This window comes from Streptomyces sporangiiformans (assembly GCF_005768555.2).
Lineage (GTDB): Bacteria > Actinomycetota > Actinomycetes > Streptomycetales > Streptomycetaceae > Streptomyces > Streptomyces sporangiiformans.
On record NZ_VCHX02000152.1, the window covers coordinates 1 to 55844 of the forward strand.

Below are 55844 nucleotides of genomic sequence, written 5' to 3' on the forward strand. Positions count from 1 at the left end.
CGCAGCCCCCAGGAAGAGGATGGGACGGGTAGGGGCGGCGGGGGCGAAACAACCCGGCCCTCAGCCCACCCCTCACTCCCCCGCCACAGCCATCGCCTTCAACGCCAGCCACAACTCCATCCGCACATCCGGATCGTCCAACGACCGCCCCAGGATCTCCTCGACCCGCCGCATCCGATACCGCAACGTATGCCGGTGCACCCCAAGATCAGCCGCCGCAGCGTCCCACTGCCCGTGCCGGGACAACCAGGCCCGCAACGAAGCGACCAGGTCCCCGCGCCCGGTGGCGTCATGCTCGTACAGCGCCCGCAGCAACCCGTCCGCGAACGCCCGCACCGCGTCATCCGCGAGCAACGGCACCACAGACCCCGCGGCCAGCTCCTCGTGCTCCACGAGCACCCGTCCCCGCCGCCGGGCAACCGACAGCGCCTGCTCGGCCTGCTTGTAGGCGGACGCGGCGGCGATCGGCCCGGCGGGAGCGGAAAGCCCCACCACCAGCCCGTCCTCGTCCACGCCCTGCTCAGCGGCCCCGCGCACACCCCCGGCACTCCCCGCACCCCCGGTGGTCCCGGCGGTTCCGGCCATGCCGGCCCCGAGCGCCTCCGCGTACTGGGCACAGGACGAAACCACCGCGCCCCTGTCCGCAGCCAGCACCACAAGCCGCTCCCCGTCGGGCACGACCAGCACGGCCTCCCCCGACCGAGCGGCCGCGGCCTCGGCAACCTCCGCGAGCGCGCCCAGCAGATCGGCGCCGCCTTCGGCCCACGCCTCCGCTGCCGCCGCGGCCCCGGCACCGGAGCGCCCCCGCGCGGTCGGCGCGGCCTCCGCGAGGATCATCCGATACGGAGCATCGAGAAGTTCGCCGTACAGATCCCCCGCGACAGCCCGGGCATGGTCGGGCTCCCCGGCCAGCAGCATCCGCAGCACGGCCACCCCGATCCGCTGCTCAGCGGCATACAACGACCGCGACCGCTCAGTCGTGAGCGTCAGCAGGGCGATCGCGGAGTGAACGGCGTACCGCTCGGCGGTACCCAGCGCCGCGGCGGTACCCACGGCCAGCGCGGCCCGGGCCCGCCGCCCGGTCCCGAGGGAATGCAGTTCGACACGATCCTCACCGGCACCGTCCGCGCCACCGTCACGGTCAGTGCCACCGGCACCGCCACCCGCGACGCCACCGCCATCGTCGCCGTCGCCGTCCTCGTCACCGGCCTCCACCTTCCCCCCGACCACGGAACTCGCCGGCGCGGCCCGCTCCCGCAGCCGCTCCACGTCGGCGGTGAGCCGCGCGGCCCGCCGCCCGGCCCACTCGGGCGCCGCCGCGACGACGGCACCCGACGCGTCGTACAGGGCGGACCACCCGTCGACCTGTGAAGCGAGGGCGGTGAGCACACCCTCGGGCCCGGCACTCAGGGCCTGCTTGGTCAGCTCGCGCTGCGCGGCGAAGCCCGCGGTCACGGCCCGGTACTGATCGGCGGCGATGGCGGCGGAGACGGCCTTGCTGATGGCCAGGAAGGGGGTGCGCCGCGGCACTTCGAGGAGCGGCAGCCCCTCCTTCTCCGCGGCGTCGACCAGTGCTTTCGGGACATCCTCGTAATGCACTCCGACGGCGAAGCCGAGCCCGACGACCCCCGCCCCCACCAGCCTCTTCACATAGCGCCGCATGGCGTCCGGCTTCTCCACGTCCAGCTTGAGCGCGGTGATCAGGAGCAGCTCCCCGCCCTCCATGTACGGCACGGGGTCGGCGAGTTCGCTGGCGTGGGCCCAACGGACGGGCACATCCAGGCGTTCCTCGCCCGCGCGCACGGTGAGTTTGAGCGCCGAGTGCTGGACGAGCGAGGCGAGCGTGGGGGGCATGAGGCCTTCAGGTCTTTCCTGGCCAGGTCTTCCGGTTCTTCACGGAAGTGGCGGGAGTGGCGGAGGGTGCGATCTTTTAGCCGTCACGTATGAACGACCTGTGTAGATTCTGCCTCACTGTACGGTGAACGCGTCACCTTATGTACAGATGTCCTGCTCACCTCGGAAAAGCCACTCATCCCCGAAGATCCACCAACAACGGCGGCGCGTGCTCCCCCCGCACACTGGTGAGCGACAGCACCGCGTGCCCCGGCGGCACCGCGTGCGCCAGCTCGGACGCGGACCACCGCTCGCGCTCGACCTGCCGCACGGTGACGGCGCGGGCGGTGGGCGCGCGCCCCGTGATCACTCGCCGCAGGGCGTGCACGGTCTTGCCGAGCGGAGTCTCGGCGATGATCTGCCGGTCGGTGACGTCCCGCGCCTCGGTCCACTCCTTGCCCCACACCTCGGCGAAGTCCTGGCCGTCCCAGGGCGTGAGCCCGGACAACGCCATCCGGCACCCGATCGCACCCAGCAGCGGCGTCCGCAGCGGCCGCGGCACGTCGTCGAGCGTACGGAGCGTCAGAACGGCGCCGGCGTTGGCGGATCGCAGCCGCTGGATCCCCCGTACCGCCTCGGGGGTCACCACGCCCGTCGCGTCGTCCAGCACCAGACACGCGAACAACGACCGGTCCTCCCGCACCGCCACACTCGCCGTGAACTGCGCGAGTACCAGCCGTGCCAGGATCCGCGAGGCATCGGCGTGCCCGCGCTCGGGCAGATCGATGCGCACCCGCACCGGATGGTCGAGGGCGCGAAGCGAGAAGGGCCTGGACTGCCCGGAGGTGTCGAAGAACGCGGCGAAGGCGGGCCGGTCCAGCAGGGCGACCCGGTCCGCGAGGACGCCCCCCAGGTCTCCCGGATGCCCCGACTGCCGTTCCCGCGCGTCGAGTTCGCGCAGCAGCGAGTCCTGCCCGGCCTCCGTGAGCGCCTTGCGCAGGGCGCCGAGCGGGCCGGGTGCGCCGTCGAGGAGCTGCCGCAGCTCGGGTACGGACGGGAAGCGCCCGTGGACCGCGCGGTACGGCCCGAGCAACTGGGCGAGCACGGTGGTGGACCGGCGGCTGTCCCCGCCGGGATGCGGATCGGTGAGGTCGCCGACCAGCGCCTCGGCGAGGACGGCCGCCGCCTCGTCGGGGTCGGTGGTCCCGCCGTAGAGATCGAGGTCGTACACGGACTCGGCGTTCCCGACCCGCACGACGACGTCGTACGCGTCCACCGGCCCGAGCCCCGCGCCCGCGGCCCCCACCACGACCACGGCGGCCCGCCCGGCGAGCGCGTGCAGGCACAGCGACTCGGCGAGCGGCCAGACCACCGCGCCGGTCTTGCCGGATCCTGCGGGGCCGACGGCGAGCAGCGACGTGCCGAGGAGATCGGGGCCGAGGCCGAGTCCGGTGCCGCGGTAGGCGTATGGATTGCGGCGGTCGTCGGCGGTCGCGCCGAGCCGGACCTGCCCGGTGACGAGGTCGTGCTGGGCGAGGCGGCCGGGAAGATCACGATCGCCGGAGGGGTGCAGACAGGCGGCCGCCCCGTCCTTCAGCACGGCGCCCGTGAAGGTGGCGAGGCTGTGCCGCCCGCTGCGTACCCCCTGCCAGGCGCGGGCGATGCGCGCCTGGTCGACGTCGCGCATGAGCCCGGCGCGGGCCTCGGCGGCGAGCCGGTCGGCGGCGTCCGTGGCTCCGGCGGCCCGCAGCTCGGGCCACTGGGCGGGGTCCTCCTCGGGTGTGGGCGGCCGCTCGGCCGCGGGCGCGACCCGGCTCCAGGCGGGCGGCCCGAAGCGGCGCCACACGTCGCCCCAGCGGCCGAGCCGTCCGACGGCCACCATGATGGCCAGGGCGATCACGGTGTAGTAGCCGTACCAGAGGAAGGCGTTGGCGACCCGGTCCCCGCTGTGACGCCAGGAATCCGGCGTGAACAGTTCGAGCGGCAGGACCCACCAGCCGCCCAGATAGCCGTTCCACAGCAGCGACCAGATCAGCCACCCCACGAGGAAGGCGATCAGCGCGCCGCTGAGCAGCTGCCGGGTGGGGATGACCTCGGGTTCCTCGTCCGGCCGCGGCCGGTGCCCGAACCGCCAGACGCCCGGCGCCGCCTCGGGCCGATGGGTCCGCAGCCACGCCAGAAACTGCGATCCGTCCGGCAGCGGCGGCGCGCCGGGTGCCTGCGTGGGCCGCGGCGGCACATGAGGCGGCCCCGCCGGGCGCGGCACACGATCGGCGTGTGTGCCCCGTGCGTCCTGCGTACCGTCGCTGTCCATCGCTCCTGCTCCCTGACCAGCTGCTCCACTCACCATCAGCGAGCCAATCTAATGCCCCCGCAAGGGGAGTTCACCGCTTACCCGGCCGGGCGGGACCCGCCCACGGAGCCGCCGCAATGTCCACGGCGGACAACGCGAGGTCCCGACAACACCCACATGGAGCATGCCCACTCCCCTCCCCCGGCCCTAGCCTGCGAGGAAAGAAGCCGATTGCGCGAAGAAGCCAGTTGCGCGAAGAACCCGTCCGCACGACCCCAGGGAGCCCCTCATGAGCGCACTTCCGCAGGAGCGCCGCGTCGTCACCGCCATCCCCGGCCCGAAGTCGCAGGAGTTGCAGGCCCGCCGTACCGCCGTGGTCGCGGCCGGTGTGGGGTCCGTGCTGCCCGTGTTCACCGCGCGCGCGGGCGGCGGGATCATCGAGGACGTCGACGGGAACCGGCTGATCGACTTCGGCTCCGGCATCGCGGTGACCAGCGTCGGCGCGTCCGCCGAGGCCGTCGTACGCCGCGCCTCCGCCCAGCTGCAGGACTTCACCCACACCTGTTTCATGGTCACGCCGTACGAGGGCTACGTGGCCGTCGCCGAGGCGCTGGCCGAGCTCACCCCCGGTGACCACGCGAAGAAGTCCGCGCTGTTCAACTCCGGTGCCGAGGCCGTCGAGAACGCCGTCAAGATCGCCCGCTCGTACACCAAGCGCCAGGCCGTCGTCGTCTTCGACCACGGCTACCACGGCCGTACGAACCTCACGATGGCCCTGACCTCGAAGAACATGCCGTACAAGCACGGCTTCGGTCCGTTCGCGCCCGAGATCTACCGCATGCCGATGGCGTACGGCTACCGCTGGCCGACCGGCGCCGAGAACTGTGGCCCCGAGGCCGCCGCGCAGGCCATCGACCAGATCACCAAGCAGGTCGGCCCGGAGAACGTGGCCGCGATCGTCATCGAACCGGTGCTGGGCGAGGGCGGCTTCATCGAGCCGGCGAAGGGCTTCCTGCCGGCGCTGAGCAAGTTCGCCGAGGACCACGGCATCGTGTTCGTCGCGGACGAGATCCAGTCCGGCTTCTGCCGCACCGGTCAGTGGTTCGCGTGTGAGGACGAGGGCATCGTCCCCGACCTGATCACGACGGCGAAGGGCATCGCGGGCGGGCTGCCGCTGGCCGCCGTGACCGGCCGCGCCGAGATCATGGACGCCGCGCACGTGGGCGGTCTGGGCGGCACCTACGGCGGTAACCCGGTCGCCTGCGCGGGCGCCCTCGGCTCGATCGAGACCATGAAGGAGCTCGACCTCAAGTCCAGGGCGCGGCACATCGAGACGGTCATGAAGGCGCGTCTGGGTGCCATGCAGGAGAAGTACGACATCATCGGCGACGTCCGGGGCCGCGGCGCCATGATCGCCATCGAGCTCGTGAAAGACCCGGCCACCAAGGAGCCGAACCCCGAGGCCACCGCCGCGCTCGCCAAGGCCTGCCACCAGGAGGGCCTGCTGGTCCTGACCTGTGGCACCTACGGCAACGTGCTGCGCTTCCTGCCGCCTCTGGTCATCGGCGAGGATCTGCTCACTGAGGGACTCGACATCCTCGAGCAGGCCTTCACCCGCATCTGAGCAGGACCTCTCGCATCTGGTTCCGGTGCGGCGGAAGCCAGGAGCAGGGCATGTGAAGAACGTGTGCGAGGTGCATGACGGGTGCCCCATCCGTCTGTCGGACGCCGATCCCCTGTCGTAGGTTTTACCCAGATGAGAGATACACCCCGCCCACAGGGGACTGTGGGTGACACCAGGTCGGGGCCTCCCCAGCCTCACCCTGGTCGTGCCATCGCGCACACAACTGGAGCTTCCGGCTTCAGATCTCCTCACCGATCGGACAGTCGCCCGCCCCAAACCCCCCGGGGCGTGCGACGACCCGGTCTGGACGGCCGTCTCGGAACTTCCCCCCCTGTTCCGGGGCGGCCGACCTTGTTTCTGGGCGGTCTGGCCCTTCTCTTCGCGTTCCTCACCTGGCAGGCGGCCGTCGACACTCCGCTGCGCCGCGCCGACGAGCGCCTCGGGCGGGCGATCACGGGCAGCCGTTTCCCCGGCGGTGCCGCCGAGTTCCTCGCGGACCTGGGGAACTTCGTCGTCGCCGTCCCGGTGCTGGTCGCGGTCCTCGCGTACGTCGCCTGGCGCGCGCGTCGCGCCGGTACGCCCCGATGGTGGCTCCCGCCGCTCGCGGCCCTGGTCGCCCTGGCCGCCGTGCCGGCTGTGATCGCCCCGCTGAAGGCGGTCGTCGGCCGGGCGGGCCCACCCGGCATGGAGGGCGACGGCTTCTATCCCTCGGGCCACACGGCGACGGCCGCCGTCGCCTACGGGGCGGCCGTCCTGCTCGTGCTTCCCTGGCTGCGCGACGCCTACGTCCGCCGCGAACTGACCATCGGCTGCGTGGTGTTGGTCGTCGCCGTCGGCTTCGGTCTGATCCGACGCGGCTACCACTGGCCGCTGGACGTGGCGGGAAGCCTCATCCTGAGCGCGATGCTGCTGATCACGCTCACCGTGTTCCTGCGCCGCGTGGGCCGCACGGGCGGCGGACGCCAGGACGGCTCATAACCCTTCGCCGCCCGCCAGAGTGGCCGCCGCCTCGTGCATCGCCAGTTCCAGCAGCGCCGGATCCGTCAGCGTGCCCGAGCCGTCCGGCGGGACCAGCCAGCGGGTGCCGCCGGTGGAGCGGCCCGGGCACGGCACCACGATCCAGGTGCCGAGACCGGCGGCGCGCACCCCCGTGCCGAGCCAGCGTGCCGCCGTACCCGGCGGCACGAAGAACCCCGTCCGGGCGTCGCCGAAGTCGACGAGCACCGGCCCCGGCTGGTCGATGACCCGCGTCAGTACGTCGAGCGTGGCGATGCCGAGCTCGCCCGGCAGGATGAGTACGTCCCACAGCCTGCCCGCCGGCAGCAGCGTGACCCCCAGGGGGGTGTGGTCCCATTCCCAGCGGCAGACCTCCGGGTGCGGAGCCACCGAAGCGAGCCACTCGACCGCCGTCTTCGCCTCAGTCATCAGGGGTCCTCTCTTTCTCGTGCCGACGCGGTTCGCGTCACTGGGAAGAGAGAGGGGTCCAGGCCGGGCATTACGCGGGTTCGGCGACTTGCTGGTGGTGACCGGTGACGGTCTTCGAGCGGGGCGTACGCCCGGTGGATCATGCTCCGGAACACGCGCCGTCAGCTGTCGAAGCCGAGCCCCAGTCGGTCCATGGTCCTCAGCCACAGATTGCGCCGGCCGCCATGTGCGTCGGCCCGCGCCAGCGACCACTTGGTGAGCGCGATCCCCGTCCAGGCGAAGGGCTCCGGCGGGAAGGGCAGTGGCTTCTTGCGGACCATCTCCAGGGCCGTGCGTTCGGTGCGTTCCCCCGCCAGCAGGTCGAGCATCACGTCCGCGCCGAACCGGGTCGCCCCCACGCCCAGCCCGGTGTAGCCGGCCGCGTACGCGACCCGTCCCTGATGTGCCGTACCGAAGAAGGCCGAGAAGCGGGAGCAGGTGTCGATCGCGCCGCCCCACGCGTGCGTGAAGCGGACGCCCTCCAGCTGCGGGAAGCAGGTGAAGAAGTGCCCGGCGAGCTTCGCGTACGTCTCCGGGCGGTCGTCGTACTCGGCGCGCACCCTGCCGCCGTACGGATAGACCGCGTCGTATCCGCCCCACAGGACGCGGTTGTCGGCCGACAGCCGGAAATAGTGGAACTGGTTGGCGCTGTCGCCGAGTCCCTGGCGGTTCTGCCAGCCTACGGAAGCCAGTTGGCCGGTGGTGAGCGGCTCGGTCATCAGCGCGTAGTCGTAGACCGGGACGGTGTACGGGCGGACGCGTCTGACCAGGTTCGGGAAGATGTTGGTGCCGAGGGCGACCCGGCGGGCGCGGACGCTGCCGTACGGAGTGCGTACGGCCATTCCGGCGCCGTGCGCCCGCAGGGTGAGCGCGGGCGTGTGCTCGTACACGCGGACGCCCAGGCCGATGCAGGCGCGTTTGAGGCCCCAGGCGAGTCGGGCCGGGTTGAGGAGCGCGACGCCGCGGCGGTCGTGGAGGCCGCCGAGGAAGGTCGGTGAGTCGACTTGTTGACGTACGGCGTCGGTGTCCAGGTACTCGATGCCGTCCGCGAGGCCGTGGCGCACCAGCTCCTCGTACCACGCACGGAGTTCGGCGGCCTGGTACGGCTCGGTGGCGACGTCGATCTCGCCGGTGCGCCCGAAGTCGCAGTCGAGGCAGTAGCGGTCGACGGTCGCCTCGATCTCGTCCAGGTTGCGGGCGCCCAGTTTCTGCAGTTGGTGGATCTCGTCCGGCCAGCGGCTGAGGCCGTTGGCCAGTCCGTGCGTGAGCGAGGCCGCGCAGAAGCCGCCATTGCGGCCGGAGGCGGCCCAGCCCACCTCGCGGCCTTCGACCAGCACCACGTCCCGCCGCGGATCGCGTTCCTTGGCGAGGAGCGCGGTCCACAGCCCGCTGTACCCGCCGCCGACGACGAGCAGGTCGCAGCTTTCGGCGGTGGTGAGAGCCGGCTCGGGGTGGGGTCTGCCGGGGTCGTCCAGCCAGTACGGGACCGGCTGGGCGTCGGAAAGGGATGTCGTCCAACGGGTCATGGCGCTCATGCCGTGTGCCGCCTGCGGCGATTGCCGACGACCATGCCGGCCAGCACGAGCAGTACGGCGACGATGAACATGGCCGTACCGATGACATTGATCTGTACGGGAGTTCCGCGCTGTGCCGAACCCCAGACGAACATGGGAAAGGTGACGGTCGCGCCCGCGTTGAAATTGGTGATGATGAAATCGTCGAAGGACAGCGCGAAGGCGAGCAGCGCTCCCGCCGCGATTCCGGGGGCCGCGATGGGCAGGGTGACCCTGAGGAAGGTCTGCAGCGGGCCCGCGTACAGGTCCTGCGCAGCCTGCTCCAGGCTGGGGTCCATCGACATGACGCGCGCTTTGACGGCCGTCACGACAAAACTGAGGCAGAACATGATGTGGGCGATCAGGATCGTCCAGAAGCCGAGTTGCACGCCCATGTTGAGGAAGAGCGTCAGCAGCGAGGCGGCCATCACGACCTCGGGCATCGCCATCGGAAGGAAGATCAGCGAGTTGACCGCTCCCCGTGCGCGGAAGCGGTAGCGCACGAGCGCGAAGGCGATCAGCGTGCCGAGAACTGTCGCGCCGAGCGTCGCCCAGGCCGCGATCCGCAGGCTCAGCGACAGCGAACCGCACAGGTCGGCGACCCCGCACGGATCGGTCCAGGCATCCGTGGAGAACCGCTGCCACTCGTAATTGAAGCGCCCCTTCGGATCGTTGAAGGAGAACACCGTGACGACGACGTTCGGAAGGAGCAGATAACCGAGGGTCAACAGGCCCGCGATCACGACGAGATGGCGCTTGAACCAGCGTACGAAGGTCATTTAGACCAGATCCTCCGTCCCGGACTTGCGGATGTAGAGCGTGACGATGAGGAGAATCGCGGCCATGAGGATGAACGAGAGGGCCGCGGCCGTCGGATAGTCGAGAGTCCGCAGGAACTGGGTCTGGATGACGTTTCCGACCATGCGGGTGTCCGTGGACCCGAGGAGGTCGGCGTTCACATAGTCACCGCTCGCCGGGATGAAGGTCAGCAGCGTGCCGGAGACGACACCCGGCATCGACAGCGGGAACGTCACTTTGCGGAACGTCGTGAAGGGCTTTGCGTACAGATCGCCCGCCGCCTCGTGCAGCCGTCCGTCGATGCGCTCCAGCGAGGTGTAGAGCGGCAGGATCATGAACGGCAGGAAGTTGTAGGTGAGACCGCAGACCACCGCGAGGGGCGTGGCCAGGACGCGGTCGCCGGCCGTGATGCCGAGCGTGCTGGTGACATCCAGCAGGTGCAGCGAGCCCAGGGCACCGACGACCGGGCCGCCGTCCGCGAGGATCGTCTTCCAGGCGAGCGTACGGATCAGGAAGCTGGTGAAGAACGGCGCGATCACCAGGATCAGGATCAGATTGCGCCAGCGGCCCGCACGGAACGCGATCAGATACGCGAGCGGGTAGCCGAGCAGCAGGCACAGGGCCGTGGCCGTGCCGGCGTAGAGGACCGAGCGCATGAACTGCGGCCAGTACGCGGACAACGCGTCCCAGTAGGTCGCGAAGTGCCAGGTGACCTTGTAGCCCTCCTCCAGAGATCCCGTCTGCACGGACGTGGAGGCCTGGTAGACCAGCGGCAGCGCGAAGAAGAGCAGCAGCCAGAGGATGCCGGGCAGGAGCAGCCAGTACGGAGTGAGGCGGCCTCTTCTGCGCGGAGGCTTCTCGTCGGTGGCTGCGGGGCCGGGCGCGAGAGGCGGTGGCGCCTCGGTGAGGGTCGTCATCGGACCGTCACCCCTGCTTCCGGCTCCGCCGTTTCCACGCCGGCGGAGCCCACCGTCCCGGCGAGCAGGGACTGGGCCGCGTCGAGACCGAACGTGTGCGCCGGACTCCAGTGCAGGACGACCTCGGCGCCGGGGGCGAGCCGGGTGTCGCGGTCGATGTTCTGGGCGTAGACCTCGAACTCGGGGCAGACCGGGCTGTCGATGACGTACTGCGTGGAGACGCCGATGAAACTGGTGTCGGCGATCTTCCCGGTGATGCGGTTGCGTCCTTCGGGGATGTCGCCCGCGTCGTCGGCGTGCGTGAGGGTGATCTTCTCGGGGCGGACGCCCACGACGACCTTGCCGCCGGTCGTGGTGGGCGCGGAGCACCGCGCCTGGGGCAGGGTGAGCTTGCCGCCGCCCGCCGTGAGGACGATCTCGTCGCCGCTGTGGGTGTCGACCTCGGCCTCGATGAGGTTCGAGGTGCCGAGGAAGTTGGCGACGAACGTGGTCTGCGGGTTCTCGTAGAGATCGGCGGGCGAGCCGAGCTGCTCGACTCGGCCCGCGTTCATCACGGCGACCGTGTCGGCCATGGTCATGGCCTCCTCCTGGTCGTGCGTGACATGGATGAAGGTGATGCCCACCTCGGTCTGGATGCGCTTGAGTTCGAGCTGCATCTGGCGGCGCAGCTTGAGGTCGAGGGCGCCGAGCGGCTCGTCGAGGAGCAGCACCTTGGGGTGGTTGATCAGCGCGCGGGCGACGGCGACACGCTGTTGCTGGCCGCCCGAGAGCTGGTGTGGCTTCTTGCGGGCCTGTTCACCGAGTTGGACGAGGTCGAGCATCTCCTCGACCTGCTTCTTCACCGACTTGATGCCACGCCGGCGCAGTCCGAAAGCGACGTTCTCGAAGATGTCGAGGTGCGGGAAGAGGGCGTACGACTGGAAGACCGTGTTCACGGGCCGCTTGTAGGGCGGCAGGCGGGTGACGTCCTGGTCGCCCAGGGACACGGTCCCCGATGTGGGCTCCTCCAGGCCCGCGATCATCCGCAGGGTGGTGGTCTTGCCGCATCCCGACGCACCGAGCAGGGCGAAGAACGATCCCTGGGGCACGGTCAGGTCGAGCGGCTCGACGGCGGTGAAGGAGCCGTACGTCTTGCTGATCCCGGAGAGGCGGACGTCGCCGCCGCGGTCTTTCGTCATGGTGTCGTCCTGGATGTCGGGGAGGGCTTCGTGGCCGGCCCGGGGGCGAGCCGCGGATACTGCGGCGGTCGGGCGTTGCGGGCGGCGGGGCCGGTGCATGCCGCTGGGGTCCTGCGGGCCGTCTCGGGCGGGCGCCCGGGCGGCTCGAACACCCGAAAGCGCGCCCGCCGGAGGCGTTACGCCCCGGTCAGCTTGGCGAACTTCTCTTCGTAGGCCGTCTCTTCCTTCTGGCTCAGGGAGCGGAAGGCGTGCGACTTGGCGGCCATGGCCGCGTCGGGAATGATCAGCGGGTTGTTCGCCGCGTCGGGGTCGATCCTCGCGAGCTCGGCCTTCACACCGTCCACGGGGCACACGTAGTTGATGTACGCGGCGAGTTCGGCGGCCTGCCGCGGCTCGTAGTAGTAGTCGATGAGCCGTTCCGCGTTGGTCTTGTGGCGCGCCTTGTTGGGGACCAGAAGGTTGTCGGTGGACGTCAGGTACCCGCTGTCCGGGATGACGAAGTCGACTTCGGGGGTGTCCGCCTTGAGCTGGACGACGTCTCCGGCCCATGCGATGCAGGCCGCGAGGTCTCCCTTGCTGAGGTCGGACGTGTAGTCGTTGCCGGTGAAGCGGCGGATCTGGCTGTTGTCGACGGCCTTCTGGAGGCGGGCGATCGCCGCGTCGTAGTCGTCGTCGGTGAACTTCGCCGGATCCTTGTCCATGTCCAGCAGCGTCATACCGATGCTGTCGCGCATCTCCGACAGGAAGCCGACGCGCCCCTTGAGCCTGGGGTTGTCGAGCATGTCGGAGACGGACTTCACCTCCTCGCCGTCCAGCGCCTTCTTGTTGTACGCGATGACCGTGGAGATGCCGGTCCAGGGGTAGGAGTACGCGCGTCCCGGATCCCAGTCGGGGGTGCGGAACTGCTGGGACAGGTTGGCGTACGCGTGCGGCAGGTTGGACGGGTCCAGTTTCTGGACCCATCCGAAGCGGATCAGCCGGGCGGCCAGCCAGTCGGTGACGCAGATGAGGTCGCGCCCCGTGTCCTGGCCCGCCGCGAGCTGCGGCTTGATCTTCCCGAAGAACTCGACGTTGTCGTTGATGTCCTCGGTGTACTTGACCTTGATGCCGGTGCGCCTGGTGAACGCGTCGAGCGTGGGGTGGTGCTTCTCGCTCTCGTCGACGTCCATGTACTCGGTCCAGTTGGAGAAGTTGAGTCGCTTCTCCGCGGCCGAGTGGTCCTCGGACGAGACGCCGGCGGTGTTCTTCGCCGCGGGGATCCCGCAGGCGCTCAAGCTCCCGATCCCGCCGAGGGCGAACGCGCCGCCGGTGGCCGCGCGCAGCACGGACCGGCGGGTGAGTGAGGCCCTGCCGCTCCCGAAGCCGCGCCGCAACGCGGCGAGTCGGGCCGGGGCCAGGCGATCGGGCTCGTACTGCTCCATGCTCGTGGTGCCCTTTCCGGAGGGTGAGCGGCCGCGGGTGGGACGGCCTGCCTGTGTGCTGCTATCGATCCCCGAAGACAGTGCGGTGCCAGTCCTTCGCGGCCACCGCGGTGTTGTCGAACATGACGTGCTTGATCTGGGTGTACTCCTCGAAGGAGTACACGGACATGTCCTTGCCGAAGCCGGACGCCCGGTGGCCGCCGTGCGGCATCTCGCTGATGATCGGGATGTGGTCGTTGATCCACACGCAGCCCGCCCTGATCTCACGGGTGGCGCGGTTGGCTCGGTACACGTCACGGCTCCAGGCGGAGGCGGCGAGACCGTAGGGCGTGTCGTTGGCGAGCCGGATGCCCTCGTCGTCGCTGTCGAAGGGCAGCACGACCAGGACAGGGCCGAAGATCTCGGACCGCACGATCTCGCTGTCCTGGGCGGCGTCGGCGATGAGCGTGGGCAGGTAGTACGCGCCGTCCTCGAGCCCCTGAGGGATCTCGCCGCCGGTGACCACGCGCGCGGAGGAACGTGCCCGGTCGACGAAACCGGCGACGCGGTCGCGCTGGCCGTGCGAGATGAGCGGGCCGAGATCGGTGTCCGGCGCGAAGGGGTCGCCGAGCCGGACGGTCGACATGAGGTCGGCGGTCCGGGAGACGAACTCTTCGTAGAGGGGCCTTTGCACGTACGCGCGCGTGGCGGCCGTGCAGTCCTGGCCGGTGTTGATGAGCGCGCCCGCCACGGCGCCGTGCACGGCGGCGTCCAGGTCGGCGTCGTCGAAGACCACGAACGGGGCCTTGCCGCCGAGTTCGAGGTGGAGGCGCTTGACGGTGGAGGTGGCGACCTCGGCGACGCGCTTGCCGACGGCGGTGGAGCCGGTGAAGGACGTCATCGCCACGTCCGGGTGCGCGACCAGGTGCTCGCCGGCCTCCTTGCCGGTACCGGTGACGATGTTGAGGACGCCGTCGGGGATACCCGCGCGGGTGGCGGCCTCGGCGAAGAGCAGTGAGGTGAGCGGGGTGAGCTCGGCGGGCTTCAGAACGATGGTGTTGCCCGCGGCGATCGCCGGCAGGGCCTTCCAGGCGGCCATCTGGAGGGGGTAGTTCCAGGGCGCGATCGATCCGATGACACCGATGGGTTCACGGCGTACGTACGAGGTGTGGTCGCCGGAGTACTCGCCCGCGGACTGTCCTTGGAGGTGCCGGGCCGCGCCCGCGAAGAAGGCGGTGTTGTCGACGGTGCCCGGGACGTCGAACTCCCGGCTCAGCTTGAGGGGCTTGCCGCACTGCAGGGACTCGGCGCGCGCGAACTCCTCGGCGCGGTCGGCGAGTACGGCGGCGAAGCGGTGCAGGGCGTCCGAGCGCTCGCCCGGCGTCGCGGCCGACCAGCCGGGGAAGGCGTCCCGGGCGGCGGCGACGGCGGCGTCCACGTCGTCGGTCCCCGCCAGTTCGTAACGGAACACGCGCTCGCCGGTGGCGGGGTCGACCACCGAGTGGGTGTGGCCGGAGGTGCCCCTGGCCGGACGGCCATCGATGTACTGCGCGCCGGCCGCGAAGTGTTCCCGCACGTACTTTTGTGCCTGGGCACGCGTGCTGTGGCCCGGGTTGTCCATGTAGCTCTCCTCCGCCGCCGGCCGCGTTTCCCTGCGGGGCCTGCGTGGCTCCAGCTCGATTTGAGTGCCGATCCTGGCAGAGCAACCCCCGCCCAACAAGTGATTCCGTTGTTGCCTTTTGGTTACGCGACGGAATCTGTCGGCAAGGTGTCGAGTCCACCCGGAAAACCGCGACGGACTGTCAGTGGTGGGTGCCACACTCGCGGCATGGGGAAGATCGAGTCGTGGGCGGCCCTGACCAGCGAAGTCCGGGCCGGGGGCAGGGTCGAGTACCTGCACTTCTGGGGGCACCGGCCGCGGCCGGACGGCCGGGTGGGCGCGAGCTGTCTGAGCCAGTGGTGGCCGTCGCCGTTCACGGTGGACGGGGTGGAGTACGGGACGGCGGAGCACTGGATGATGGCCGGCAAGGCCCGGCTGTTCCAGGACGCGGAGGCCGAGCGGCGGGTACTCGCCGCGGAGCATCCCGCCGAGGCCAAGAAGGCCGGGCGGCTGGTGCGCGGCTTCGACGAGTCCCTGTGGGAGCGCGAGCGGTTCGGCATCGTGGTCGAGGGGAGTGTGCACAAGTTCGCCGCCCATGCCGAGCTCCGGGCGTTTCTGCTCGGCACGGATGAGAGGGTCCTCGTCGAGGCCAGCCCCATGGACCGCGTGTGGGGCATCGGACTCGCCGCGGACGACGAGCGCGCCCACGATCCGGAGCGGTGGCGGGGGCCGAATCTGCTGGGCTTCGCGTTGATGGCGGCGCGGGAGCGGCTGGCGCTCAGCGTTCGGTGACGAGCGAGGTGCTGAAGCCGTCGTCGCCGGTGCCGGAGTCGCTGCTTCCGCTGTCCCCGAACAGGCCGGGGCCGACGATCACCAGCACGCCCACGGCCACGCCCAGCACGATGCCCACGGCTCCGCAGATGATCCCCGCCAGGGCCTGGCCGGGGTTGGTCGCCTCGCCCCGGCGTGCCTTGCCCCGGCCGACCGCGCCGAAGATCACCGCGAGGATGCCCACGACGATGGCCAGCGGCCAGAGGCAGAAGCCGACCGCCGCGATGATCCCGAGCACGAGCCCCGCCGTGCCCAGCCCGTTGCTCGGGGCCATGGGCATCCCGGGCCAGCCGTAGCCCGGGCCGGCTCCGGGGGCGGAGGGGTAGTAGGGCTGTCCCGGGTAGCCGTAGCCGTACGGCACCTGGCCGGGGCCGTCGGGAGAGATGGGAGGCGGGGGGACGGGCTCACCGCCGGCGCCCGGCGCCCCGAAGGGATTGCCGTGACCGGACGGATTCGGGGGCGTGCCGCCGGGAGCGGGGTAGCCGCCGCCGGGCTGGCCGCCGCCGGGTGGCGCGAACGGGTTGCCAGGGGCGGAGGCGGCGGGGGGTGCGACGGGGTTGGCCCACGGCTGAGGGCTCGGCGCGGACGGCGTGCCCGTACCCGACGGGTTCGGCACGTCCGCCCCCGGCAGCGACGTGACCGTCTGCTGGTCGTGCACCGAGGGCGGCCCCGGGGTGCCGCTCGGCACCGCGCCGGGCTTGTCCAGCGGAACCCGGGGACGGGGAGCCATGTCCTGCGGTTCTGGCGTCTCGGCTCCGGCCGTCGGCACGCTGCGCTCGGGCGGAGCCCACGGGTCCGGTTCGCCGTTCTCCGGCGCACCCGGCGTCTGCGCGTCGTCGGACATGCGCGGAGTCCCCTCTGTCGTACGTTCCGTCATGCTACGGCCCGAGCCCCACGCCCATGGGCCGCAGCCTACGATGATCCCGCACCACCGATCAGCCGATCACCCGCGCCCCGCCGGACACCGGCCGGGCGCCGTTCCCGGGGAGGAACCCTTGACCGACCGCCTCGACCCGCGCGGCACGGGCGACGCACGCGACACATCCGGAACCCGTGACCTGCACGCCTTCATCGCCGGACTGCCGAAGGCCGAACTCCACGTGCACCACGTCGGCTCCGCCTCCCCCCGGATCGTCGCCGAACTGGCCGCCCGCCACCCCGACACCAAGGTGCCGACCGACCCCGAGGCCCTCGTCGACTACTTCACGTTCACGGACTTCGCCCACTTCGTCGAGCTGTACCTGTCGGTGGTGGACCTCATCCGCACCCCGGAGGACATAAGGCTCCTGACGTACGAGGTCGCCCGCGACATGGCGCGGCAGCAGATCCGCTACGCGGAGCTGACCATCACCCCGTTCTCCTCGGTCAGCCGGGGCATCGACGAGGTCGCCTTCATGGACGCCATCGAGGACGCCCGCAAGGCGGCGGAGACCGAGTTCGGCACCGTCCTGCAGTGGTGCTTCGACATCCCCGGCGAGGCGGGGCTCCAGGCCGCCGAGGAAACCGTCCGGCTCGCCACCACCGACAGGATCCGCCCCGAGGGACTCATCTCCTTCGGGCTCGGCGGGCCCGAAATCGGCGTACCCCGCCCGCAGTTCAAACCGTACTTCGACCGCGCGATCGCGGCCGGCCTGCGCTCGGTTCCGCACGCGGGCGAGACGACCGGGCCGGAGACCGTCTGGGACGCCCTGGGCGAGCTGCGCGCCGAGCGCATCGGACACGGCACGAGTGCCGCGCGCGACCCGAAGCTCCTCGCGCATCTCGCCGAGCACCGCATCCCCCTGGAGGTCTGCCCGACCTCCAACATCGCCACGCGCGCGGTCCGCACCCTCGACGAGCACCCTCTGAAGGAGATGGTGAGCGCGGGCGTGCTGGTCACCATCAACTCCGACGACCCGCCGATGTTCGGCACCGACCTCAACAACGAGTACGCGGTGGCCGCCCGCCTCCTCGGTCTCGACGAACAGGGTCTCGCCGCGCTCGCCAAGAACGCCGTCGACGCTTCGTTCCTCGATCCGGCCGGCAAGGCGAGGATCACCGCCGAGATCGACGCATACACCTCCACGTGGCACGCGCCCTGAACAGGACGGCGACAGGTGCGGCTGAACAGGTACGGCTGAACAGGTACGGCCCGAGCCAGCACAATGGGCCCATGCGCACCGTGACAGCCGTGGCCCATCGCGGCGACCCCTACCGCGTCCGCGAGAACACGATCGACTCGCTGCGTTCCGCGCTCGACCTGGGCGCGGACGCTGTCGAGTTCGATGTCCGGCTGACCCGCGACGACGTGCCCGTGCTGCTGCACGACGCGACCCTGAAGCGGCTGTGGGAGCAGGACCGGCCGCTGCTCTCGCTCTCCGCGGAGGAGGTGCGCGGGCTCACCGCCGGCGGCGTTCCCACCCTGGAGGAGGCCCTGAAGGCGACCGACCACGGCCGCTTCATGGTCGACCTGCCGGGCGCCGCGAACCCCCGGGCGGTACGCCGGATCGTGGACGTCATCCGTGATCTCGGTGCCGACGAGCGGGTGTACTACAGCGCGGGGGCCGAGACCATGCTGGCCGTCCGCGCGGCCGACCCCGCCGCGGAGATCGCCCTCACCTGGACGACGCTCGCGCCCCCGCGGCCCGCCCTGCTCGACGCGATACGCCCGCGCTGGCTCAACTACCGCTTCGGCCTGGTCGACCGGAACGTCGTCTCCCGCGTCCACCGCGACGGCTACCTGCTGTCGGTCTGGACACCCGACACCCGCCGCTCCATGCGACGGCTGCTCGACGCGGGCGTCGACTCGATCACGACGAACCGCATCGACACGCTGTGCTCACTGCGCGAGGTGAACGCGGGCTCACTGCGGAAGGCGGGCTCACCGCGCGAGGTGACGAGCAACTAGTCGTCGGCCACCTGGGACTTCTGGGGCACCGTCGCCGCATCTTCCGGTTCGGCGCGTGTGAGGTACTGCGGGACCGGCGCCGTGTCCTTGCCGTTGTCGCGGACGAGGCCGTATCGGATCGCGCCCTGGTCGGGGCCCGTCATGACGTCCTTGTTCATGTCGTCCCAGCTCCTCGGGAAGACGGTCACGTTGTAGTCGCAGCCCCGCTCGTTCTGGGTGAGGGTGACGGTGCCGTCGACGTAGAAGTACTCGTTCTGCCACATCTGCTGGGTTCCGGACGGCAGGACGGCGTAGCCGATGTCCGGCCCGCCCATGCCGGTGACGGAGCCGTCGTCGCCCCCGAGGGGGTCGTCCATCCGGCGGCCGCCGCCCGACGCCACGTGGAAGAGCTTGCCCCGCAGACCGGTCCAGGTCGGCATGACCAAGGCGCCCGGCCGGTAATGCGGCAAGATCTGCCAGCGCACCAGGAAGTAGCCCTGACCCTTGAGCGTCACGCGGTCGCCGCGGTGGTTCATGACGGTCATCGGGCCGCCGCTGCTGGTGAGGCCGGACGCGGGCCGGCGCGGCAGGTCGGTGGGACGCGCGTTCGGGTCAGGGGCCCGGTCGACGGCGTCGACGACCGTGCCGTACAGATCCACCTTCTTCGGCGGCGGCGACGGTGCGGGCGAGGCGGATGGCTTGGGCGAGGGCTTGGGGCGGGCCGTACTCAACGCCGTGGGGGCGGCCCTCGGGGGCGGCTCGTCCGCCGGCTGCGTCACGACGTACGTGCCGCCCGCGACGATGGTCGCCCCGGCCGTCATGGCCACGGCGGGCTTGGTGAGCGCGCCGATGACCTTGGCGGACCAGCCGACGGTCGTGGCGGCGACCGCCGTCTTGCCACCGAAGGCCAGCGAGAGCGTGAAGCCGACCGGGATCGGGACGAGCGCGATCCCCACGAGCAGCCGCTCGGCCGGTACGACGGACTCGTGCGACCCCGAGCAGTAGCCGCAGCCCCGGATGTGCCGGGCCAGGCGCTTGCGCCACACCGAGTCGGGCCGCCCGTCCCAGCGGACCGTGACCTCACGCAGCTCGGGGCAGGACGAGTCGAGCGCCCGCACGATGCCCCGCGCGGTCTCCAGGCGTGCCTTCATCCGCTGGACGCGCACGGCGGCGTGCTGCCGGCTGATGCCGACGGCCGCGGCCAGCTCGCGCCGGGTGATCTCGCCCGCGACCTCCAGCCACCACAGCGACAGAAGCTGCCGGTCCTCGTCGTCGAGCCAGCGCACCGCCTCCGCGACCTCGCGCCGCTGGCCCTCCAGCTGAAGCCGCAGCACGGTGAGTTCGGCGAAGTCGGCGGCGTCGTGCGCCGCGTCCTCGGACAGCGACTCGGACGTACGCCGCCGCGCCCGGTCACGTATCTGCCGCATCGCGATGGCCACCAGCCAGGAGCGGAAACTGTCCGGATCACGCAGCGAGCCGAGGTTGTCGACGGCGCGCAGCATGGTCTCCTGCACGACGTCGTCCACGTCCGCGTGGCCGTTCAGGGCGCGCCCCACGATGTTGTAGACCAGCGGCAGCCAGCCCTCGACGAGTTCGTCGAGGGCACGCCGGTCACCGGCCTGCGCGGCCGCGATGGTGGAGCGCCACTGCCGCCCGTCCACGTACGTCCCCTCCGGTCTCACTTGGCGTAGAGCAGCGTCCCGAAGCCGAGCTGATCGAAGCCGCCGCTGTTCGGCCCGTAGTCGCCACCTCCGCCTTCCGGACGCACATTCTCAGCCATCGTGGTGAGGTAGGGCGTGGAGAGCCGGCGGCGGCCGGCGTAGTGGTAGTGCAAGAGGTCCCAAATCGGGCGATCTTGATCGCGGGCTATGTCGGAGATCACAGTCTGCTCGTTGTACTTGCCGCGCCCGGTCCCACTGCGCCAGGTGTATTTGGTGAACGGCACCTGCTCTCCGAGGTTGTACTTGGCCACGTACTGGGCGGCCTTCAGGAAGCGGTTGTTGTCGTAGCCGTACAGGTCGACGCCCTGGTTCCAGGCCATCTCGCAGATGGCGCCCATCAGGCCCACGCCCGACACGGTGTGGCCCTGGTCGCGGCCGCTCTCCTGCCACTGGGCGAGGCCCTGGTCCTCGTAGACGAACGGAATCGCGTTCCGGAAGGATCCGTTGCCCTCACCGGTCTTCATGTACTCCACGGCGCGGTCGAACTTCGCCCGGTCGTCACAGAGGATGCCGATCGCCATGACCGAGGCGACGGTGCACAGGTCCCAGTTGGCCCAGTAGTTGCTGATACAGGCGCCGTTGTGGTGGGTGAGGAAGTCCTCGTTCATGGGGTGGAACACGTCGAGCATCATCTTCTGGAAGCGGGCGAGGTCGAAGCCCTCGTATCCGCGCATCAACTCGGCGGCGTTGGCGAACTGGTAGCCGTAGATTCCGGCGGCCAGGAAGCGGTCGGCGTTGCCGGTGAGCTCCGTGAGCCGGTCCGACCAGGCGTTGAGGATCGCGACGGCGGCGTCCCCGTTCTCCTTGGTGCCGGCGATCTTCCAGCGCAGGGCGTTCTGGTAGGCGGCGTGGACGTCGTTGTAGAGGATCACGTAGTTCTGTCCGGCGCCGCCACGGACGACCTTGGCCTGCGCGTTCGGCCTCCAGGTGCCCGCGGAGTGCCGGTTGGCCGTCAGCCTCCGCCAGCCGGACACCCACGGGTCGGCGCCCGCGGCGACCTTGGCCTTTGCGCGGTTGAGGTCCCCGGCGTTGTGCAGCATGCCGGGGTGCGCGAAGGCGCCGTCCGTGCCGGTGGTGCCGGGCGTCGCCGACCCGCCGGTCTGCGCGGCATCCGCCGCGTCACGGCCGCTCAGCGAGACCGCCAGTCCGCCGACGGCGCCCGCGGCGACGACACCTCCTGCGATCTGGAACAGGCTGCGGCGGCTGATCCGGTGCTTGTTGTGCTCTGCCATGAAGAGCTCCTGTGACGGACGGGATCCTGGTGCGGTGCGCGGCGTGGGTGCGGGTGGCGTGTGCGCCGTGTGTGCCGCGTGTGCACAGGAGACGGAGCGGAGCCTTCCGGGATAACAGTTTTTTCTGCGGCAAGGACCGGGCCCCTAAGGGAAACCCCCGTCAACACCCTTGTCGCACACGTCAGTTGACTCAGGGTCCGACTAGGGGCGTGCCCTCCTCGTCGACGATTCGCGATCACGGCGTACGCCCGGAGGATCAAGGGCATCCACGACCCAGAGGAGCCTTTGATGCACGCCCGTATCCGTACCGCCTGCGCCGCTCTCGTCGTCCTGGGCCTGGCGGCCGGCCCTCTGGCCGGAACCGCCTCGGCCTCCCCCGCCAAGACCGCAACCGTCTTACGGGATTCCGCCGGGCCGAACGTCAAGGCGCTGCGCGCCGCGCTCGCCGGGCTGCCGGACGACGACGCGACGGCCGCGCTCGTCCGGGTCGGCGGCAGGGACGGCAGCTGGCGCGGCAGCGCCGGGGTGCACGACCTCGTCAGCGGCCGCGCGGCCCTGGAGCACGGCCGCTTCCGGGCCGGTTCCACGACCAAGGTCGTCACGGCGGCCGTCGTGCTCCAACTCGCCGCGGAAGGAAAGGTGGACCTGAACGGGCACGTTCAGACCTACCTTCCCGGACTGTTGTCGGCCGCCTTCAAAAAGCCCATTACAGTACGGCAGTTGCTCACCTTCACGAGCGGTTTGCAGGTGGGCTCCACGCTGGGCGATGTGAACGGCGAGGGCTACGAGAACCGCTACAAGACGCTGACGCCGGAGGAGGTCGTGGCCGCCTCCGTCGCCAAGGGTCCCGCCCCCCACGCCCCGGGCGAGCGGCAGCAGTACAGCAACATCGACTACACCGTGCTCGGCATGCTCATCGAGAGGATCACGGGCGACTCGTACGAACACCAGGCGGCCGTACGGATCTTCAGGCCCCTCGGGATGCGGCACACGTCCTTCCCCGGTGGCCCCGACCCGCGTATCCACGGCCCGCACAACCGCGGCTACCAGAGACTCGCCGACGGCCGACTCGTGGACGCCACCGAGTGGAACATGTCGGACCGGTGGGCGGCGGGCGACATGATCTCCACGACGGCGGACCTGGAACGCCTCCTGGTCGGCCTGTTCCGCGGAAAGGTGGTCCCGCGTCCGCTGCTGAGGAAGGAGATGCTCACGCTGCCGAAGGTCAAGGAGGGCGTCGCGACCATGAGCGCGGGTCTGCAGTACTACGAAAAGAACGGCGTCGTCCTCTGGCTCAAGACCGGCGCCCGCCCCGGCTACAGCACGGTGATCGCCACGACCCCCGACCTGTCCCGCACCCTCGTCTACTCGATCAACGCGACCGACGCGAAGAGCGAGGACATGAACCCGGTGGCCGACCGGGTCCTCCGCGCGACGTTCCTCACCTGAACCGTCGGCCGAGTACGCGACGCGCCACCGCGTGCGACGCGACCGTGGCCGCCGCTGCCGCGGCCAGGCCGAGTGCGGCGTCACGTGGGGACGTGGGGCGCAGTACCCCGGCGCGTCGCAGCCTGCCGCGGGCCCAGAGGGTGAACGGGATCACCAGGAGCGGTGAGGTCGCGGAGCCGGGGGTGTAGCCGCGCACCGCGGCCGCCTGGGCGAGGTGGACCAGTCCGTGCAGTCCGAAGCCGTTCAGCGCCGACTGGTAGAAGGCCGAGCGGCCCCCGGTGAGCCGGCCCGCGGTGGACGCGGCGGTGACGATCGCCGCCATCACCGCCACGGCAACGGCGAACTCGCGCTCGTCGACCGACTCGGCCCTGCGCCACACCGCCTCCGGCACGGCTGGAAACCGCTCGCGCAGCGCGGGCACGTTACGGCGCAACCACCGTGGCAGGGCCACGAGTTCCTCCGTGTCGTGCAAGGCCCAGGCCGCCAGCAGCCCGAAGGTGGCGGCGGCACCGATCCGTTCGTCTCCGGGCGCGTTCCTCATGATCGCGATTCTGCTGCAACTCCGCTCCCGCGTACCGCTGTTCGCGGACCCCGGACGGTTCACCTGCTCCCGTCCGGGGCGCGCTCCGCGCGGGAAGCGTCGGCGCGTCAGTCCAGCGACGTCATCACGTGCTTGATCCGCGTGTAGTCGTCGAAGCCGTACGCCGAAAGGTCCTTGCCGTAACCCGACTTCTTGAAGCCGCCGTGCGGCATCTCCGCGACCAGCGGGATGTGCGTGTTGATCCATACGCAGCCGAAGTCGAGGGCCTTGGACATGCGCATCGCGCGCGCGTGGTCCTTGGTCCAGACGGAGGAGGCGAGGGCGTACTCGACGCCGTTCGCGTAGTTGACGGCCTGGGCCTCGTCCGTGAAGGGCTGGACGGTGATGACCGGACCGAAGACCTCATTCTGGATGATCTCGTCGTCCTGCTTGACGCCCGAGACGACGGTCGGGGCGTAGAAGAAGCCCTTCTCTCCGACCCGATGGCCACCCGCCTCGACCTTGGCGTGCGCGGGCAGGCGATCGATGAAGCCGGTGACCTGGGCGAGCTGGTTCGGGTTGTTCAGCGGCCCGTACAGCACGTCCTCGTCGTCCGGCTGTCCCGTCTTCGTGTCGGCGGCGGCCTTGGCGAGCGCCGCCACGAACTCGTCGTGGATGGACTCCTGGACGAGGACGCGGGTGGCGGCCGTACAGTCCTGGCCCGCGTTGAAGAAGCCCGCGACCGAGATGTCCTCGACGGCCTTGGCGATGTCGGTGTCCTCGAAGACCACGACCGGCGCCTTGCCGCCCAGTTCCAGGTGCACGCGCTTGACGTCCTTGGAGGCCGACTCAGCGACCTGCATGCCGGCGCGTACGGAACCGGTGATCGAGGCCATCGCGGGCGTCGGGTGCTCGACCATCAGACGGCCGGTGTCACGGTCGCCGCAGATGACGTTGAAGACGCCCTTGGGGACGACCGAGCCGATGATCTCGGCGATCAGGACCGTCGAGGCGGGAGTCGTGTCCGACGGCTTCAGCACGACCGTGTTGCCCGCGGCGAGCGCCGGGGCGAACTTCCACACGGCCATCATCATCGGGTAGTTCCACGGCGCGACCTGCGCGCAGACGCCGACCGGCTCGCGGCGCACGATCGACGTCAGGCCCTCCATGTACTCGCCGGCGCTGCGTCCCTCCAGCATCCGGGCCGCCCCCGCGAAGAAGCGGACCTGATCGATCATCGGCGGGATTTCCTCGGAGCGGGTCAGGCCGGTGGGCTTGCCCGTGTTCTCCACCTCCGCGGCGATGAGCTCCTCGGCCCGCTCCTCGAACGCGTCCGCGATCTTGAGGAGGGCCTTCTGCCGCTCGGCCGGGATCATGTCGCGCCAGGCCGGGAAGGCCTCTGCCGCGGCGGCCATGGCGGCGTCGACATCCGCCTGCCCGGACAGCGGCGCGGTGGCGTACGCCTCACCCGTCGCGGGATTGACCACCTCTGTGGTCCGTCCATCGGCGGCGTCGCGGAACTCTCCGTCGATGTAGTTGCGCAGACGACGCAGCTCGGTGCTCACTGCCCGGCCCTCCTGTCGGATGTCCAATAGCTGAGACAACCACCCTAGTCCGTGACGCGACGCTTTCAACCCCCCAGATCCCGCCACTTCTGCGAAATCCGCAAACTACGGTGGCGTAAACAACGAATTTCATCGATCAGGCCTTGCGGAATTGTCGAGTCCTCGTGCACAGTGTGCGCGTGGCCAGTCGAAGCACAGACCCCAGGGACTCCCGCGAGTCCAAGAACGGCACGCCCCATCTGGATGCCGTCTCCCTCGCCATCATCGAACAGCTCCAGGAGGACGGCCGCCGGCCGTACGCGGCGATCGGCAAGGCCGTCGGCCTCTCGGAGGCCGCCGTGCGCCAGCGGGTCCAGAAGCTGCTCGACCAGGGCGTGATGCAGATCGTCGCCGTCACGGACCCGCTCACCGTGGGCTTCCGGCGTCAGGCGATGCTCGGCGTCAACGTCGAGGGCGACCTCGATCCCGTCGCGGACGCGCTGTCGGCCATGCAGGAAGTCGAGTACATCGTGATCACCGCCGGCTCCTTCGACCTGATGGTGGAGATCGTCTGCGAGGACGACGACCACCTCCTCGAAGTGATCAACAAACGCATCCGCACCCTGCCCGGCGTGCGCTCGACCGAGAGTTTCGTCTACCTGAAGCTCAGGAAGCAGACCTACATGTGGGGAACCCGATAGCCGTGACCTCCAACGACCTCAGCAAGACCGCGTACGACCACCTGTGGATGCACTTCACCCGCATGTCCTCGTACGAGAACGCTCCCGTCCCCACCATCGTCCGGGGTGAGGGCACCTACATCTACGACGACAAGGGCAAGCGCTACCTCGACGGTCTCGCGGGTCTGTTCGTGGTCCAGGCCGGCCACGGCCGCACCGAGCTCGCGGAGACGGCGTTCAAGCAGGCGCAGGAACTGGCGTTCTTCCCGGTGTGGTCCTACGCCCACCCGAAGGCCGTGGAACTGGCGGAACGTCTCGCCCACCACGCGCCGGGCGACCTCAACAAGGTCTTCTTCACCACCGGCGGCGGCGAGGCGGTCGAGACGGCCTGGAAGCTCGCCAAGCAGTACTGGAAGCTGATGGGCCGGCACACCAAGTACAAGGTCATCTCACGCGCGGTCGCCTACCACGGCACCCCGCAGGGTGCCCTGTCCATCACCGGCCTGCCCGCCCTGAAGGCGCCGTTCGAGCCGCTGGTACCGGGTGCGCACAAGGTCCCGAACACGAACATCTACCGGGCGCCCCTCCATGGTGACGACCCGGAGGCCTTCGGCCGCTGGGCCGCCGACCAGATCGAGCAGCAGATCCTCTTCGAGGGCCCGGAGACGGTCGCGGCGGTCTTCCTGGAGCCGGTCCAGAACGCGGGCGGCTGCTTCCCGCCGCCGCCCGGCTACTTCCAGCGGGTCCGCGAGATCTGCGACCGGCACGACGTGCTCCTGGTGTCCGACGAGGTCATCTGCGCCTTCGGCCGCCTCGGCACGATGTTCGCCTGCGACAAGTTCGGTTACGTCCCGGACATGATCACCTGCGCCAAGGGCATGACCTCGGGCTACTCCCCGATCGGCGCCTGCATCGTCTCGGACCGCATTGCCGAGCCCTTCTACCGGGGCGACAACACCTTCCTGCACGGCTACACCTTCGGCGGACACCCGGTGTCGGCCGCGGTCGGCATAGCCAACCTCGACCTGTTCGAGCGCGAGAAGCTCAACCAGCATGTGCTCGACCACGAGAGCGCGTTCCTGACGACCCTGCAGAAGCTGTACGACCTGCCGATCGTCGGCGACATCCGCGGCAACGGCTTCTTCTACGGCATCGAGCTGGTGAAGGACAAGGCCACCAAGGAGACGTTCACGGACGAGGAGTCGGAGCGCGTGCTCTACGGCTTCGTCTCCAAGAAGCTCTTCGAGTACGGCCTCTACTGCCGCGCCGACGACCGCGGCGACCCGGTCATCCAGCTGTCGCCGCCGCTGATCTCCGACCAGTCGACGTTCGACGAGATCGAGTCGATAGTCCGCCAGGTGCTGACGGAGGCGTGGACGCGGCTGTGATTCTCGTGGAGGGCTGCGACGAGCGGCCATCACTTCGATGAACCGACACGGCTCCGATGAGCTGACTGTGTGATCAACACCGGCCCCGGTGCCGCCCGTTCGAGTGAGAATGGGCGCCCCGGGGCCGCGTACTGTCCGGCCTCCCCGCCCCGACTACCTAGCGTGCCCTGTGACCGATCGGCCCTGCCTTCGTTCCCCCGGACGAGGGACTTCCCCTCGTCCGAGGGGGACTCCGCACGGCATTTCTGATCTGAACCGAGGTGTACGCCCATGGTGGCTCCGCCGGACAACGACGTGCTCTGGGCACACGGCCTGCACGTCAAGCACAACGGCTCGCCCGCGCTCAGCGGCGTCTCGATCGGAGTCGGCGAGGGCGAGATTCTCGCCATCGGCGGCCCGCGCGGCAGCGGCAAGACGACCCTCCTCCAGTGCCTGTCCGGGCAGCTCGTGCCGCAGCGGGGCGAGGTCTGGTTCCACAGCAAGCCCGTGCACACCATGAGCCCGCTCACCCGCGAACGGCTGCGCCGCGACTGCTTCGGCTGGATCGACCCGGCGCCCGTCCTCGTGCCCGAGCTCAACGCCTGGGAGAACACCGCACTGCCCCTGATGTTGCGCGGCATCGGGCGCCGCCAGGCCAAGGCCACCGCCGTGGAGTGGCTGGAGCGCCTCGACATCGGCGGCTGCGCCCGCAAGCGCCCGTACGAGCTGCTCCAGGCCGAGCGTCAGCGCGTCGCCATCGCCCGCGCGCTGGCCCCCGCGCCCACCGTGCTCTTCGCGGACGAGCCGACCGCTGCGCTGCACCGCGCCGACCGCACCCACGCCCTGCGTACGCTCACCACGGCGGCCCGCTCGCACGGCATCACCGTCGTGCTGGCCACGCACGACGCCGACACCGCCGCCCTCGCCGACCGCACGGTGCCGCTGCTCGACGGGCGGCGCGTGAAAACCGTCCACCTGCCCCCGGTGGCCGAGACGGAAGGCCGGGCCGCGTGCTCGCTCTCCGCCTAGCCCGGGGTGCCCGGCCCGCCGTCCAGCTCCGCAGGCTCCTGGTCGCCACGGCGTCGGCGGGCACGGGTTTCCTCCTCCTGTGCACCCTGGGGTTCGCGATGGGGCATCCGAACGCCTCCGCCGCCGCCCTGGTCCGGCTCGCCTGGTGCGTCGCGCCGCTCGCCGCCACCGTGTACCTCGCGGTCGCGGTCGCCCGCACCGACCCGGCCACCCGCCCCCGGCCAGGCCTGTCCGCGATCGGCCTCGGTCCCGGCCGCCTGATGATCCTCGCGGCGACCTCCACCGCCGTGTCGTGCACGCTCGGCTCGGTGATCGCCCTGCTCTTCTTCCTCCATCTGCGCGGCGACCTGACCGGTTTCCCCTTCGACGGCGACGCCGCCGAACTCCTCGCCGCCGACCGGCCGCTGCCGCTCCCGGCCGTCCTCACGCTGCTCGCGCTGGTGCCGCTCACCGCGTCGGTGTCGAGCGCGGTGACGCTGCGCCCCCGCGCGGGGGAACCGGCCTCACTCCCCTCCCACCCCGGCCGCCGAGGCCCCTTCGGCTCACTCAACCCTCCGGGCGGGCGCACCCTTTTCGGCTCGTACGCACGTCTCGGCGCACGGGGCGGAACCAGGGCGACCGGTGCTTCCGGCTCGGGGACGGATCAGCGCTCGGGGGCGGATCAGCGCTCGGGGGCGGATGAGGGCTCGGGGACGGATCGGCGCCCGGGGACTGACCAGGGCTCGGGGACAGACCAGGGCTCGGGGACAGACCAAGGCTCGGTGACCCGCGAGGGATCGAGGACCGGCGGCAGCTCGGGGACGCAGGAGAGCCCGGAGGCGGGCGACGGCTCGGGCACGGGCGGTGCCTCCGGACCGCACGAAGGTTCCGGGACCCGCGATGTCTCGGGCCCACACGAGGAACCCGGGACACACAGCGCCTCCGGACCCCACGACGCGGGGGCACGCGGCGCCTCCGGCGTTCCCACCCCGTTCGACTGGCACTACGGCTCCAGGACGCACGACGACCCCGGCATCATCAGCGCCTCCGACCCGCACGACGGCTCCGGCCCTCCCGGCGAATCGGGTCGGCGCGGCGGGTCCGCGGCGTCCGGTGCCATGGGCGAACAGGGCAGCGGCGGCGCACTCCACAGGGCCGGCACGCAGGCCGGTGTGCGGGACGGCCACGGTGAGCGCGGCGATTCCGGCACCGCCGGCCACGCAGGCGCCCCGGCTCATTCGGACCCACAGGTCACCCCCCAGCAGATCCTTGCCCCTCTCCCCGCCCCCAATGGACTCCCCTGGGGCATGGCGGTGCTGGCGGCCGGGCTTGCCGTCGGGGAGTACGCGAGCCGTACCGGGCCCGTCCCCGGGCTCGCCCTGTCCAAAGTCCTCACGGGCGGCCCTGTAGGAGTGCTCGTCGGCTGGGCGCTCACCGCGCTCGGTCTGGCACTGGTCGGGCCCGGGATCACCCATCTGTGCGGCCGGTTGCTCCAGGCGATGCGGCCGGGAGCGCTGCGGCTGCTCGCCGGGCGTGTGCTCATGGAGGAGGCAGGGCGCATCGGCCGGCCGCTCGGCGTGGTGTGCGCGGTGGCCTCGGGCGCGTACGCCATGTCCACGCTCTACACCAGCGCGCGCCCCGACGTCGGGCCGCTCACCACCCTGGGCGCGCTGCTCGTCGCGGGATGCGCCGTCGCGACGCTGCTGACCGCCGCCGTGGAAGCCAGGTACGCCCGCTCCGACACCACACAAGCGCTGCTGCGCCTCGGCGCACCCACCGCGATGCTGCGCTGCGCCGCCGCGATGCGCGCGGGTGCGCTGCTCGCCGTCCTGGGTCCGCTGACCTTGGCTGTCGGGGAGCTCGCGGCCCTGCCTCTGGCCGGCTGATCCCGCGGAAACAGCCGTACGAGCACCGCACGGCGATCTCGTACGAAAAAAGTTCGCCGCGGCCGATGACTTTCGCCCGAGGCCCAGGTCTAACCCCACGAACAGCACATCACCACCAAGGGAGAGACCTCAGATGTACCAGCAGATGATCTTCGTGAACCTCGCCGTGAACAACCTCGACGCCTCCAAGAAGTTCTTCACCGAGCTCGGCTACGCGCTCAACCCCCAGTTCTCCGACGAGCACTGCGCGAGCGTGGTCATCAGCGACACGATCGTCGCGATGATCATGACCAAGCAGCGCTACGCGGACTTCACGAAGAAGGAGATCGCGGACTCGACGAAGACCAGCGAGGTGCTGCTGTGTCTGAGCGCGGAGAGCCGCGAGAAGGTGGACGAGCTGGTCGACAAGGCGATCGCCGCGGGCGGCTCGGCGACCGGCGAGACCCAGGACCACGGTTTCATGTACGGCCGGGCCTTCGACGACCCGGACGGCCACACCTGGGAGGTCATGTGGATGGACCCGGCGGCTGTCCAGGGCTGAACGCGTCCCTTACCGGGTGCTCCCTACGATGGGCGGGTGCAGCCGACACCCGCCCCCATCGCTTCCCTTGACCGCGAGATCGAGTCCCTCGCCGAGTTCGACGAGGTCGTCTCGTCGCGTGGATCGCTCGCCCAACACCGCATACAGGCCGTCGACCTGACGGACCGCACGCCAGAACTGCTCTCCGTGGACACCGCGGGCGCCGTCTTCCTCGGCTGCCCCATGGATCCGGACGCGGCGGCCAGGATCAGGGCCACCGGAGCGCTGGTCTTCCCGCCCGTACCCGGCCTGCCCTTCGACCCGTACCGCGGACTGCTCTACACCCCCGGCGAACTCTTCGAGTCGATCGTCGAGCGGGGCTACGAGGCGACGCCGGACGCCCGCACGTACGCCTGGTTCCAGCAGACCAAGGCGGACGGCGACATCTTCGCGTCGATGCTCCGCGCGATCCACGACGACTCCGTCTCGGACGCCCTCGACGAACTCCTCGTGGGGGCGCGGGTGGTGGGTGTGATGGGCGGCCACGCCTTGGCGCGCGGCACGGAGGCGTACGAGGGGGCCGCCCGACTCGGCCGCTCACTGGCCCGTGCCGGGTTCACCGTCGCCACGGGCGGCGGGCCGGGCGCGATGGAAGCCGCGAACCTCGGCGCGTACGCCTCTGTCTTCGACGACGAGATGCTCACCGAGGCATGCCGACTCATCGCCAAGGCCCCGTCGTTCACGCCCTCGGTCACCGAGTGGGCGACCGCCGCCCTCGACGTGCGCGACCGCTGGCCGGGCGGCGGGGACTCGGTCGGGATCCCCACCTGGTTCTACGGCCACGAGCCGCCGAACGCCTTCGCCGGCCACATCGCCAAGTACTTCGCCAACGCGACCCGCGAGGACGGTCTGCTGGCCCGTTCGAACGCGGGTGTCGTCTTCCTGCCGGGTGCCGCCGGGACCGTACAGGAGGTCTTCGACAACGCGACCCCGAACTACTACGAGTCGCGCGGCGAACCCACCCCCATGGTCCTGGTCGACCGCGTCCACTGGACCGAGCGGCTGCCGGTCTGGCCGCTGCTCCAGTCGCTGGCCAGGGACCGCTCGATGGAGCCGCGGATCGCCCTCGTCGACCGGGTCGAGGAGGCCCCGGAGGCACTGGCCCGACTGGCCGGGGCGAAGGCCCTCTGACGGCGATGACGGCCACCGCTCCGGCCCCTCTGGCAAACGTCAGCTAAAGCCAACGCTCAAGACGGCCACGCAGATTGACAGGGAGTGACGGCGCCCCATAGACCTGTGGGGCGTCCGGGAGTGCTGCGATCACAGTGCTCCCCGCACTCCCACCCCCCTCAGTTGTGCATCCCGTGAAGGGCAATCGTGTCCATATCTCGTCGACCTTGCCGATCTCGTCGTACCCCACGTACCGGGCGCGTTCTCGGTGTTGCCGCCGCCTCGGCCGCGCTCACGCTCGGTGCCGCGGGCAACGCACTGGCCTGCGACATCAGTGAGTTCTCGGCCCTCGCCAAGTGCGATGGCGACAAGGGCGTCATCAGCGTGACCGACAAGGACCCCACCGGTGTCCCGGCCACCGTCACCGTCTACCTCGAGTCGAACGGCGCGGAAGGGAAGCTCGTCGGCAGCCAGGAGGTCAAGGGTTCCCGCGAGGGCGTGACCATCGACTTCACCGAGGACTGGCAGCCGAACGCGACGTACCGTATCCACGTCAAGGCCGGGAACCAGGTCGACGAGGACATCGCGCCGAACCTGACGACGCCGGCCAAGGCGTGCGAGCCCTCGAAGGAGCCGACGCCGTCGGAGCCGGAGAGCACCTCCCCCGCACCCGCCGGGAACAACGCTCCCTCGCCCGCGGCCGATGACTCGGGCCTCGCCGAGACGGGCGCGAGTTCCAACGCCGGCCCCATCGCCGGTATCGCGGCCGCGCTCATCGTGGCCGGCGGCGCCCTGGTGTTCGCACTGCGCCGTCGTGGCGCGTCGGACGACCGATGACGGCTGACGGCTGACGGCTGACGGCTGACGGCTGAGTACCGCTCGGTTGTCACAGGACCGCCCCCGCGAAAGCGTCCGCGCGGGGGCGGGCCGCAGCCGTCATCGAACGTGAGCCGTCACCGAACGTGAGCCGCCACTCCAAGGCCCAAGGCGAGCCGTCATCCGAAGGTGGCCCGCTCCAGCCAGAACTCCAGCAGCTCCCGCTCTCCCCGTATCTCCAACTGGCCGCCGTCCAGTGGAAGTCTGCGGTAGAAGCCGAGCAGGACCTCGGTGAGCGGCCCGCGCAGCGCGACGGTCGCTTTCTCGTGGCCGCGGCGCCAGTCGAGGCCCTTGTCGTCGAGCTCGATGAGCCACTCGGCGTTCAGGCCGGGATCGGCGTCGGTGGCGTGGAGGTGAATGCTGCGGCCCGACCCGCGCAGTTCCTGCACGTCCGAGTCCTGGGGCATCGCCTCCTGGACGAACCGGACGATCTGCAGCCACTCGTCGATGGCGTCGGCGGCCAGGTCCGGCGCGACCTCGTAGCGCGTGCGTGCCGCGATCGCCACGTCCGCCCGGTGGATCACCGTCTCCAGCGTCATGCGCCTCGCCCAGAAACCAGCCGTCCGCTCCCAGGCCCAGGTCCATGCGCCGGCGTCGGGCCCCGCGGCGCGCAGCGTCCCGGCGACCTGCGTGGCACCTTCCGCAAGCCAGGCGTCGAGCGCGGCCAGAACGCCAGGATCTGTGTCCTTCGGCCCCTCGAAGCCGAACGCCTTCGATTCGGGGACCTCCTCCGTCGCTCGTGTCCGCACGATGTGCTCGACCCAGCGGTGTGCGCGGCCGACGTGCTCGGCGAGTTCCCGCAGTGTCCACTCCGGACAGGTCGGCACGGTCACCGCGAGGTCCGCGCCGGTCAGGTGCTGCCTCAACAGGTCGGTCTGCGCGACGATTTCGTCGCAGTAGCGCTCATGTCCGAGTTGTGTCATGCCCGGCACCCTAGGTGGACGGCTCCCTGTCGAGCACGACGATTTCGGCGGCGTCGAACACCACGGCGACCTCGTCCCCCGGCTCCGGCGCCTCCCTCAGCGCACACGCCGCCTCCAGGCGCGGCGCTTCCTCCGGCTGCAGATGTACGGAGACATGGGTGCCCCGGAACGTGCGCGCCGCCACCGTGCAGCGCAGCCCCTCCCCTGCGGGCACGAGCCGTACCCCCGCGGGCCTGATGAGCAGCGTGCACTCGCCCTGCACAGACCCCGCGGGTGCCGGAACCTTCCCCCACGGTGTGTCCGCGAACTCCCCGCTGACGCTCGCCCCGACCACGTTGTCGAAGCCGAGGAAGCGCGCCACGAACTCGTCCGCCGGCCGCTGCCACACCTCAAGTGGCGTACCGGACTGGGCGATCCGCCCGTCGCGCATCACCACGACCCGGTCGGCGAGCGCGAACGCCTCGCCCTGGTCATGGGTGACCGCGAGCACGGTCGTACCCAACTCGTCGAAGAGCTCACGGAGTTCGACGACGAGTCGCTCGCGCAAGGAGCGGTCGAGCTGGCCGAGCGGTTCATCGAGCATGAGCAGGCGGGGGCGCGGGGCGAGCGCGCGGGCGAGTGCGACGCGCTGCTGCTCGCCTCCGGAGAGGGAGGCGATCGCCCTGGACGCGGCTCCCGGCAGTCCGACCAGCTCCAGCAACTCCCGTACGCGCGCTTCCTGTTCAGCCTTCGACACGCCGTGCATCCGCAACCCGAACGCCACGTTGCCGCCCACGTCGCGCTGCGGGAACAGCTGGTGGTCCTGGAACATCAGGCCGACGCCCCTCTTGTGCGCGGGCACCCCGCCGAGGTCGCGGCCGTCCAGGAACACCCGCCCGGAGTCGAGTGGCTGCAGGCCCGCCACGGCCCGCAGCAGCGTCGACTTGCCGCTGCCGCTGGGCCCGAGCACGCACACGATCTCGTGTTCGGCGACGTCGAGGCCGACGGCGTCGAGCGCGGTCCGCGCCCCGAACCGCACGGTGGCCGCATCCAGCTTGAGCATGCTCAGAACTCCCCCGTCCGGTCGGTACGCACGCGTTCCAGAAGGAGCAACGCCACCGCGCACACCACCATCAAGATCGTTGAAAGGGCCATCGCCTGACCGTAGTTGAGCTCGCCCGCGCGCCCGAGCAGCCGCGCCACGGCCACCGGCAGGGTCGGGTTGTCGGGCCGTGCGATGAAGACGGTGGCGCCGAACTCGCCGAGCGACACGGCGAAGGCGAATCCGGCCGCGATCAGCAGCGCCCGCCGCACCATCGGCAGATCGACCTCGCGCCACACCCGCCACGGTGACGCCCCGAGCACGGCGGCCGCCTCACGCAGCCGTGCGTCCACCGCCCTGAGGACGGGCAGCATGGTCCGTACGACGAAGGGGACGCCGACCAGCGCCTGGGCGAGCGGCACCAGGATCCAGCTGCTTCTGAGGTCCAGCGGCGGCTCGTCGAGCGCGATGAGGAAGCCGAAGCCCACGGTCACGGCGGAGACGCCGAGCGGGAGCATGAGCAGGGCGTCGAAGCCCCGCAGGAGACGGCCCGCGGGGGTCCTCCCTGCTCGATCGGAGCCGGGAGCCTGGGGGCGCCGGGACAGAGCGGCGGCCGCGAGCCCGCCGATCAGGAGGGCGAGGGCGGTGGCGGCGAGGGCGTACTCCAGTGAGTTGCCGACGGCCTCGATCGGCGCCACCAGGAAGACGCCGCTGTCGTCACCGGTCAGCGCCTTGTAGTACCCGAATCCGGGTGCGTCCAGGGAGCGTTGGACCAGCACGGCCAGCGGCAGCACCAGCAGTACGGCGACAGTGCCGAGGACTGCGGCGAGCAGCGCCCACTGCCCGGCTCCGTGCGGCCGTCGCGCGGTCACGGAGGCGGCCACGAGGCGCAGGGCGGTCTCCCGGCGGCGTACCGTCCACGCGTGGACGGCGAGAATCGCCCCCACGGCCACGAACTGGATCATGGTGAGCACGGCGGCCGTGGAGAGGTCGAAGATCTCCGAGGTCTGCCGGTAGATCTCGACTTCGAGGGTGGAGAAGGTCGGTCCGCCGAGGATCTGCACCACGCCGAAGGAGGCGAAGGTGAAGAGGAAGACCATGAGTGCGGCGGCGGCGACCGCGGGGCCGAGGGCCGGCAGCGTCACCTTGCGCCAGGCCGCGAACCGCGAGGCACCGAGCACGCGCGCGGCCTCCTCCTGGCGGGGGTCGAGCTGGGACCACAGGCCGCCGACCGTGCGTACGACGACCGCGTAGTTGAAGAAGACGTGCGCGAGCAGGATGGCCCAGACGGTGGTGTCCAGGCGTACGCCCCACAGCTCGTCAAGCAGTCCACCGCGCCCGACCAGTGCCAGGAAGGCGGTCCCGACGACGACCGTCGGGAGCACGAACGGGACGGTGACGACGGCCCGCAGCACCTGCTTGCCGGGGAAGTCGAAGCGCGCGAAGACGTACGCGCCGGGGAGCGCGATCAGCAGCGTGAGCGCGGTCGAGGCGAGCGCCTGCCAGGTCGTGAACCACAGGACGTGCCGGATGTCGGGCTGGGCGAGCACCTCGCCGATCCGCCCGAACTGCCAGGCGCCTTCGACCTTGAGACCGCGGGCCACGATCGCGGTGACGGGGTAGGCGAAGAAGACCGCGAAGAACGCGACGGGCACGACCATGAGCCCGAGCCGCGCCGCGCTCCCCGCACGGTCGCGTGGCTTTACTTCAGTACGAGCGAGGTCCATGACTTGACCCACTCGTCACGGTTGTCGGCGATCTTGGCCGGGTCCATGGTCTCGGGGTCCTCGGCCTGGGGGCCGAACTTCACGAACTCCTCGGGCACCTGGGCGGCCTCGCGGACCGGGTACACGAACATGTTGAGCGGCATGTCGTCCTGGAACTTCTTGGAGACCAGGAAGTCGATGAGCGCCTTGCCACCCTTCGCGTTCTTGGCGTTGCTCAGCAGCCCCGCGTACTCGACCTGCCGGAAGCAGGTGCCGGTCGCGACGCCCGTGGGCGCGGTCTTCGGCTTCGGGTCGGCGAAGACGACCTCGGCGGGCGGGGACGAGGCGTAGGAGACGGCCAGCGGCCGGTCGCCGCCCGCCTTCTTGCCGCCGGCCGATCCGGAGAACTCCTCGTTGTAGGCCTGCTCCCAGCCGTCGACGACCTTCACACCGTTGGCCTTGAGCTTCTTCCAGTAGTCCGGCCAGCCGTCGTCGCCGTACTTCGCGGCGGTTCCGAGCAGGAAGCCGAGGCCGGGCGAGGAGGTGGCGGCGTTCTCGGTGACGAGGAGGTTCTTGTAGGCGGGCTTGAGCAGATCGTCGAAGGACTGCGGCGGCGTCAGCTTGTGCTTGCTGAAGTAGGACTTGTCGTAGTTGACGCAGATGTCACCGGTGTCGATGGGCGTGACCCGGTGCTTGTCCTGGTCGACCCGGTACTCCGGCAGGATCAGGTCGGCGCCCTTGGCCTCGTACGACTGGAACAGCCCGTTGTCGAGCGCCCTGGACAGCAGGGTGTTGTCGACGCCGAAGAAGACATCGCCCTGCGGGTTGTCCTTGGTGAGGATCGCCTTGTTCACGGCCTGCCCGGCGTCGCCGTCCTTGAGGACCTTCACCTTGTATCCGGACTGCTTCTCGAAGTCCTTGATCACGCTCTTGGACGCGGCGAAGGAGTCATGGCTGACGAGGGTCACGGTCTTGGAGTCGGCGCTCGCGTCGCCGGAGCCGGACTCGGACGACCCGCAGGCGGACAACGTGACGAGGCCCAGGCCGACGGCCGCGGCCGTGATCTTCTTGGTGGTGCTCACTGAATTCCTCCTGGGGTGACCAGGAAGAGACGCGGCCCTGCCCGGGAACCCTTGAGAAGTTCCCGGGCAGGGTGCAACAGCTTGAGTGATGACCGAACTTCCTACCCAGAATGACCTGGGCAAGGTTCAGAGGGTCTGCGGTCAGCTACCGCACTCTCAGCGCTGTGGCGCTCCCCTGTCGGAATATGAAGGTGTACGTACAGGGCTCAGACTACAGCGCCGCACCTCTCGGCCACCGAGGGGTGGTCGCTGTGGGCGCCGGCGCTACCGCTCGGTGGCCGCGAGCTGCCCGCATGCCCCGTCGATCTCCTGGCCACGGGTGTCCCGGACGGTGACCGGCACGCCGTGCGCCGCGATCGCCTCGACGAAGGCCTTCTCGTCCTCGGGCCGGGAGGCGGTCCACTTCGAGCCGGGCGTCGGGTTCAGCGGAATCAGGTTGACGTGCACCGGCTTGCCCTTCAGCAGCCGCCCGAGGCGGTCGCCGCGCCACGCCTGGTCGTTGATGTCCCGGATCAGCGCGTACTCGATGGACAGCCGGCGCCCCGACCTGGCCGCGTACTCCCACCCGGCGTCGAGGACCTCGCGCACCTTCCACCGTGTGTTGACGGGGACGAGGGTGTCGCGCAGTTCATCGTCCGGCGCGTGCAGCGAGATGGCGAGCCTGCATTTGAAGCCCTCGTCGGCGAACCGGTGGATGGCCGGGACCAGCCCGACGGTCGACACGGTGATGCCCCGCTGGGACAGACCTAGGCCGTCCGGCTCGGGGTCGGTGAGCGCGCGTATCGCTCCGACCACGCGCTTGTAGTTGGCGAGCGGCTCGCCCATGCCCATGAACACGATGTTGCTGAGCCGCGCGGGACCACCGGGAATCTCGCCGTCGCGCAGCGCCCGCATGCCGTCGACGATCTGGTGCACGATCTCGGCGGTCGACAGATTCCGGTCGAGACCGGCCTGTCCGGTGGCGCAGAAGGGGCAGTTCATCCCACACCCCGCCTGCGAGCTGATGCACATCGTCACCCGGTCCGGGTAGCGCATCAACACGGACTCGACGAGCGTCCCGTCGAACAGCCGCCACAGCGTCTTGCGCGTCGTGTCCTGGTCGGTGGACAGATGCCGCACGACCGTCATCAGCTCGGGAAGCAGCGCCTCCTGGAGCTTGGCACGCGAACCGGCGGGGATGTCGGTCCACTGCTCCGGCTCGTGAGCGAACCGCGCGAAATAGTGCTGCGACAACTGCTTCGCACGAAACGGCTTCTCCCCGATCGCGGCAACGGCTTCCTTGCGCTCAGCGGGCGAGAGGTCGGCAAGGTGGCGCGGCGGCTTCTTGGCTCCGCGGGGGGCGACGAATGTGAGTTCTCCGGGCTTAGGCATGGCCGTACCAGTGTGGCAGACATACGAAGAGGGACTCGCCACCTGTGGACAACGAGCCCCTCACGTACAAACCTGCAGGTCAGCCGCTCGACGGGCAAGGTCACCCGGAGCCGACGAAGATCACCAGCAGCAGCCAGACCACGGGGGCCGTGGGCAGGAGCGAGTCCAGGCGGTCCATGATTCCGCCGTGTCCCGGCAGCAGCGTCCCCATGTCCTTGATGCCCAGGTCACGCTTGATCATGGACTCGCCGAGGTCGCCGAGGGTGGCGCTGACGGCGACCGCGAGCCCGAGGAGCACGCCCTGCCACCAGCTGCCGTCGTCGATCAGGAACTGCATGCACAGGGCGCCCGCCACCATGGCGAAGGCGACCGCACCGAGCAGGCCCTCGCGGGTCTTGCCGGGGCTGATGCGCGGGGCGAGCTTGTGCCGGCCGAAGCGCCAGCCGACGGCGTACGCGCCCGTGTCGCTCACCACGGCGAGCAGCAGGAAGGTGAGGACCCGCCACGCGCCGTCGTCCGCGGCGAGCATCAATGCCACGAACGTGGCGAGGAACGGGATGTAGAAGGCCGCGAACAGGCCCGCCGTGACGTCCTTGAGGTAGCCCTCGGGCGGTTCCGTCATCCGCCAGACCAGGACCGCGAGGGCCGTGAGCGCCATCGCCACCCAGGCGCCCTCGGCACCCCGGACGTATCCGGCGACCACCATCGCCGCACCGCCGACCGCGAGCGGCACGAGGGGTGCCTTGATGTTTTTGCGTTCGTCGAGCCGCGAGGTGAGCTCCCACAGGCCCACCACGACGGCGACCGCTATGACGCCGATGAAGACGGCCTTGACGACGAACAACGACGCGATGATCACCGCACCGAGCGCGACGCCCACCCCTATGGCGGCACCCAGGTCGCGGCCCGCGCTCTTCTTCTGCGGTGCGGGCGCTGGCTGTGGGGCGCTGGGCATGGGCTCCTGCGGCTTCTGCTGATGCCACGACGGAGCCGGGTGCTGCGGCGTCGACGGCGTCTCGTCGCGGAACGGGGGGCCACCCGTCAAAGCGGCCCCCCGGTCGTCATCCTGGTCTCCGCCATGCGCGGGTACGTCGGGCACGATGGGCATGGGGCGAGTCTGTTGGGCGTCCTGCGCATCGTATGCGGGACCCGCCGGAGCCGCCTCCTGGACGGGCCCCTGGTCGGACGGCCCCCAGTACCCGGCTTGTGGCGGCGCTCCCCAGGAAGAGTCGTTCATCAGACCTCGAGCAGCTCTGCTTCCTTGTGCTTGAGCAGCTCGTCCACCTGAGCGACGTACTTCGCGGTGGTGTCGTCGAGCTCCTTCTCCGCACGGCGGCCCTCGTCCTCGCCGACCTCGCCGTCCTTGATCAGCTTGTCGATGGCGTCCTTGGCCTTGCGGCGGACGGAGCGGATCGAGACCTTGGCGTCCTCTGCCTTGGTCTTGGCCACCTTGATGTACTCCCTGCGGCGCTCCTCGGTGAGCTCGGGGAACACCACCCGGATGATGTTGCCGTCGTTGCTCGGATTGACGCCCAGGTCGGAGTCGCGGATCGCCTGCTCGATGTTGCGCAGCGCGCTCTTGTCGAACGGGGTCACCACGGCCATGCGCGGCTCCGGCACCGAGAACGAGGCCAGCTGGTTGATCGGGGTCAGCGCACCGTAGTAGTCGGCCACGATCTTGTTGAACATCGCCGGGTGCGCACGACCGGTGCGAATCGCGGCGAAGTCCTCCTTGGCGACCACGACGGCCTTCTCCATCTTCTCCTCGGCTTCGAGGAGGGTCTCTTCGATCACCACTTGCTCCTGCGTGTCTTGAGTAGGCCCGGCAGCTGTTCCTGTTCGGGTCGGCGGCCGGCTGCGTCGCGTCTTATTCCTGCACGGTTCCCGACCCGCAGGACATTGTCCATCCCCCGGTCAGGGTCCGTCCCCCGCGCAGGGAAGGTCCCCGGTCAGGCCCGGCTGCCTTGATCCCCCACGAGAGTGCCGATCTTCTCACCCTTGACGGCCCGTGCGATATTGCCCTCCGCCAGAAGCTCGAAGACCAGGATGGGCAGCTTGTTGTCCCGGCAGAGCGTGATGGCGGTCATGTCGGCGACCTTCAGGTCGCGCGTGATGACCTCGCCGTAGCTGAGCGAGTCGAACTTGACGGCCTCGGAGTTGGTCTTGGGGTCGGAGTCGTAGACCCCGTCCACTCCGTTCTTGCCCATGAGCAGCGCCTCGGCGTCGATCTCCAGGGCGCGCTGGGCGGCGGTGGTGTCGGTGGAGAAGTACGGCATGCCCATACCGGCGCCGAAGATGACCACACGGCCCTTTTCCAGGTGGCGTACCGCGCGCAGCGGGATGTACGGCTCGGCGACCTGTCCCATGGTGATGGCGGTCTGCACGCGCGAGTCGATGCCCTCCTTCTCCAGGAAGTCCTGGAGGGCGAGGCAGTTCATGACCGTGCCGAGCATGCCCATGTAGTCGGAGCGGGCCCGATCCATGCCGCGCTGCTGCAGTTCGGCACCCCGGAAGAAGTTGCCGCCGCCGATGACAACGGCGATCTGGGCACCACCGCGGACCACCGCGGCGATCTCACGGGCGATGGCGTGCACCACGTCGGGGTCGACGCCCAGTCCCCCGCCACCGGCGAACGCCTCACCGGAAAGCTTCAGCAGAAAGCGCCCCGCGCCTTTGCCGTGATCGCTCTTTTCGTCCTTGTCGGCCTTGGTGGTGGTCATGGAGATCCCGCCTCTTTACCTGTCGCACATACGAAGGAGGCCATTGCCGGTGGGGTTTTGTTGCATCCCATGCGCGGCAATGGCCTCCTCGTCAGATCTGCTGTCGTCCGTCACACGCGCGCGTGTGACGGCGTACGCGGATGACTGCTGTCGACCCTATCGGGGTCTCGCGTCGATCGCGGTACGGACTCAGATGCCGACCTTGATGCGCGCGAAGCGCTTCAGGGCGACACCGGCCTCGTCCAGGACCTTCTGGACGGACTTCTTCTGGTCGAGCGCGTACGGCTGGCCGAGGAGGGTGGCCTCCTTGAAGAAGGCGTTGACGCGACCCTCGACGATCTTCGGCAGGGCGGCCTCGGGCTTGCCCTCGGCGCGCGTGGTCTCCTCGGCGACACGACGCTCGCTCTCGACGACCTCGGCCGGTACGTCCTCACGGGAGAGGTACTTCGGCGCGAAGGCGGCGATGTGCTGGGCGACGCCCTTGGCGATCTCGGCGTCCACCTTGTCCAGCTCGACCAGGACACCGATCTGCGGCGGCAGGTCCGGCATGGTGCGGTGCATGTAGGCGGTGACGTAGGCGCCGGAGAACTGGGCGAAGCGGTCCAGGACGATCTTCTCGCCCAGGTTGGCGTTGGCCTCGTCGACGTACGCCTGAACCGTCTTGCCGGGCTCGATCTCGGAGGCGAGCAGCGCCTCGATGTCGGCCGGGGAGGTGGCGGCGACGTGCGCGGCGAGCGCGTTCGCGACGGCCTGGAACTTCTCGCCCTTGGCGACGAAGTCCGTCTCGCACTTCAGCTCGACGAGGACACCGGAGGTGTTGTCGTCGGCGATCAGGGAGACGACGGCGCCGTTCTCGGCGGAGCGGCCCTCGCGCTTGGCGACGCCCTTCTGGCCCTTGATGCGCAGGGCCTCGACGGCCTTGTCGACGCTGCCGTCGGCCTCGTCGAGCGCCTTCTTGCAGTCCATCATGCCGGCGCCGGTGAGCTCGCGGAGCTTCTTGACGTCGGCGGCGGTGTAGTTCGCCATGATCTGTGAATCTCTTCTCGGAGTTCGAAGTCTCGAAGTCGGCGTCCGCGGCTGATCGGGCTGGCGTCCGCCGAAGATCTACGGGCTGTGGGTGAACGGCGGGCGGCGCGGACCGCGCCGCCCGCCGTCACTCAGCCGTGACGCCGGGTCAGGCCTGCTCGGTCTCGGCCGGCTTNCGTCACTCAGCCGTGACGCCGGGTCAGGCCTGCTCGGTCTCGGCCGGCTTCTCGGCCTCGGCGGCGGGAGCCTCGGCCGGCTTCTCGGTCTCGGCCGGCTTCTCGGCCTCGGCGGCGGGGGCCTCAGCAGCAGCCGGGGCTTCGGCGGCAGGGGCCTCGGCGGTGGTCTCCTCGGCCTTCTTCTCGCCGCCCTCGAGCAGGTCGCGCTCCCACTCGGCGAGCGGCTCGCCCGCGGCCTTCTCGCCCTTCGCCTCGGCGGCGGCACCGGAGCGGGCGATGAGGCCCTCGGCGACGGCGTCGGCGATCACGCGGGTGAGCAGGGTGACGGAGCGGATCGCGTCGTCGTTGCCCGGGATCTTGTAGTCGACCTCGTCGGGGTCGCAGTTGGTGTCGAGGATGGCGACGACCGGGATGTTGAGCTTCCGGGCCTCGCCGACCGCGATGTGCTCCTTCTTGGTGTCCACGATCCAGACGGCGCTGGGCACCTTCTGCATCTCGCGGATACCGCCGAGGGTCTTCTCCAGCTTGGCCTTCTCGCGCGAGAGCACGAGAAGCTCCTTCTTGGTCAGACCGGAAGCGGCGACGTCCTCGAAGTCGATCTGCTCGAGCTCCTTGAGGCGCTGCAGACGCTTGTAGACGGTCGAGAAGTTGGTGAGCATGCCGCCCAGCCAGCGCTGGTTGACGTAGGGCATGCCGACGCGGGTGGCCTGCTCTGCGATGGCCTCCTGCGCCTGCTTCTTCGTGCCGACGAACATGACCGTGCCGCCGTGGGCGACGGTCTCCTTGACGAACTCGTAGGCGCGGTCGATGTACGACAGCGACTGGAGCAGGTCGATGATGTAGATACCGTTGCGCTCGGTGAAGATGAAGCGCTTCATCTTCGGGTTCCAGCGACGGGTCTGGTGACCGAAGTGGACGCCGCTTTCCAGCAGCTCCCGCATCGTGACGACGGCCATGGCCGTTCTCCTTGATTTTTCTCGGTTGTGCCGCGCGTGCCGGACGGCACTCGCGCCTGACGCCCACGACGCGCCTGCCACTAGGGACCGAGGGGCGCTGACACCGGCCTGTGAGGGCCCGATGTCGGGGCGTGCGAAGTCGACCCGGTGACCCGGATCGCCATCAGAAGTGTACGGGACACGCGGGGCACCGGGTGACGCCGCTGTCCACAACTGGCCGGTGCTCCACAGATCCGGGCCATGATCCACTTCTCTCGCCGTATCGCGAGAGCGTTCTCGCATGCGAGCAGAACGATGCACACGATGCCTTCGTACGTGGCTGGCCTTGGTGTTGTGCCTGACAGCGACCGCCCTCGGAGCCGCCTTACCCCCGGCCGCGGCACGCGACAGCGGCATGGACGGTCCGTCGCCGCCGAAAGCCGACGGGGCGGTGCCGGCTGTCGGGCGCGCCTGGCCGGTAGGGACACGCCCACGGGTGACCCGCGGCTGGGAGCCACCGGCGAGCACGTACGGGCGGGGCCACCGCGGCGTGGACCTCGCCGCGCCCTCCGGCACGCCGGTCCGGGCCGTGGCTCCCGGCCGCGTCTCCTTCGCGGGCCGGGTCGCGGGCCGCGGAGTCGTCTCCGTGGAACTGGACGGCACCGGCGATCCCCCCGTGCGCACCACGTACGAGCCGGTGCGCGCAACGGCGAGGAAGGGAGCGAAGGTTACGGCGGGCGAGGTCGTCGGCGTCGTGGAACCGGCAGGGTCCCACTGCGCGACACCCTGTCTGCACTGGGGCCTGCGCAGGGCCGACGCCTATCTGGACCCGCTCTCCGTGCTTCCGCCCTGGCTGCTCCACGGGGGCCCATCGCGCCTGCTCCCGGTCATCGGCGTACCGGAGGGACCTGTGGACCAGGGGCGCCCAGGAGATGCCTGAACTGGCGCCGGTCCTGGGGCGCCCAGGACCAGTACCTAGCCCCGCACACCCCGCAGAGCCATCGCGACGGCGGCGTCGGTGATGACGTCGGGCTGTTCGGCCGCACCCAGCTCGATCCGCCGGACCGCGGCGTCCACGATTCCCTGAAGAAGCATGGCGGCCATACGAGGCTGCTCATGCCCCATGTCACCCAGGGCCTCCACGATCATCGCGACGAGCCCGCCGTGCGCCGCGCGGATCTTCTCGCGCGCGCCCGCGTCGAGCTCGCTCGCGGAGATCGCGACCACGGCCCGGTGGCGCCGGTCTCCGACCAGCTGGAGCTGCTGCCGGACATACGCTTCGACCTTGCCCTCGGGCGTCGCGGCCAGCGCCATCGCCTTCTCGACCTCGGCCGCCCAGACCGGGAAGTCGACTGCGCAGAGCTCTTCGACCACGGCCGCCCGCGACCGGAAGTACTCATAGACGGAGGACCGCGCGAGTCCCGTGCGCTCGGCCAGCGCCGGGAAGGTCAGCGCCTCTGTCCCGCCCTCGGACAGCAGTGACCGCGCCGCGTCCAACAGGGCGGCTCGCTGCATCGATCGGTGCTCGGCCACGGAGGCCGCTCGAATCCTTGGCACGTCTCCACTTTACGGACGGACCGCGGGCGAAGGGAGGCACTTGGCACGTCGGCGTCTGAGAGGGCAAGGGAAGACGGAAGCCGGCCGGCCCTGCCAGGACGCGGAAGGGACGATTCGGCGAGGTCAGCGACCGAAACTCGCGAGCTTCGCCCGCAACTGGAGCACCGACTTGGTGTGGATCTGGCTGACCCGGCTCTCGGTCACCCCGAGCACATTGCCGATCTCGGCGAGCGTGAGCCCCTCGTAGTAGTAGAGCGTGACCACGGTCTTCTCACGCTCGGGCAGCGTGTTGATCGCCCGTGCGAGAAAACGCCGCAACTCCCGGTCCTCGGCGACCTCCACGGGATTGTCGGCAGCGGTGTCCTCGAGCGTGTCCATCAGGCTCAGCCGATCGCCGCCCTCGCCCCCGGCGTGCAGCAGCTCCTCCAGGGCCACCACGTTGGCCAGCGACAACTGACTGAAGACCGAGTGGAGTTCGTCCACACCGATGCCCAGTTCGGCGGCCACCTCGCCCTCGGAGGGGCTGCGCCGCAGCCGCGCCTCCAGCGTCGCGTAGGCCCGCTCGACGTTGCGTGCCTTCTGCCGCACCGACCGCGGGATCCAGTCCAGCGCCCGCAGCTCGTCGATCATCGCGCCCCGGATCCGCGTGATCGCGTACGTCTCGAACTTGATCTCCCGCTCGATGTCGAACTTCTCGATCGCGTCGATCAGCCCGAACACTCCCGACGAGACGAAGTCCGCCTGCTCGACATTGGGAGGCAGCCCCACGCTCACACGGCCCGCGACGTACTTCACCAGCGGCGAGTAGTGCAGGATCAGCTGCTCGCGCAAGCGCTCGTCGCCCGTGGCCTTGTACGACCTCCACAGCTCGTCGAGCGTCGAGGGCGCGGGGGGCCGCACGCCGCTTCGCGCAGTGGGGGGAGCAGCCGCCCGGTCAGACCCGGAGGTGTGCTGGGGCATTCGTCGTCTTGTGCCGTTCTGCTGTGAACTGGGGTGCCTGAGTGAGCTGTCGGTCTGTGTCCAGTTGCTGTCTGAGTCGGAATCCCCGTGAGCGTAGCGTGACTGGGGAGTCGCAGTGAGCGAAGAGCCGGGGAACCACCGTGCGCAGATACGTTCCGCTGGGCGCCCCTCAGGGTCACGTCCGTTGCCGTGCGTGACCATCGTGAGGCGCCAACTGCGGGAACTGCCAAGGACATCGGGGGTGTCGCCCGGACGGCCGAACACGCTCGGTCAGCATCGCCCCCGATCCGTGGGGACGGGGATCATCGCCTGGCGTGTCAACTTCCAGCCGTCGCCGTGTCGTTCGACGAACCCAAGTGATCGGAGTTCGTACAGTCTCCCGACCGCGTCGTCCTGCGTCGTCCCCGCGCCTGTGGCGATCTCCTCGGCCGAGGCGGTCCCCCGCGCGGGCAGCGCCGCCAGGACGCGTCCGGCATCCGGGTCGAGGAGGTCACGCGGAAGCACCGGCCCGCGCCGGTCCGGTGCCAGGTCCCCCATGTCACCGACCAGCTCGGCGACCTCGGCGGCGTCGGTGACCAGCACCGCGTCTCCCCGGAGAAGTTCATGGACACCGGCCGACAGCCCGCTGGTGGCGGGACCGGGCACCCCTATCGTGAACCGCCCCAGCCGCTGAGCCGCCCGGGCGGTCACCAGCGCTCCGCTGCGATACGCCGCCTCGACGACCACCGTGCCGCGGGTCAGCGCCGCGATGACCCTGTTGCGGAGGATGAACCTGCTCGGCGTCGGGTGATCACCGGGAGGCAGTTCCCCCACGACCAGACCCTGCTCGGCGATCCTGCTGATCAGCTGGGTGTGCCCCCGCGGATAGGGCCGGTCGACCCCGCAGGCGAGCACGGCGACGGTGGCGCCACCGGCTCCGAGCGCACCGCGATGGGCCGCGCCGTCGATGCCGTACGCGCCCCCGGACACCACGACCCACCCGCGCTCCGCGAGCCCTTCGCCGAATACGGCCGCCATATGGGCGCCGTACTCGGTGCAGGCCCTGGCTCCCACGACCGCGACGGACCGCAGCGCCCATATCCGCAGGCTGGGCCGCCCGCGCACCCAGAGCCCCAGAGGCCGCGCGTCTCCCAGATCGTCGAGCTGCGCCGGCCATTCGGAGTCCCCGGGACACAGGAACCGTGTCCCCGCGTCCCGTGCCGCCGCCAGGTCCCGCTCCGGCTCCGCCCGCTCGGCCCGGGCCCGCAAGCCTGCCCACCGCTTGTCCGTCACCCCCTTCGGCTGCTCCCCGCCTCCGACGAGCCTCCGTACCGCTTCCCCCGCGCCGATCTCCCGTAGCCAGCGCCCGCAGGCCTCGTCCCCGGGTTCGATGACGCGTGCGAGGAAGGCACGGTGAAGCCGCTCGTCGTCGCCGCTCATGACAACGCGCCGATCTCCATCGGCACCCCGCGCGGGACTCCGGTGCGCAGTTGCAGGGCGAGGGCGACGTCGGTCGCGTCGGGCCGGTCGTGTCCGACAAGGTCCGCGACGGTCCAGGCGACGCGCAGTACGCGGTCCAGGCCACGGGCTGTGAGGAGCCCCCGCTCCAGGCCCCACTCGGCTTCGTCCATGGCGCCCGGCGCCGCGTACCACCGGCTGCGCAGCTCCCGCCCCGGCACTTCGCTGTTGGTCCGCCAGGGTGTGCCCGTCAGGCGCGCGGCGGCGCGGTTCCTGGCCGCTTGGACGCGATCGGCGACCGTCGAGGTGGATTCGCCCCGCACACCGCGCTCGGTCAGCTCCGCGCGCGTGACGCGGTCCACCTCGACCCTGAGGTCCACCCGGTCGAGCAGCGGGCCGGAGAGCCTGGCCTGGTAGCGCCGGACCATGGCGGGAGGGCAGTCGCACGAGTTGCCGGTCACCGAGAAGCGGCCGCAGGGGCACGGATTGGCCGCGAGCACCATCAGGAACCTCGCCGGGAAGCGCACGACGCCCGCGCTGCGCGCGATCACCACGTGTCCGGACTCCAGGGGCTGGCGCAGCGCGTCCAGGGCCTGGCCGCTGAACTCCGGTGTCTCATCGAGAAAGAGCACCCCTCGATGGGCCAGGGACACCGCTCCGGGCCGTGCGACGCCCTGGCCGCCGCCGACCAGCGACTGCATCGTCGCCGAGTGGTGGGGCGCGCAGTAGGGCGGAACCTCGATCAGGGGCTTTCCCGGGGGCAGCAGGCCGGCGACCGAGTGGACCGCCGTGACCTCCAGCGACTCCTGCCTCGCGAGCCGCGGCAGGATGGCGGGCAGCCGCTCGGCGAGCATCGTCTTTCCCGCTCCCGGAGGGCCTTCGAGGAACAGATGGTGCCCGCCGGCCGCGGCTACCTCCACCGCCGTCCGCGCGGAGATCTGACCGACGACATCGGCCAGGTCATGGCCGTGGTCGTGTTGCGCGGCGCCCATGGTGTGCATGCCGGTGGCGGCGCCGGTGCCCGGCATGCGCAAGCCCGCGAGGAGCGGGTCCGGCCGGCCCTGCTCGTCCGGATCCTCGTCGGGCACCGGCTCGTCCGTGAGGACGGCGATCAGCTGCCGCAGGCTGCGGACGCCGAGCACCGACACACCGGGCACCAGGGAGGCCTCGGCGGCCGCGCACTCGGGTACCACCACCTGCTCGTACCCCGCGTCCGCCGCGGCGAGCACCGCCGGCAGCACGCCCCGTACCGGCCGGACCCGGCCGTCCAGGCCCAGCTCTCCGATCATCACGATGTCGGAGAGGACCCGTGGGTCGATCCGCTCGGAGGCTCCCAGCACGGCGCAGGCGACCGCCAGGTCGAATCCGCTGCCGCCCTTCGGCACCGACGCGGGGCTGAGCCCCACCGTGAGCTTCTTCTGGGGCCACTCGCCGCCGGAGTTGACGACGGCCGCCCTCACCCGGTCCTTGCTCTCCGTGAGGCTCTTGTCGGGCAGCCCCACCAGGGTGAACGCCGCGATCCCCGGCTCCAGGTCCGCCTGCACCTCGACGACGACACCCTCGACGCCGACCAGTGCCACCGAGCACGTACGGGCGAATCCCATCAGGCAACCCCCCGCACGTGTTCCACCACGGGTGCGCCGCGGTCGGGGAGGACGACGCCTACGAGGTCGATGCGGACGCCTCCGGGTGGCGCCCCTCCGTGTTCCTGCAGCCAGCGCTCGGCGAGGCCCCGCAGCCGCGCGGCCTTGAGCGGTGTGACGGCGGCCATCGGATGTTCGAAGGCACCCGTCCGGCGGGTCTTGACCTCACAGACGACCAGCGCGTCCCCGTCCTGGGCCACGATGTCGATCTCACCGGTCCTGCCACAGCGCCAGTTGCGCTCCAGGACCTGCATCCCGGCCTCGGTCAGCCGCCGCGCGGCCAGGTCCTCGCCGTACTCGCCGAGTGCGCTGCGTGCGTTGCTCGCACTGCGTGTGCTGCTCCCGCTGCCTGCCTTGCTCGTGCTGCCTGCGTTGCGTGCGTTCATGTCGGCACCACCTCCGGCGCCAACATTGAGGGCACATCCGCGCGCTATTGGATCTTGGTGGACAGCACGCCGGGTGTGGACAACTCAGTCACCCACACGAGCCTCCATGCAGACCCCTCAGCTGCTCGGCAGCTCCAGATCGCTCTTGTTCAACTCCTCGATGTTCACGTCCTTGAACGTGAGTACCCGTACCTGCTTCACGAAGCGAGCGGGGCGGTACATGTCCCACACCCAGGCGTCCGCCATGGACACTTCGAAGAACACCTCGCCCTGGACCGAGTGGACCTGCATCTCGTAGTCGTTGGTGAGGTAGAAGCGCCGTTCGGTCTCGATCACGTATTTGAACAGACCGACGACATCGCGGTACTCCCGGTAGAGCTTCAGCTCCATCTCGGTCTCGTACTTCTCGAGGTCCTCGGCGCTCATGGCATGTTCCCCTTCAGCCGTGCGTCCCCCTATTGTGCGCCAGCCCCGCGCGCCTCTAGACAATTTCAGTGTCGAGGATCTCGGGCCTGGCCGGGGGACCCTCGTCGAGCAGCCTGCGCAGCAGCCCGGCGAGTCTGGTCGGATACACCGTCTCATGTGCCTCGGTCAGTTCCTGACACGTCCACCAGCGTGCTCCGGCGACACTGCGCCGTTCCAGCTCCGTGAGCCCCAGGGCCTGGGTCGCCGTCTGAGTGGTACGGGCCAGGTAGTACCACTCGTCCTGGTCCCAGCGGCGTCCCGCGAACGGGAAGGAGCAGGTCCGCCGCCACAGCACCGGGCCGAGCTCGACCTCGGTGATGCCGGTCTCCTCCGCGAGTTCCCGCAATGCGGCCTCCTCGCGCGTCTCCTCGCCCTCCACACCGCCGCCCGGCGTGAACCACCAGTTGTCGGACGGGTCCTCGGGCTCGTGGCCGTACAGCAGCAGGATGCGATCCTGCGGGTCGAGCAGCACCACCCGGGCGACCTTCCTCAGCTCACCGGGGGCCGCGGCGACCTTCGGCGGTTCGCCGGGGTCCGCGAGCTCCTCGGGCGGCTGCTCAGCCCGCAAGAGCCCGCTCCCTCGCCCCGCCGGTACGGCTGCGTCGCTGAGCCGCCCGCTTGGCGACCGGCCCGTAGGCCGCACCGCCGAGGACGAGCACGGCGCCCGCCACGATCGCGGCGAGGACCAGACGCAGGGGCCCCGGCTGGGAGATGCCGCCGAGCTCCTCGAAGCCGGTGGGGCGGTCCAGCATGCCGTCCATGGGCCACACCACCGCGTCGACCCGCGCGCTCACCGCGCCGACCGGTACCGAGCCGTTGCCGGCCTCCGTGAGGTGAGCGGTCGAGTCGAGGGAGCCGCTGCGCTCGTCGCCGAGCAGGAAGAGCCGGCCCTTGGGGACGTCGATGGTGGGAATCTTGCTCGCCTCGGCCGCAGAGCCCTTGGGCAGATACGACTCTTCGATCTTCTTGCCGTTGACGGTCAGCTTGCCGTCCGTACAGCAGGCGACCGTGTCGCCGCCGACCGCGACGACACGCTTGACCATGGGGAGATTGCCCCAGCTGGCCTGCTTGAAGACGACGACGTCGCCACGCTTGATGTCACCGCTGTCGATCCGCTCGGCCAGAACCCGGTCGCCGGCCGCGATGGTGGGCGCCATCGAGGCGGTCGGCACGGTGTACGGCTGGTAGACAACCGCGCCCCAGGCGAATCCGCCGAGGAAGAGCACACAGCCGAGGGCCACGGCAAGCCCCGACAGCTTGCTGCCGAGCCGTCCGTGGCCCTCGTCCGTACGACCTGTCCCGCTCATCCCAGTGCTCCCCCAACTCGGAGAATCGACCCCGGGGCCCTGGTTCCGGCCCCGGAAGATCCGCGATCTGGGACGGCACCCTACCCGGCGGTACCCCGCTCAGAAACCCTGGGGTTTCCGACGGTAATTCCGCCTGTCTCCCGCCACAGCTCTTTCAAGGAGCCACGCGTCACACTCGCTTCTTCCTGCGCCACAGCACCAAGGGCACCGCGCCCGCGAGACCGAGTACTCCCGGAGCCGCGGCGGCGCTGAGGCCCTGGTCGTAGGTGTCCGGCACGGGCAGCGTGGACCAGCGGGTGGGCGGCCAGGCGACCACGATGGCGCGGCCCACGACGTTGTCCACGGGGACGAAGCCCTTGTTCTTGTCCTGCTGGTGATAGCGGGAGTCCAGCGAGTTCTGCCGGTGGTCACCCATGACCCAGATTTTGCCTTCGGGTACCTTCACCTTGAACTGGCCGCCCGTGTCGTCGACCGTGCACGGCGTGTCCCCCGGGTACAGGTAGGGCTCCTTCAGCGCATGGCCGTTGACCTTCAGAGGGGCGGTGCCCTTGCACTCGACGGTGTCGCCGCCGACCGCCACGACCCGCTTGATGAGGTCCTTCTCCTCGGCGGACGGCATCAGGCCGATCCAGCTGAGGGCCTTTTGAATCGCGTTCGGGTTGGGTGTGGGCTCGCCCGCCAGCCAGTTGTCGGGGTCGTGGAAGACGACGACCTCGCCGCGCTCGGGCTCCGAGCCGAACCACGGGGTCAGCTTGTCGACCAGTACACGGTCGCCCTTCTGGAGCGTGTCCTGCATCGAGTCCGAGGGAATCGAGAACGCCTGCACCAGGAAGGTTTTGATCAGCAGGGCGAGGAGGAGTGCGATGCCGATGAGCAGCGGGAGTTCCTTCCAGAAGGACCGCTGCTTCTTCGGCTGCGGGGCGTCCCCACCCCGCTCGTTCCTGTCGTCGCCGACTCCGGAGTCACCTCCGGATCCAGCGGCGTGCTCTGCGGCTGGGGGAGCCGTCTCCTCGGGTCGCTCCGGCTTGTCCTCGGGACCCTCCTGCCCGGACCGTGCGCCGACCGCCAAATCCCCCACATCCACTCCTCACTCCGTGCCGCCGCCTGCGCCAGATCCGACGCAGGCCCATCACTCCCATAACGAGCGGGAGTTCCGCAGGGCTCGGGAGCGGGATCAATCCGTATCGATCCGCATTGGCCACCCTATGCGACGCGCCGATGGCGGTGGTCGACCCGCCGGGCGCGTCGGGCACGGACGCATAGGTGTCCGGTTCCTCCAGACGACTCCAGTGACCGATGGGCCAGGCGATGACCATGGCCCGGCCGACGACCCCGTCCTCGGAGACCGTGCCGTTGAATCCCTCGGTGCGGTGGAAACGGGAGTCGGCGGAGTTGGCCCGGTGGTCCCCCATGACGAACAGGCGTCCGGCGGGCACCTTCACCTCGAACTTGATCGAAGAGGGTTTGTTACCGGGGTGAATGTACGCCTCGTTGAGCGGCATGCCGTTGACGGTGACGCGGCCCTGGGCGTCGCAGCACTTGACGGTGTCACCGCCGACCGCGACGACCCGCTTGATCAGGTCCCGCTCGTTCTCGGAGGGCAGCAGGCCGATGAAGGTCAGCGCCTGCTTGACCTGCTTGACGACGATGGGGTCTTCCGTCTTCGCGATCGGCTGCTCGTCCTCGAGCCATCCACCGGGGTCCTTGAAGACGACCACGTCGCCGCGCGTGGGCTTCGAGCCGAACCACGGGGTCAGCTTGTCGACCAGGACGCGGTCGCCGATCCGGATCGTCTGCTCCATGGAGCCCGACGGGATCACGAAGGCCTGAACGAGGAACGTCTTCAGGACGAGGGCGATGAGCAGGGCGACGCCTATGAGGAGCGGTATCTCCTTGATCGCCGAGCGCTGCCTGCGCCGCTTGACCTTGCGGGCCAGCTTGCGCCGTTCCGCCCGGCCGGGCCGGGCGGAACCGCCGGCGCGCCGGGCCCCTGTGGGCAGCAGGTTGTCGGCGGCGCTACTGGGGACCCCGCGCGGTTTACCGCGTTTACCCATGCGCACCGTCCGCAGCGGGCACGCGCGCGTAGACGTCGACGTGGTCCAGACGGGTCCAGCGCCCCGGGGGCCAGGCGATCCCGTCGGCTCTGCCGATCACATCACCAACGGGGATCATGCCGCCGCCCGGCGCACCCAGGTGGTCCCGGGAATCGCTGGAGTCACCGCGATGGTCACCGAGGAGGAACAGGGTGTCGTCGGGCACGACGACGTCGAAGGGCACCTCGGACGGCTTGTCCCCCGGGTACAGAAACGTCGATTCGTCGACCGACCGGCCGTTCACCTCGATCCTCCCCTGCCTGTCGCAGCAGACCACACGGTCTCCCCCCACACCGACGACACGCTTGATGTAGTCCGCTTCCCCGAAATAGCCCGTGCCGTCGAACACGACGACGTCACCGCGCTTCGGGTCGGCACCAAAACGGTACGCCAACTTATTTACGAGAACGCGGTCCCCGATCCTCAATCCAGGCTCCATAGAACCACTGGGAATCTGGAACGGCTGCACCACAAACCGACTCAAAAGCAGCAGAAACAGGAGACAGGACAACGTGGCCAGACTGATCCGCCCGCCGGGCAGCCAGTCGGCGGCACGGGACACCAACGCGAAACGCGACCGTCCCTCCGCCTGTTCTGTCTCCGAGATCTCCTCGGGTTCGTCAGGGCGGGAGGAGCGGTCGCGCTCCGTCGTCTGTGCTTCGGTGTCCATCGCGGCCAGATGCTATCCGGCCCTCATGTGCGGACCCCGGCGCGAGCTCACTTCTCGCGCTTCTCCTTGATCTTCGCGGCCTTGCCGCGCAGGTCGCGCAGGTAGTACAGCTTCGCGCGACGGACGTCACCGCGGGTGACGAGCTCGATCTTCTCGACGATCGGGGTGTGCACCGGGAAGGTGCGCTCGACGCCGACGGAGAACGAGACCTTGCGGACCGTGAAGGTCTCACGGACACCGGCGCCCTGGCGACGGATGACTACGCCCTTGAACTGCTGCACACGGGAGCGGTTGCCCTCGATGACGCGGACGTGGACGTTGACAGTGTCACCCGGGCGGAAGGCCGGGACGTCGCTGCGCAGCGACGCGGCGTCGACGGAGTCGAGCAGGTGAGACATGATCGTCTGCTTTCTTCGCTGATGCCACAGGTCATCAACGGAAGTCGGTGTTCCAAGAGGGATGCTGTCCTCGTCGGGGCGGGCGTCGTATCCCCCTGTGGCAGGGGCGCACGCTGGACGACGTACAACAGCGGTCTATTCTTCCACGCCGTCTGGCCTGCGCCAAAATCGGCCCTGTGGCTCCCCCTCCGGGTCCGGCGCCCAGCCCAGGATGGAGAGCATTTCGCGGTCCTTCTTGTCGAAGGCGGCGGGGTCGCAGCGCTCGATGAGGTCCGGCCGGTTGGCCGCCGTACGACGCAGGGCCTCGTCCCGGCGCCAACGGGCGATCTTCCCGTGGTGGCCGCTGAGCAGGACGTCCGGGATCTCGCGGTCGCGCCACCGGGGCGGCTTCGTGTAGACGGGCCCCTCCAGGAGGTTGGCCATGGCGCCCGGCGCGAAAGAGTCGTCCCTGTGCGACTGGGCGTTGCCGAGGACGCCGGGCAGCAGCCGCGCCACGGCCTCCGTGATCACGAGTACGGCCGCCTCGCCGCCGGCCAGCACATAGTCGCCGATGGACACCTCGTGGACGGGCATCCGGGTCGCGTACTCGTCGATGACGCGGCGGTCGATGCCTTCGTAGCGGGCGGGCGTGAAGACCAGCCAGGGCCGCTCGGAGAGCTCGACGGCGAGCTTCTGGGTGAAGGGGCGGCCGCTGGGCGTCGGGACCACCAGAGCGGGCTCATGAGAGCCGGTCTCGTAGCCGTCCGCGAGCACCGAGTCCAGGGCGTCGCCCCAGGGCTCGGTCTTCATGACCATGCCGGGGCCGCCGCCGTAAGGGGTGTCGTCGACGGTGTTGTGCCGGTCGTACGCCCACGTCCGCAGATCATGCACGTGCACATTCAGCTGTCCACGCGCCCGTGCCTTGCCGACGAGGGAGACATTCAACGGCTCCAGGTACTCGGGGAAGATCGTGACGACGTCGAGCCGCATTACGCCTCTTCCCCGGAGGGCTCTGCGGATTCCCCGGAGGGCTCTGCGGAGGAGTCCCTGGAGGACGCGATTTCCGCGCGGTCGTCGATCAGCCCCGGCGGCGGGTCCACGATCGCCCGCTGTTCCTTCAGATCGATCTCCACGACGATCTCCCCGACGAACGGGATCAACACCTCGCTGCCGTCGGCCCGCTCCACCACGAAGAGGTCCTGCGAGGGCAGATGCGAGATGTCGGTGATCCGTCCGACCTCGGCACCGTCCTTGGTGACGACGTCCAGGTCCATCAGCTGGTGGTCGTAGTACTCGTCCGGGTCCTCGGGCGTCTCGTCCGGGTCGACGTCGGCGATCAGCAGCGTGTTGCGCAGCGCCTCGGCGGCGGTCCGGTCCCGTACACCCTCGAAACGCAGCAGCAGACGGCCGCTGTGCACCCGGCCCGTCTCGATGGTCAGCGGACCGGCCGAGGCGGGGTCCGTGGCCAGGACGGCGCCGGGCGCGAGCCGCAGCTCCGGCTCGTCGGTGCGTACCTCGACGGTGACCTCGCCCTTGATGCCGTGGGCGCGGCCGATCCGTGCGACTACCAGCTGCACTGTGCTTGATCTCCTGTCGTGTGCCTACGGCATTACCGCGTAGACGACTACGGGCCGGGGACGGCCCCAAGTGGCCGTCCCC

General features: G+C 70.1%; 50 protein-coding genes and 2 pseudogenes. 14 read left to right on the top strand and 38 right to left on the bottom strand.

From position 1 onward, the window contains the following. Positions 1-72: 72 nt before the first annotated feature. Both FGD71_RS23565 and FGD71_RS23570 read right to left on the bottom strand, forming a co-directional pair. Entirely contained in the window at positions 73-1854 is a 1782-nt protein-coding gene (locus FGD71_RS23565; protein WP_119102501.1) for a PucR family transcriptional regulator, read from the bottom strand. A 175-nt stretch (positions 1855-2029) separates the two neighbouring features. Continuing rightward, complete coding sequence (locus tag FGD71_RS23570) at positions 2030-4147, bottom strand: ATP-binding protein (protein ID WP_119102502.1); 2118 nt, start codon at positions 4145-4147, stop codon at positions 2030-2032. Positions 4148-4415: 268 nt separating this feature from the next. Here FGD71_RS23570 and gabT point away from each other — a divergent pair, with 268 nt between their 5' ends. Next, entirely contained in the window at positions 4416-5750 is a 1335-nt protein-coding gene (gene gabT / locus FGD71_RS23575) for a 4-aminobutyrate--2-oxoglutarate transaminase (RefSeq protein WP_119102503.1), read from the top strand. Positions 5751-6101: 351 nt separating this feature from the next. Continuing rightward, positions 6102-6728 carry a phosphatase PAP2 family protein gene (locus FGD71_RS23580; RefSeq protein WP_338120078.1) on the top strand — a complete coding sequence of 209 codons (627 nt, stop codon included), beginning with the start codon at positions 6102-6104 and terminating at the stop codon, positions 6726-6728. On the opposite strand, the gene FGD71_RS23585 is transcribed toward FGD71_RS23580, so the two are convergent. The 7 genes from FGD71_RS23585 to FGD71_RS23615 all read right to left on the bottom strand — a co-directional run bounded on the left by FGD71_RS23585 (position 6723) and on the right by FGD71_RS23615 (position 14681). Further along, the gene (locus tag FGD71_RS23585; protein WP_119102505.1) at positions 6723-7175 is read right to left on the bottom strand and encodes a hypothetical protein; all 453 of its coding nucleotides are present in this window, start codon (positions 7173-7175) and stop codon (positions 6723-6725) included. The two genes, FGD71_RS23580 and FGD71_RS23585, sit on opposite strands and share 6 nt — an antisense overlap. A 161-nt stretch (positions 7176-7336) precedes the next feature. Then, positions 7337-8740: an NAD(P)/FAD-dependent oxidoreductase gene (locus FGD71_RS23590; RefSeq protein ID WP_119102506.1), complete on the bottom strand. Its 1404-nt coding sequence runs from the start codon at positions 8738-8740 to the stop codon at positions 7337-7339. Positions 8741-8745: 5 nt separating this feature from the next. Beyond that, positions 8746-9546 (bottom strand): ABC transporter permease, encoded by an 801-nt coding sequence (locus tag FGD71_RS23595; protein ID WP_119102507.1) that lies wholly within the window; start codon positions 9544-9546, stop codon positions 8746-8748. Then, positions 9547-10482 carry an ABC transporter permease gene (locus FGD71_RS23600; protein ID WP_119102508.1) on the bottom strand — a complete coding sequence of 312 codons (936 nt, stop codon included), beginning with the start codon at positions 10480-10482 and terminating at the stop codon, positions 9547-9549. Next, complete coding sequence (locus FGD71_RS23605) at positions 10479-11660, bottom strand: ABC transporter ATP-binding protein (protein ID WP_119102509.1); 1182 nt, start codon at positions 11658-11660, stop codon at positions 10479-10481. The genes FGD71_RS23600 and FGD71_RS23605 overlap by 4 nt, the downstream gene beginning before the upstream one ends. A gap of 176 nt (positions 11661-11836) precedes the next feature. Further along, complete coding sequence (locus FGD71_RS23610) at positions 11837-13081, bottom strand: ABC transporter substrate-binding protein (protein WP_119102510.1); 1245 nt, start codon at positions 13079-13081, stop codon at positions 11837-11839. 61 nt (positions 13082-13142) lie between these two features. Next, positions 13143-14681, bottom strand: a complete 1539-nt coding sequence (locus tag FGD71_RS23615) for a gamma-aminobutyraldehyde dehydrogenase (protein WP_119102511.1) — start codon at positions 14679-14681, stop codon at positions 13143-13145. Positions 14682-14888: 207 nt separating this feature from the next. Between FGD71_RS23615 and FGD71_RS23620 the strand changes: the two genes are divergently transcribed. After that, positions 14889-15452: a riboflavin biosynthesis intermediates N-glycosidase gene (locus FGD71_RS23620; RefSeq protein WP_119102512.1), complete on the top strand. Its 564-nt coding sequence runs from the start codon at positions 14889-14891 to the stop codon at positions 15450-15452. Here the strand turns inward: FGD71_RS23620 and FGD71_RS23625 are convergent. Next, on the bottom strand, positions 15439-16335 hold the full coding sequence (locus tag FGD71_RS23625; protein WP_240436727.1) for a DUF4190 domain-containing protein: 897 nt from the start codon (positions 16333-16335) through the stop codon (positions 15439-15441). The genes FGD71_RS23620 and FGD71_RS23625 overlap by 14 nt on opposite strands. A 66-nt stretch (positions 16336-16401) precedes the next feature. Here FGD71_RS23625 and FGD71_RS23630 point away from each other — a divergent pair. Then, a pseudogene (locus FGD71_RS23630) lies at positions 16402-17572 on the top strand (adenosine deaminase); the annotation flags it as partial. 71 nt (positions 17573-17643) lie between these two features. Further along, on the top strand, positions 17644-18378 hold the full coding sequence (locus FGD71_RS23635; protein ID WP_119102515.1) for a glycerophosphodiester phosphodiesterase: 735 nt from the start codon (positions 17644-17646) through the stop codon (positions 18376-18378). On the opposite strand, the gene FGD71_RS23640 is transcribed toward FGD71_RS23635, so the two are convergent. Together FGD71_RS23640 and FGD71_RS23645 are read right to left on the bottom strand one after the other, a co-directional pair. After that, positions 18375-20018 (bottom strand): RNA polymerase sigma factor, encoded by a 1644-nt coding sequence (locus tag FGD71_RS23640; protein WP_119102516.1) that lies wholly within the window; start codon positions 20016-20018, stop codon positions 18375-18377. The genes FGD71_RS23635 and FGD71_RS23640 overlap by 4 nt on opposite strands. A 17-nt stretch (positions 20019-20035) precedes the next feature. After that, entirely contained in the window at positions 20036-21310 is a 1275-nt protein-coding gene (locus FGD71_RS23645; protein ID WP_119102517.1) for an alginate lyase family protein, read from the bottom strand. Positions 21311-21598: 288 nt separating this feature from the next. Between FGD71_RS23645 and FGD71_RS23650 the strand changes: the two genes are divergently transcribed. Next, on the top strand, positions 21599-22759 hold the full coding sequence (locus FGD71_RS23650) for a serine hydrolase domain-containing protein (protein ID WP_119102518.1): 1161 nt from the start codon (positions 21599-21601) through the stop codon (positions 22757-22759). Here the strand turns inward: FGD71_RS23650 and FGD71_RS23655 are convergent. Beyond that, positions 22752-23300: an HXXEE domain-containing protein gene (locus FGD71_RS23655; protein ID WP_119102519.1), complete on the bottom strand. Its 549-nt coding sequence runs from the start codon at positions 23298-23300 to the stop codon at positions 22752-22754. The genes FGD71_RS23650 and FGD71_RS23655 overlap by 8 nt on opposite strands. Before the next feature lie 107 nt (positions 23301-23407). Further along, positions 23408-24844, bottom strand: a complete 1437-nt coding sequence (locus FGD71_RS23660; protein ID WP_119102520.1) for a gamma-aminobutyraldehyde dehydrogenase — start codon at positions 24842-24844, stop codon at positions 23408-23410. Positions 24845-25008: 164 nt separating this feature from the next. Between FGD71_RS23660 and FGD71_RS23665 the strand changes: the two genes are divergently transcribed. From FGD71_RS23665 to FGD71_RS23700, 7 genes and pseudogenes are all read left to right on the top strand, one after another. Then, positions 25009-25524, top strand: coding sequence for an Lrp/AsnC family transcriptional regulator (locus FGD71_RS23665; protein WP_162931210.1), 516 nt, complete (start codon positions 25009-25011; stop codon positions 25522-25524). After that, complete coding sequence (locus FGD71_RS23670; RefSeq protein ID WP_119102521.1) at positions 25509-26891, top strand: aspartate aminotransferase family protein; 1383 nt, start codon at positions 25509-25511, stop codon at positions 26889-26891. The genes FGD71_RS23665 and FGD71_RS23670 overlap by 16 nt, the downstream gene beginning before the upstream one ends. 270 nt (positions 26892-27161) lie before the next feature. Next, positions 27162-27899: an ABC transporter ATP-binding protein gene (locus FGD71_RS23675; RefSeq protein WP_119102522.1), complete on the top strand. Its 738-nt coding sequence runs from the start codon at positions 27162-27164 to the stop codon at positions 27897-27899. Beyond that, positions 27881-28606, top strand: a pseudogene (locus FGD71_RS50215) (hypothetical protein); the annotation flags it as partial. The gene FGD71_RS23675 and the pseudogene FGD71_RS50215, both read left to right, overlap by 19 nt. A 1291-nt stretch (positions 28607-29897) precedes the next feature. Further along, positions 29898-30305, top strand: a complete 408-nt coding sequence (locus tag FGD71_RS23690) for a VOC family protein (RefSeq protein ID WP_119102523.1) — start codon at positions 29898-29900, stop codon at positions 30303-30305. A 36-nt stretch (positions 30306-30341) separates the two neighbouring features. Continuing rightward, a complete protein-coding gene (locus tag FGD71_RS23695; protein ID WP_119102524.1) occupies positions 30342-31475 on the top strand; it encodes an LOG family protein in 1134 nt (377 codons plus the stop codon). A gap of 186 nt (positions 31476-31661) precedes the next feature. Beyond that, positions 31662-32291 (top strand): LAETG motif-containing sortase-dependent surface protein, encoded by a 630-nt coding sequence (locus FGD71_RS23700; RefSeq protein WP_119102525.1) that lies wholly within the window; start codon positions 31662-31664, stop codon positions 32289-32291. 158 nt (positions 32292-32449) lie between these two features. Here FGD71_RS23700 and FGD71_RS23705 read toward each other — a convergent pair whose 3' ends face one another. The 10 genes from FGD71_RS23705 to rpsB all read right to left on the bottom strand — a co-directional run bounded on the left by FGD71_RS23705 (position 32450) and on the right by rpsB (position 43311). Beyond that, a complete protein-coding gene (locus tag FGD71_RS23705; protein ID WP_119102550.1) occupies positions 32450-33253 on the bottom strand; it encodes a maleylpyruvate isomerase family mycothiol-dependent enzyme in 804 nt (267 codons plus the stop codon). 10 nt (positions 33254-33263) lie between these two features. Beyond that, positions 33264-34295 (bottom strand): ABC transporter ATP-binding protein, encoded by a 1032-nt coding sequence (locus FGD71_RS23710; protein ID WP_119102526.1) that lies wholly within the window; start codon positions 34293-34295, stop codon positions 33264-33266. A 2-nt stretch (positions 34296-34297) separates the two neighbouring features. Continuing rightward, positions 34298-36001 carry an ABC transporter permease gene (locus FGD71_RS23715; RefSeq protein WP_119102527.1) on the bottom strand — a complete coding sequence of 568 codons (1704 nt, stop codon included), beginning with the start codon at positions 35999-36001 and terminating at the stop codon, positions 34298-34300. Next, on the bottom strand, positions 35977-37062 hold the full coding sequence (locus tag FGD71_RS23720) for a thiamine ABC transporter substrate-binding protein (RefSeq protein ID WP_119102528.1): 1086 nt from the start codon (positions 37060-37062) through the stop codon (positions 35977-35979). The genes FGD71_RS23715 and FGD71_RS23720 overlap by 25 nt, the downstream gene beginning before the upstream one ends. Before the next feature lie 264 nt (positions 37063-37326). After that, positions 37327-38433 carry a dual-specificity RNA methyltransferase RlmN gene (gene rlmN, locus FGD71_RS23725; protein ID WP_119102529.1) on the bottom strand — a complete coding sequence of 369 codons (1107 nt, stop codon included), beginning with the start codon at positions 38431-38433 and terminating at the stop codon, positions 37327-37329. A gap of 100 nt (positions 38434-38533) precedes the next feature. Then, complete coding sequence (locus FGD71_RS23730; RefSeq protein ID WP_119102530.1) at positions 38534-39670, bottom strand: phosphatidate cytidylyltransferase; 1137 nt, start codon at positions 39668-39670, stop codon at positions 38534-38536. Next, on the bottom strand, positions 39670-40227 hold the full coding sequence (gene frr, locus FGD71_RS23735; RefSeq protein ID WP_119102531.1) for a ribosome recycling factor: 558 nt from the start codon (positions 40225-40227) through the stop codon (positions 39670-39672). The genes FGD71_RS23730 and frr overlap by 1 nt, the downstream gene beginning before the upstream one ends. 155 nt (positions 40228-40382) lie before the next feature. Next, on the bottom strand, positions 40383-41153 hold the full coding sequence (gene pyrH / locus FGD71_RS23740; protein ID WP_119102532.1) for a UMP kinase: 771 nt from the start codon (positions 41151-41153) through the stop codon (positions 40383-40385). A 189-nt stretch (positions 41154-41342) separates the two neighbouring features. Beyond that, positions 41343-42179 (bottom strand): translation elongation factor Ts, encoded by an 837-nt coding sequence (gene tsf / locus FGD71_RS23745; RefSeq protein ID WP_119102533.1) that lies wholly within the window; start codon positions 42177-42179, stop codon positions 41343-41345. Between the two features lie 199 nt (positions 42180-42378). Next, positions 42379-43311 carry a 30S ribosomal protein S2 gene (gene rpsB, locus FGD71_RS23750; protein ID WP_119102534.1) on the bottom strand — a complete coding sequence of 311 codons (933 nt, stop codon included), beginning with the start codon at positions 43309-43311 and terminating at the stop codon, positions 42379-42381. 280 nt (positions 43312-43591) lie between these two features. On the opposite strand from rpsB, the gene FGD71_RS23755 reads away from it, so the two are divergent. Next, the gene (locus FGD71_RS23755) at positions 43592-44230 is read left to right on the top strand and encodes a M23 family metallopeptidase (RefSeq protein ID WP_119102535.1); all 639 of its coding nucleotides are present in this window, start codon (positions 43592-43594) and stop codon (positions 44228-44230) included. Between the two features lie 35 nt (positions 44231-44265). Here the strand turns inward: FGD71_RS23755 and FGD71_RS23760 are convergent, their stop codons facing one another. From FGD71_RS23760 to rimM, 14 genes are all read right to left on the bottom strand, one after another. Continuing rightward, complete coding sequence (locus tag FGD71_RS23760) at positions 44266-44823, bottom strand: TetR/AcrR family transcriptional regulator (RefSeq protein ID WP_119102536.1); 558 nt, start codon at positions 44821-44823, stop codon at positions 44266-44268. Positions 44824-44970: 147 nt separating this feature from the next. After that, positions 44971-45807: an RNA polymerase sigma factor WhiG gene (gene whiG, locus FGD71_RS23765; protein WP_119102537.1), complete on the bottom strand. Its 837-nt coding sequence runs from the start codon at positions 45805-45807 to the stop codon at positions 44971-44973. 270 nt (positions 45808-46077) lie between these two features. Then, positions 46078-47226 (bottom strand): DNA-processing protein DprA, encoded by a 1149-nt coding sequence (dprA, locus tag FGD71_RS23770; RefSeq protein ID WP_119102538.1) that lies wholly within the window; start codon positions 47224-47226, stop codon positions 46078-46080. Beyond that, positions 47223-48848, bottom strand: a complete 1626-nt coding sequence (locus FGD71_RS23775) for a YifB family Mg chelatase-like AAA ATPase (protein WP_119102539.1) — start codon at positions 48846-48848, stop codon at positions 47223-47225. Before FGD71_RS23775 ends, dprA begins: the two co-directional genes overlap by 4 nt. Continuing rightward, positions 48848-49273 carry a YraN family protein gene (locus FGD71_RS23780; RefSeq protein WP_119102540.1) on the bottom strand — a complete coding sequence of 142 codons (426 nt, stop codon included), beginning with the start codon at positions 49271-49273 and terminating at the stop codon, positions 48848-48850. Before FGD71_RS23780 ends, FGD71_RS23775 begins: the two co-directional genes overlap by 1 nt. Positions 49274-49390: 117 nt before the next feature. After that, positions 49391-49699, bottom strand: a complete 309-nt coding sequence (locus FGD71_RS23785; protein ID WP_055510545.1) for a DUF2469 domain-containing protein — start codon at positions 49697-49699, stop codon at positions 49391-49393. 55 nt (positions 49700-49754) lie between these two features. Next, positions 49755-50231, bottom strand: a complete 477-nt coding sequence (locus FGD71_RS23790) for an NUDIX hydrolase (RefSeq protein ID WP_119102551.1) — start codon at positions 50229-50231, stop codon at positions 49755-49757. A 64-nt stretch (positions 50232-50295) separates the two neighbouring features. Continuing rightward, positions 50296-51045 carry a signal peptidase I gene (gene lepB, locus FGD71_RS23795; protein ID WP_119102541.1) on the bottom strand — a complete coding sequence of 250 codons (750 nt, stop codon included), beginning with the start codon at positions 51043-51045 and terminating at the stop codon, positions 50296-50298. A 169-nt stretch (positions 51046-51214) separates the two neighbouring features. Further along, positions 51215-52123, bottom strand: a complete 909-nt coding sequence (lepB, locus tag FGD71_RS23800) for a signal peptidase I (protein WP_119102542.1) — start codon at positions 52121-52123, stop codon at positions 51215-51217. Further along, the gene (gene lepB, locus FGD71_RS23805) at positions 52008-53099 is read right to left on the bottom strand and encodes a signal peptidase I (protein WP_119102543.1); all 1092 of its coding nucleotides are present in this window, start codon (positions 53097-53099) and stop codon (positions 52008-52010) included. Before lepB (FGD71_RS23805) ends, lepB (FGD71_RS23800) begins: the two co-directional genes overlap by 116 nt. Next, entirely contained in the window at positions 53092-53808 is a 717-nt protein-coding gene (lepB, locus tag FGD71_RS23810; protein ID WP_119102544.1) for a signal peptidase I, read from the bottom strand. Before lepB (FGD71_RS23810) ends, lepB (FGD71_RS23805) begins: the two co-directional genes overlap by 8 nt. A gap of 47 nt (positions 53809-53855) precedes the next feature. Further along, a complete protein-coding gene (gene rplS, locus FGD71_RS23815) occupies positions 53856-54206 on the bottom strand; it encodes a 50S ribosomal protein L19 (protein WP_119102545.1) in 351 nt (116 codons plus the stop codon). A 135-nt stretch (positions 54207-54341) separates the two neighbouring features. Continuing rightward, a complete protein-coding gene (trmD, locus tag FGD71_RS23820) occupies positions 54342-55175 on the bottom strand; it encodes a tRNA (guanosine(37)-N1)-methyltransferase TrmD (RefSeq protein WP_119102546.1) in 834 nt (277 codons plus the stop codon). Continuing rightward, entirely contained in the window at positions 55175-55762 is a 588-nt protein-coding gene (rimM, locus tag FGD71_RS23825; RefSeq protein ID WP_119102547.1) for a ribosome maturation factor RimM, read from the bottom strand. Before rimM ends, trmD begins: the two co-directional genes overlap by 1 nt. Positions 55763-55844: the final 82 nt, after the last annotated feature.

Coding starts and splice junctions, on each gene's coding strand:
- FGD71_RS23565 (WP_119102501.1), bottom strand. CDS start 1,854: ATGCCCCCCACGCTCGCCTCGCTCGTCCAGCACTCGGCGCTCAAACTC.
- FGD71_RS23570 (WP_119102502.1), bottom strand. CDS start 4,147: ATGGACAGCGACGGTACGCAGGACGCACGGGGCACACACGCCGATCGT.
- gabT (WP_119102503.1), top strand. CDS start 4,416: ATGAGCGCACTTCCGCAGGAGCGCCGCGTCGTCACCGCCATCCCCGGC.
- FGD71_RS23585 (WP_119102505.1), bottom strand. CDS start 7,175: ATGACTGAGGCGAAGACGGCGGTCGAGTGGCTCGCTTCGGTGGCTCCG.
- FGD71_RS23590 (WP_119102506.1), bottom strand. CDS start 8,740: ATGACCCGTTGGACGACATCCCTTTCCGACGCCCAGCCGGTCCCGTAC.
- FGD71_RS23595 (WP_119102507.1), bottom strand. CDS start 9,546: ATGACCTTCGTACGCTGGTTCAAGCGCCATCTCGTCGTGATCGCGGGC.
- FGD71_RS23600 (WP_119102508.1), bottom strand. CDS start 10,482: ATGACGACCCTCACCGAGGCGCCACCGCCTCTCGCGCCCGGCCCCGCA.
- FGD71_RS23605 (WP_119102509.1), bottom strand. CDS start 11,660: ATGACGAAAGACCGCGGCGGCGACGTCCGCCTCTCCGGGATCAGCAAG.
- FGD71_RS23610 (WP_119102510.1), bottom strand. CDS start 13,081: ATGGAGCAGTACGAGCCCGATCGCCTGGCCCCGGCCCGACTCGCCGCG.
- FGD71_RS23615 (WP_119102511.1), bottom strand. CDS start 14,681: ATGGACAACCCGGGCCACAGCACGCGTGCCCAGGCACAAAAGTACGTG.
- FGD71_RS23620 (WP_119102512.1), top strand. CDS start 14,889: ATGGGGAAGATCGAGTCGTGGGCGGCCCTGACCAGCGAAGTCCGGGCC.
- FGD71_RS23625 (WP_240436727.1), bottom strand. CDS start 16,335: ATGTCCGACGACGCGCAGACGCCGGGTGCGCCGGAGAACGGCGAACCG.
- FGD71_RS23635 (WP_119102515.1), top strand. CDS start 17,644: ATGCGCACCGTGACAGCCGTGGCCCATCGCGGCGACCCCTACCGCGTC.
- FGD71_RS23645 (WP_119102517.1), bottom strand. CDS start 21,310: ATGGCAGAGCACAACAAGCACCGGATCAGCCGCCGCAGCCTGTTCCAG.
- FGD71_RS23650 (WP_119102518.1), top strand. CDS start 21,599: ATGCACGCCCGTATCCGTACCGCCTGCGCCGCTCTCGTCGTCCTGGGC.
- FGD71_RS23655 (WP_119102519.1), bottom strand. CDS start 23,300: ATGAGGAACGCGCCCGGAGACGAACGGATCGGTGCCGCCGCCACCTTC.
- FGD71_RS23675 (WP_119102522.1), top strand. CDS start 27,162: ATGGTGGCTCCGCCGGACAACGACGTGCTCTGGGCACACGGCCTGCAC.
- FGD71_RS23690 (WP_119102523.1), top strand. CDS start 29,898: ATGTACCAGCAGATGATCTTCGTGAACCTCGCCGTGAACAACCTCGAC.
- FGD71_RS23705 (WP_119102550.1), bottom strand. CDS start 33,253: ATGACACAACTCGGACATGAGCGCTACTGCGACGAAATCGTCGCGCAG.
- FGD71_RS23710 (WP_119102526.1), bottom strand. CDS start 34,295: ATGCTCAAGCTGGATGCGGCCACCGTGCGGTTCGGGGCGCGGACCGCG.
- FGD71_RS23715 (WP_119102527.1), bottom strand. CDS start 36,001: ATGGACCTCGCTCGTACTGAAGTAAAGCCACGCGACCGTGCGGGGAGC.
- rlmN (WP_119102529.1), bottom strand. CDS start 38,433: ATGCCTAAGCCCGGAGAACTCACATTCGTCGCCCCCCGCGGAGCCAAG.
- FGD71_RS23730 (WP_119102530.1), bottom strand. CDS start 39,670: ATGAACGACTCTTCCTGGGGAGCGCCGCCACAAGCCGGGTACTGGGGG.
- pyrH (WP_119102532.1), bottom strand. CDS start 41,153: ATGACCACCACCAAGGCCGACAAGGACGAAAAGAGCGATCACGGCAAA.
- tsf (WP_119102533.1), bottom strand. CDS start 42,179: ATGGCGAACTACACCGCCGCCGACGTCAAGAAGCTCCGCGAGCTCACC.
- rpsB (WP_119102534.1), bottom strand. CDS start 43,311: ATGGCCGTCGTCACGATGCGGGAGCTGCTGGAAAGCGGCGTCCACTTC.
- FGD71_RS23755 (WP_119102535.1), top strand. CDS start 43,592: ATGCGAGCAGAACGATGCACACGATGCCTTCGTACGTGGCTGGCCTTG.
- whiG (WP_119102537.1), bottom strand. CDS start 45,807: ATGCCCCAGCACACCTCCGGGTCTGACCGGGCGGCTGCTCCCCCCACT.
- dprA (WP_119102538.1), bottom strand. CDS start 47,226: ATGAGCGGCGACGACGAGCGGCTTCACCGTGCCTTCCTCGCACGCGTC.
- FGD71_RS23775 (WP_119102539.1), bottom strand. CDS start 48,848: ATGGGATTCGCCCGTACGTGCTCGGTGGCACTGGTCGGCGTCGAGGGT.
- FGD71_RS23780 (WP_119102540.1), bottom strand. CDS start 49,273: ATGAACGCACGCAACGCAGGCAGCACGAGCAAGGCAGGCAGCGGGAGC.
- FGD71_RS23785 (WP_055510545.1), bottom strand. CDS start 49,699: ATGAGCGCCGAGGACCTCGAGAAGTACGAGACCGAGATGGAGCTGAAG.
- lepB (WP_119102541.1), bottom strand. CDS start 51,045: ATGAGCGGGACAGGTCGTACGGACGAGGGCCACGGACGGCTCGGCAGC.
- lepB (WP_119102543.1), bottom strand. CDS start 53,099: ATGGGTAAACGCGGTAAACCGCGCGGGGTCCCCAGTAGCGCCGCCGAC.
- lepB (WP_119102544.1), bottom strand. CDS start 53,808: ATGGACACCGAAGCACAGACGACGGAGCGCGACCGCTCCTCCCGCCCT.
- rplS (WP_119102545.1), bottom strand. CDS start 54,206: ATGTCTCACCTGCTCGACTCCGTCGACGCCGCGTCGCTGCGCAGCGAC.
- trmD (WP_119102546.1), bottom strand. CDS start 55,175: ATGCGGCTCGACGTCGTCACGATCTTCCCCGAGTACCTGGAGCCGTTG.